Source organism: Acidovorax sp. PRC11, from assembly GCF_031844105.1.
Taxonomy (GTDB): Bacteria; Pseudomonadota; Gammaproteobacteria; order Burkholderiales; family Burkholderiaceae_C; genus Paracidovorax.
Window position 1 is genome coordinate 111588 of sequence record NZ_JAUZUQ010000010.1, and the last position, 55266, is coordinate 166853.

Annotated in this window: 53 protein-coding genes (2 of these 53 running past the window's edge); 21 read left to right on the forward strand and 32 right to left on the reverse strand. The window is 71.8% G+C overall.

Annotated features, from left to right (window positions below):
* Positions 1 to 378: the end of an MBL fold metallo-hydrolase gene (locus Q9R47_RS13415; RefSeq protein WP_311233697.1), read on the forward strand. Its footprint begins 573 nt before the window's first position; 378 of the gene's 951 nt are visible here — the last part of the coding sequence; the start codon falls outside the window, past its left edge; the stop codon is at positions 376 to 378.
* Between the two features lie 96 nt (positions 379 to 474).
* Here Q9R47_RS13415 and Q9R47_RS13420 read toward each other — a convergent pair whose 3' ends face one another.
* Complete coding sequence (locus Q9R47_RS13420) at positions 475 to 2457, reverse strand: transglycosylase SLT domain-containing protein (RefSeq protein ID WP_311233698.1); 1983 nt, start codon at positions 2455 to 2457, stop codon at positions 475 to 477.
* A gap of 14 nt (positions 2458 to 2471) precedes the next feature.
* Here Q9R47_RS13420 and Q9R47_RS13425 point away from each other — a divergent pair, with 14 nt between their 5' ends.
* On the forward strand, positions 2472 to 3047 hold the full coding sequence (locus Q9R47_RS13425; RefSeq protein ID WP_311233699.1) for a 5-formyltetrahydrofolate cyclo-ligase: 576 nt from the start codon (positions 2472 to 2474) through the stop codon (positions 3045 to 3047).
* A 12-nt stretch (positions 3048 to 3059) separates the two neighbouring features.
* Here the strand turns inward: Q9R47_RS13425 and Q9R47_RS13430 are convergent, their stop codons facing one another.
* A complete protein-coding gene (locus tag Q9R47_RS13430) occupies positions 3060 to 4847 on the reverse strand; it encodes a diguanylate cyclase (protein WP_311233700.1) in 1788 nt (595 codons plus the stop codon).
* Between the two features lie 197 nt (positions 4848 to 5044).
* Here Q9R47_RS13430 and Q9R47_RS13435 point away from each other — a divergent pair, with 197 nt between their 5' ends.
* Positions 5045 to 5731 carry a glutathione S-transferase family protein gene (locus tag Q9R47_RS13435; protein ID WP_311233701.1) on the forward strand — a complete coding sequence of 229 codons (687 nt, stop codon included), beginning with the start codon at positions 5045 to 5047 and terminating at the stop codon, positions 5729 to 5731.
* A gap of 57 nt (positions 5732 to 5788) precedes the next feature.
* Here Q9R47_RS13435 and Q9R47_RS13440 read toward each other — a convergent pair whose 3' ends face one another.
* Positions 5789 to 6250 carry a hypothetical protein gene (locus tag Q9R47_RS13440; protein WP_311233702.1) on the reverse strand — a complete coding sequence of 154 codons (462 nt, stop codon included), beginning with the start codon at positions 6248 to 6250 and terminating at the stop codon, positions 5789 to 5791.
* A 100-nt stretch (positions 6251 to 6350) separates the two neighbouring features.
* Here Q9R47_RS13440 and Q9R47_RS13445 point away from each other — a divergent pair, with 100 nt between their 5' ends.
* Positions 6351 to 7607 (forward strand): multifunctional CCA addition/repair protein, encoded by a 1257-nt coding sequence (locus tag Q9R47_RS13445; RefSeq protein WP_311233703.1) that lies wholly within the window; start codon positions 6351 to 6353, stop codon positions 7605 to 7607.
* A 69-nt stretch (positions 7608 to 7676) separates the two neighbouring features.
* Here the strand turns inward: Q9R47_RS13445 and trxC are convergent, their stop codons facing one another.
* Positions 7677 to 8132, reverse strand: coding sequence for a thioredoxin TrxC (gene trxC / locus Q9R47_RS13450; RefSeq protein ID WP_311233704.1), 456 nt, complete (start codon positions 8130 to 8132; stop codon positions 7677 to 7679).
* A gap of 134 nt (positions 8133 to 8266) precedes the next feature.
* Here trxC and otsB point away from each other — a divergent pair, with 134 nt between their 5' ends.
* The 4 genes from otsB to Q9R47_RS13470 all read left to right on the forward strand — a co-directional run bounded on the left by otsB (position 8267) and on the right by Q9R47_RS13470 (position 12654).
* Positions 8267 to 9004, forward strand: a complete 738-nt coding sequence (gene otsB, locus Q9R47_RS13455) for a trehalose-phosphatase (protein ID WP_311233705.1) — start codon at positions 8267 to 8269, stop codon at positions 9002 to 9004.
* Between the two features lie 182 nt (positions 9005 to 9186).
* Positions 9187 to 10944: a glycoside hydrolase family 15 protein gene (locus Q9R47_RS13460; protein ID WP_311233776.1), complete on the forward strand. Its 1758-nt coding sequence runs from the start codon at positions 9187 to 9189 to the stop codon at positions 10942 to 10944.
* 32 nt (positions 10945 to 10976) lie between these two features.
* Positions 10977 to 12356, forward strand: coding sequence for an alpha,alpha-trehalose-phosphate synthase (UDP-forming) (gene otsA, locus Q9R47_RS13465; protein WP_311233706.1), 1380 nt, complete (start codon positions 10977 to 10979; stop codon positions 12354 to 12356).
* A 40-nt stretch (positions 12357 to 12396) separates the two neighbouring features.
* Complete coding sequence (locus Q9R47_RS13470; protein WP_311233707.1) at positions 12397 to 12654, forward strand: helix-turn-helix domain-containing protein; 258 nt, start codon at positions 12397 to 12399, stop codon at positions 12652 to 12654.
* Between the two features lie 104 nt (positions 12655 to 12758).
* Here Q9R47_RS13470 and Q9R47_RS13475 read toward each other — a convergent pair whose 3' ends face one another.
* A complete protein-coding gene (locus Q9R47_RS13475) occupies positions 12759 to 13694 on the reverse strand; it encodes an ROK family protein (RefSeq protein WP_311233708.1) in 936 nt (311 codons plus the stop codon).
* Positions 13695 to 13999: 305 nt separating this feature from the next.
* Between Q9R47_RS13475 and Q9R47_RS13480 the strand changes: the two genes are divergently transcribed.
* Positions 14000 to 14701 (forward strand): MarC family protein, encoded by a 702-nt coding sequence (locus Q9R47_RS13480; RefSeq protein ID WP_311233709.1) that lies wholly within the window; start codon positions 14000 to 14002, stop codon positions 14699 to 14701.
* A 7-nt stretch (positions 14702 to 14708) separates the two neighbouring features.
* Here the strand turns inward: Q9R47_RS13480 and Q9R47_RS13485 are convergent, their stop codons facing one another.
* From Q9R47_RS13485 to Q9R47_RS13515, 7 genes are all read right to left on the reverse strand, one after another.
* Complete coding sequence (locus Q9R47_RS13485) at positions 14709 to 15626, reverse strand: amino acid ABC transporter substrate-binding protein (RefSeq protein WP_311233710.1); 918 nt, start codon at positions 15624 to 15626, stop codon at positions 14709 to 14711.
* A gap of 119 nt (positions 15627 to 15745) precedes the next feature.
* Positions 15746 to 15940, reverse strand: a complete 195-nt coding sequence (locus Q9R47_RS13490) for a DUF2905 domain-containing protein (protein WP_311233711.1) — start codon at positions 15938 to 15940, stop codon at positions 15746 to 15748.
* Positions 15941 to 16055: 115 nt separating this feature from the next.
* The gene (locus tag Q9R47_RS13495; protein ID WP_311233712.1) at positions 16056 to 16979 is read right to left on the reverse strand and encodes an ABC transporter permease; all 924 of its coding nucleotides are present in this window, start codon (positions 16977 to 16979) and stop codon (positions 16056 to 16058) included.
* A complete protein-coding gene (locus tag Q9R47_RS13500) occupies positions 16976 to 17995 on the reverse strand; it encodes an ABC transporter ATP-binding protein (RefSeq protein ID WP_404977146.1) in 1020 nt (339 codons plus the stop codon). The genes Q9R47_RS13495 and Q9R47_RS13500 overlap by 4 nt, the downstream gene beginning before the upstream one ends.
* A gap of 81 nt (positions 17996 to 18076) precedes the next feature.
* Entirely contained in the window at positions 18077 to 19138 is a 1062-nt protein-coding gene (locus Q9R47_RS13505) for an ABC transporter substrate-binding protein (RefSeq protein ID WP_311233714.1), read from the reverse strand.
* Positions 19139 to 19201: 63 nt separating this feature from the next.
* A complete protein-coding gene (locus Q9R47_RS13510) occupies positions 19202 to 20122 on the reverse strand; it encodes a TauD/TfdA family dioxygenase (RefSeq protein ID WP_311233715.1) in 921 nt (306 codons plus the stop codon).
* 130 nt (positions 20123 to 20252) lie between these two features.
* Positions 20253 to 21401 (reverse strand): SAM-dependent methyltransferase, encoded by a 1149-nt coding sequence (locus tag Q9R47_RS13515; RefSeq protein ID WP_311233716.1) that lies wholly within the window; start codon positions 21399 to 21401, stop codon positions 20253 to 20255.
* Between Q9R47_RS13515 and Q9R47_RS13520 the strand changes: the two genes are divergently transcribed.
* Both Q9R47_RS13520 and Q9R47_RS13525 read left to right on the forward strand, forming a co-directional pair.
* The gene (locus Q9R47_RS13520) at positions 21400 to 22185 is read left to right on the forward strand and encodes an SDR family oxidoreductase (protein WP_311233717.1); all 786 of its coding nucleotides are present in this window, start codon (positions 21400 to 21402) and stop codon (positions 22183 to 22185) included. The two genes, Q9R47_RS13515 and Q9R47_RS13520, sit on opposite strands and share 2 nt — an antisense overlap.
* A gap of 58 nt (positions 22186 to 22243) precedes the next feature.
* Positions 22244 to 22621, forward strand: coding sequence for a dihydroneopterin aldolase (locus Q9R47_RS13525; RefSeq protein WP_160012661.1), 378 nt, complete (start codon positions 22244 to 22246; stop codon positions 22619 to 22621).
* Positions 22622 to 22638: 17 nt separating this feature from the next.
* Here Q9R47_RS13525 and Q9R47_RS13530 read toward each other — a convergent pair whose 3' ends face one another.
* The 4 genes from Q9R47_RS13530 to Q9R47_RS13545 all read right to left on the reverse strand — a co-directional run bounded on the left by Q9R47_RS13530 (position 22639) and on the right by Q9R47_RS13545 (position 27276).
* Positions 22639 to 22836, reverse strand: coding sequence for a YbdD/YjiX family protein (locus tag Q9R47_RS13530; protein ID WP_026432820.1), 198 nt, complete (start codon positions 22834 to 22836; stop codon positions 22639 to 22641).
* 65 nt (positions 22837 to 22901) lie between these two features.
* Positions 22902 to 24965, reverse strand: a complete 2064-nt coding sequence (locus tag Q9R47_RS13535; protein WP_311233718.1) for a carbon starvation CstA family protein — start codon at positions 24963 to 24965, stop codon at positions 22902 to 22904.
* A 209-nt stretch (positions 24966 to 25174) separates the two neighbouring features.
* Positions 25175 to 25834 (reverse strand): response regulator transcription factor, encoded by a 660-nt coding sequence (locus Q9R47_RS13540; protein ID WP_311233719.1) that lies wholly within the window; start codon positions 25832 to 25834, stop codon positions 25175 to 25177.
* Complete coding sequence (locus tag Q9R47_RS13545; RefSeq protein ID WP_404977143.1) at positions 25831 to 27276, reverse strand: cache domain-containing protein; 1446 nt, start codon at positions 27274 to 27276, stop codon at positions 25831 to 25833. The genes Q9R47_RS13540 and Q9R47_RS13545 overlap by 4 nt, the downstream gene beginning before the upstream one ends.
* A 209-nt stretch (positions 27277 to 27485) precedes the next feature.
* On the opposite strand from Q9R47_RS13545, the gene ttcA reads away from it, so the two are divergent.
* The 4 genes from ttcA to Q9R47_RS13565 all read left to right on the forward strand — a co-directional run bounded on the left by ttcA (position 27486) and on the right by Q9R47_RS13565 (position 31029).
* On the forward strand, positions 27486 to 28418 hold the full coding sequence (gene ttcA, locus Q9R47_RS13550) for a tRNA 2-thiocytidine(32) synthetase TtcA (protein ID WP_311233720.1): 933 nt from the start codon (positions 27486 to 27488) through the stop codon (positions 28416 to 28418).
* A 65-nt stretch (positions 28419 to 28483) separates the two neighbouring features.
* Positions 28484 to 29191 carry a DUF4136 domain-containing protein gene (locus Q9R47_RS13555; protein WP_311233721.1) on the forward strand — a complete coding sequence of 236 codons (708 nt, stop codon included), beginning with the start codon at positions 28484 to 28486 and terminating at the stop codon, positions 29189 to 29191.
* A 37-nt stretch (positions 29192 to 29228) separates the two neighbouring features.
* The gene (locus Q9R47_RS13560) at positions 29229 to 29867 is read left to right on the forward strand and encodes a histidine phosphatase family protein (RefSeq protein ID WP_311233722.1); all 639 of its coding nucleotides are present in this window, start codon (positions 29229 to 29231) and stop codon (positions 29865 to 29867) included.
* Positions 29851 to 31029 (forward strand): DSD1 family PLP-dependent enzyme, encoded by a 1179-nt coding sequence (locus Q9R47_RS13565; RefSeq protein ID WP_311233723.1) that lies wholly within the window; start codon positions 29851 to 29853, stop codon positions 31027 to 31029. Before Q9R47_RS13560 ends, Q9R47_RS13565 begins: the two co-directional genes overlap by 17 nt.
* 66 nt (positions 31030 to 31095) lie before the next feature.
* On the opposite strand, the gene Q9R47_RS13570 is transcribed toward Q9R47_RS13565, so the two are convergent.
* From Q9R47_RS13570 to ruvA, 6 genes are all read right to left on the reverse strand, one after another.
* Positions 31096 to 31707, reverse strand: coding sequence for a tail fiber protein (locus Q9R47_RS13570; RefSeq protein WP_311233724.1), 612 nt, complete (start codon positions 31705 to 31707; stop codon positions 31096 to 31098).
* Between the two features lie 19 nt (positions 31708 to 31726).
* Complete coding sequence (locus tag Q9R47_RS13575; protein WP_311233725.1) at positions 31727 to 32338, reverse strand: tail fiber protein; 612 nt, start codon at positions 32336 to 32338, stop codon at positions 31727 to 31729.
* A gap of 155 nt (positions 32339 to 32493) precedes the next feature.
* Positions 32494 to 33108 (reverse strand): tail fiber protein, encoded by a 615-nt coding sequence (locus Q9R47_RS13580; RefSeq protein WP_311233726.1) that lies wholly within the window; start codon positions 33106 to 33108, stop codon positions 32494 to 32496.
* A gap of 232 nt (positions 33109 to 33340) precedes the next feature.
* Positions 33341 to 34414 (reverse strand): Holliday junction branch migration DNA helicase RuvB, encoded by a 1074-nt coding sequence (gene ruvB, locus Q9R47_RS13585; RefSeq protein WP_311233727.1) that lies wholly within the window; start codon positions 34412 to 34414, stop codon positions 33341 to 33343.
* A 41-nt stretch (positions 34415 to 34455) separates the two neighbouring features.
* The gene (locus Q9R47_RS13590) at positions 34456 to 36393 is read right to left on the reverse strand and encodes a trypsin-like peptidase domain-containing protein (RefSeq protein WP_311233728.1); all 1938 of its coding nucleotides are present in this window, start codon (positions 36391 to 36393) and stop codon (positions 34456 to 34458) included.
* 97 nt (positions 36394 to 36490) lie between these two features.
* Entirely contained in the window at positions 36491 to 37063 is a 573-nt protein-coding gene (ruvA, locus tag Q9R47_RS13595) for a Holliday junction branch migration protein RuvA (RefSeq protein WP_311233729.1), read from the reverse strand.
* Between the two features lie 48 nt (positions 37064 to 37111).
* Here ruvA and Q9R47_RS13600 point away from each other — a divergent pair, with 48 nt between their 5' ends.
* Both Q9R47_RS13600 and ybeY read left to right on the forward strand, forming a co-directional pair.
* Positions 37112 to 38062 carry a PhoH family protein gene (locus Q9R47_RS13600; RefSeq protein ID WP_311233730.1) on the forward strand — a complete coding sequence of 317 codons (951 nt, stop codon included), beginning with the start codon at positions 37112 to 37114 and terminating at the stop codon, positions 38060 to 38062.
* A gap of 21 nt (positions 38063 to 38083) precedes the next feature.
* A complete protein-coding gene (gene ybeY / locus Q9R47_RS13605; protein ID WP_311233731.1) occupies positions 38084 to 38542 on the forward strand; it encodes an rRNA maturation RNase YbeY in 459 nt (152 codons plus the stop codon).
* A gap of 58 nt (positions 38543 to 38600) precedes the next feature.
* Here the strand turns inward: ybeY and dtd are convergent, their stop codons facing one another.
* From dtd to dbpA, 5 genes are all read right to left on the reverse strand, one after another.
* Positions 38601 to 39065, reverse strand: coding sequence for a D-aminoacyl-tRNA deacylase (gene dtd, locus Q9R47_RS13610; protein WP_311233732.1), 465 nt, complete (start codon positions 39063 to 39065; stop codon positions 38601 to 38603).
* Entirely contained in the window at positions 39062 to 39985 is a 924-nt protein-coding gene (locus Q9R47_RS13615) for a cation diffusion facilitator family transporter (RefSeq protein WP_311233733.1), read from the reverse strand. Before Q9R47_RS13615 ends, dtd begins: the two co-directional genes overlap by 4 nt.
* A gap of 99 nt (positions 39986 to 40084) precedes the next feature.
* On the reverse strand, positions 40085 to 40900 hold the full coding sequence (locus Q9R47_RS13620) for an amidohydrolase family protein (RefSeq protein WP_311233734.1): 816 nt from the start codon (positions 40898 to 40900) through the stop codon (positions 40085 to 40087).
* 8 nt (positions 40901 to 40908) lie between these two features.
* A complete protein-coding gene (locus Q9R47_RS13625) occupies positions 40909 to 41937 on the reverse strand; it encodes a tripartite tricarboxylate transporter substrate binding protein (RefSeq protein ID WP_311233735.1) in 1029 nt (342 codons plus the stop codon).
* 49 nt (positions 41938 to 41986) lie between these two features.
* Positions 41987 to 43414, reverse strand: coding sequence for an ATP-dependent RNA helicase DbpA (dbpA, locus tag Q9R47_RS13630; RefSeq protein ID WP_311233736.1), 1428 nt, complete (start codon positions 43412 to 43414; stop codon positions 41987 to 41989).
* A gap of 79 nt (positions 43415 to 43493) precedes the next feature.
* Here dbpA and Q9R47_RS13635 point away from each other — a divergent pair, with 79 nt between their 5' ends.
* The 3 genes from Q9R47_RS13635 (at position 43494) to Q9R47_RS13645 (ending at position 46825) form a co-directional block, all read left to right on the forward strand.
* Positions 43494 to 44975: an AMP nucleosidase gene (locus tag Q9R47_RS13635; RefSeq protein WP_311233737.1), complete on the forward strand. Its 1482-nt coding sequence runs from the start codon at positions 43494 to 43496 to the stop codon at positions 44973 to 44975.
* Positions 44976 to 45021: 46 nt separating this feature from the next.
* Positions 45022 to 46197, forward strand: coding sequence for a GGDEF domain-containing protein (locus tag Q9R47_RS13640; protein WP_311233738.1), 1176 nt, complete (start codon positions 45022 to 45024; stop codon positions 46195 to 46197).
* 151 nt (positions 46198 to 46348) lie between these two features.
* Positions 46349 to 46825 (forward strand): hypothetical protein, encoded by a 477-nt coding sequence (locus Q9R47_RS13645; RefSeq protein WP_311233739.1) that lies wholly within the window; start codon positions 46349 to 46351, stop codon positions 46823 to 46825.
* 49 nt (positions 46826 to 46874) lie between these two features.
* Here Q9R47_RS13645 and Q9R47_RS13650 read toward each other — a convergent pair whose 3' ends face one another.
* From Q9R47_RS13650 to ptsP, 4 genes are read right to left on the reverse strand one after another with little or no spacing between them, the layout of a single operon-like run.
* Positions 46875 to 47699 carry a shikimate 5-dehydrogenase gene (locus Q9R47_RS13650; RefSeq protein WP_311233740.1) on the reverse strand — a complete coding sequence of 275 codons (825 nt, stop codon included), beginning with the start codon at positions 47697 to 47699 and terminating at the stop codon, positions 46875 to 46877.
* Positions 47696 to 49519 carry a fructose-specific PTS transporter subunit EIIC gene (locus Q9R47_RS13655; RefSeq protein ID WP_311233741.1) on the reverse strand — a complete coding sequence of 608 codons (1824 nt, stop codon included), beginning with the start codon at positions 49517 to 49519 and terminating at the stop codon, positions 47696 to 47698. The genes Q9R47_RS13650 and Q9R47_RS13655 overlap by 4 nt, the downstream gene beginning before the upstream one ends.
* Positions 49520 to 49541: 22 nt before the next feature.
* Positions 49542 to 50534: a 1-phosphofructokinase family hexose kinase gene (locus Q9R47_RS13660; protein ID WP_311233742.1), complete on the reverse strand. Its 993-nt coding sequence runs from the start codon at positions 50532 to 50534 to the stop codon at positions 49542 to 49544.
* 7 nt (positions 50535 to 50541) lie between these two features.
* Positions 50542 to 53127 carry a phosphoenolpyruvate--protein phosphotransferase gene (gene ptsP / locus Q9R47_RS13665; protein ID WP_311233743.1) on the reverse strand — a complete coding sequence of 862 codons (2586 nt, stop codon included), beginning with the start codon at positions 53125 to 53127 and terminating at the stop codon, positions 50542 to 50544.
* Between the two features lie 309 nt (positions 53128 to 53436).
* On the opposite strand from ptsP, the gene Q9R47_RS13670 reads away from it, so the two are divergent.
* Positions 53437 to 54438, forward strand: a complete 1002-nt coding sequence (locus Q9R47_RS13670; protein WP_311233744.1) for a LacI family DNA-binding transcriptional regulator — start codon at positions 53437 to 53439, stop codon at positions 54436 to 54438.
* An 88-nt stretch (positions 54439 to 54526) separates the two neighbouring features.
* Here Q9R47_RS13670 and purT read toward each other — a convergent pair whose 3' ends face one another.
* Positions 54527 to 55266 carry the 3' portion of a formate-dependent phosphoribosylglycinamide formyltransferase gene (purT, locus tag Q9R47_RS13675; RefSeq protein ID WP_311233745.1) on the reverse strand. The gene runs 505 nt beyond the window's last position, so 740 of the gene's 1245 nt are visible here — the last part of the coding sequence; its start codon lies beyond the right edge, outside the window — the gene reads right to left on this strand; its stop codon occupies positions 54527 to 54529.

Below are 55266 nucleotides of genomic sequence, written 5' to 3' on the forward strand. Positions count from 1 at the left end.
TTCGCGGACGTGGCGGCCACGCTGGACCTGATCGCCGGCCTGGCGCCCCGCACCATCGTGCCCGGCCACGGCGCCGTGTTCACCGACGTGGACGCCGCGCTCGACACCGCCTGGCGCCGGCTCGACGGCTTCGTGCGCGACCCGGCCCGCCATGCGCTCTATGCCGCCAAGGTGCTGCTCAAGTACAAGCTGCTCGAATGGCAGAGCGTGCCGCTCGCAAGGCTGCATGCCTGGGCCGACGCCACGCCGTATTTCGGCCAGCTGCATGCCGGCCATTTCGTGGACCAGCCGCGCGCGGCCTGGCAGCAGGCGCTGGTGCAGGAGCTGGTGCGCAGCGGGGCTGCGCGGCGGGAGGGGGAAACGCTGCACAACGCCTGACGGCGCGGGCTGCGGCAACACGGCAGGCCCGGGACGCGACCGCGGCCCGGAGGCTCGCGCCCGGCCACGGCACCCCTGTGCCGGCAGCCCAGCCGGTCACGGCAGTTCGCGGCTCGGGTCCGGCGTGGCCGCATCGCGCGGGCCCACGCTGCCGAGCCGGGCCTTGAGCGATTGCGGCTGGCCGGTCAGGATCGCGGCGTACGTCGTGGTGTTGGAGAGCACCTTCTTGACGTAGTCGCGCGTTTCCGCGAACGGGATGTTCTCGGCCCAGATCGCGGCCTCCAGCACGGGACCGTTGCGCCAGTTGCGCGGCCGGCCGGGGCCGGCGTTGTAGGCGGCCGCGGCCATGGGCATGGAGCCCTCGAAGTCGTCGAGCGCGAGCTTCAGGTAGGCGGTGCCGATGGCGATGTTGGTGTCGCGGTCGTTGATCTGGTCCGGCGTGAAGTCCGCCATGCCGATCTTGCGGGCCGTCCAGCGCGCGGTGGCCGGCATCACCTGCATGAGGCCCGATGCGCCCACGCCCGAGCGGGCGTCCATGATGAAGCGGCTCTCCTGCCGGATGAGGCCGTAGACGTAGGCCGGATCGAGCCCGATGGCCTGCGCGCGCGCGACGACGGCATTGCGGAACGGCATCGGAAAGCGCTGGCCCACGTCCGCGAAGGTCTTGGTGCGCTCGCTGGTGTTGATGCAGCGGTCCCACAGCTCGCGCTGGCAGGCGAGGTCCGCCGCGGCGAGCAGTTCGCGGTCGCCCATGCCGCCCGGCGTGTGCAGGTTGGTGGTGTAGTTCCACTCGCGCACGCCTTCGTTCCGCAGGCCCAGGCCGATGGCATACAGGCTGCGCACGAAGCCCGGATTGGCGCGCGCGGCGGCCTGTTCCTCGGGCGTGGGCGGCACGGGGGGCAGCGGCACCGTCACGCGCTGGCCGAGCTCCTCCAGCGCCAGCTGTTCATAGAACCCGCTCGGGCCGGCGATGCGTTCCAGCAGTTCGCGCGCCCTGGCGCGGTCCTCGTCGCCCGGGCGGTTCGACAGCCATGCACGGGCGCGCCAGTACGTCCAGGCGGGGTCCTGACGGCCGGGCGGGCTCATCGCGTCGATCGCCTTGGCCACCTGCTTCCACTGGCCCGCGCGCAGGGCGGCGCGCACCTTCCAGCCGAGCATGTCGTCGGTCAGGTCGGCATCCTTGGAGACGTTGCCGAAATACCCCAGCGCATCCGGCGAAAGCGCGATGGCGGTCTGCTTGCCGATCACGCCCCACACCCAGTTGCGCTCTTCGGGGCTGAGCTGCACGCCCCACTTGGAGTCCAGGAGCCGGGCCGCGGTGCCGGGGTCGGACACGGCCATCTTGATGAGGGCCAGCACCACCAGCTCCTGCCGCATGCGGCCCGGCGCCGTGGCACGGCTCGCGAGGAATTTGGCGGGCGCATCGAACACCTCGCGCAGCATCGGCAGCGCCTCGGGCGCCACGATCTCGACCGCATTGCGCGTGACCCGCGCCCGGTTGCTTTCCGCGGCCAGGCGCGCCTTGCGCCACACGTCCATGGCGGCGATGCGCTTGTCGGCGAAGAATTCCGCCGCGGCATGCGTGCAGCCGTCGTCGGCCTCGCGCAGCCCGTACCAGTTGCGCAGCACTTCGCCGGCAGCCTCCGGGGGCGCCGAGCCCTTGATCTGGTCCACCAGCAGCGCGTAGCAGCGCACCTCGCGGTCGTCGTTCATGCGGTAGAGCGGGTGCAGCGCGCTGAACTGGGCCCAGTCGCGCCGCTGGCCGACGAGCAGCAGCCAGTCGTTGCGCAGCCGGTCCTCCTGGTAGGTGCCGGCGAAGCGCTGCAGGAAGGCCGCCACCTCCTGCGGCGTGGCCTGGTCGAGGCGGGCCCGCAGCTCCCAGTACGCTCCCCACGGCTCCAGCACGTGGCCGCGCATGTCGGGCAGCAGTTGCGTGAGCCGCGCGCGGTCGCCCTTGCGGTAGGCCTGCTGCATTTGCAGCAACGCCTCGTCGCCCCGGTTTTGGGCCTGGACAGGCGCTGCGGCGGTGGCCATGACCGCGGCGGCCAGGAGCGGTGTCAGAATCGTGAGGAATTGCATTGGGGAATTATGTGATGGACAAAACAGCCCTGCGGCGCGCATTGATCGAGGAACGCCTGAACCTGCCGGACCGCCTGCGGCGCTCCGACCTCCTGCAGCGCGTGATGCGCATCTGGCTGGTGGACCGGCCCGACACCGTCATCGGCGCCTACTGGCCGATCAAGGGCGAGTTCGATCCCCTGCCCGCGCTGCACCGCTGGAAGGAGGATGGCGAGCTGCTGGACGAACCGCAGCGCCGCCGCATCGGCCTGCCGGTGGTGAACAAGGAGCACAAGACCCTCACCTTCCACGCCTGGTATCCCGGCTGCCCGATGGAAGAAGACGCCTACGGCATCCCGAAGCCCAAGGATACCGAGGTCATCGTGCCCACGCTGCTGTTCGTGCCCTGCGTGGGCTACGGCCCCGGCGGCTACCGCCTGGGCTACGGCGGCGGCTTCTACGACCGCACCCTGGCCACGCTCTACCCGGTGCCCACCACCGTGGGCCTGGGCTTCACCCATGGGTTCCTGGAAGATTTCGAGCCCGAGCCGCACGATCTGCCATTGGATGCCATCCTGAACGACAACGGAGTCGTCTGGCCGATGAAGTAGCGCGCGGCAAGGTCAGGGCGGCGGGGCCAGGTCGCTCGCGAAGGCGAAGCACTCCGCACCCGCCCGCGGGCCGCGGCGCTTGCTGGCGTACATCGCGGTGTCGGCCGCGCGCAGCAGGGCTTCGAGGGTGCGGCCGTCGCCAGGATGGCCGGCAATGCCGACGCTGAGGCCCACGCACAGGCTGCGGTCCTCGAAGCCGAGGGGCACGGCCACGGCCCGTGCCATGGCGCGGGCCTTGTCCGCCAGGGCCGCGCGCGGCGGTGCGCCGGCCAGCAGCACCACGAATTCGTCGCCACCCAGCCGCGCCACCAGGTCGTCCTCGCGCAGCAGGGCGCGCAGGCGCTGCACCAGCGCCACCAGCACCGCGTCGCCCGCGGCGTGGCCATGGGTGTCGTTCACCGCCTTGAAACCGTCCAGGTCGAGCAGCATGAGCGCGAACGGCTCGCCCGCCTCCAGCGCCGCGCCGGCCCGGCGCCCAAGGCCCGCACGGTTGGCCGCGCCGGTGAGGGCGTCGGTGCCCAGCACTTCCACGAGTTCGCGCGTGCGCCGGCCGAGCGCCTGCTCCGACATGCGCAGCATGCGCAGGCGCGAGGCCATGGCGGCAGCGAAGATCAGCGATTCGGCCACCAGCGCGGCCTGGGTGACGTCCATCTGCCCCGGCGTCCAGGCCACCCAGCCCCAGCTCGCGACGATGATCGCGCAGATGCCCAGGAGCAGCAGCAGCACGCCGGCACTGTAGAGCACGGCCGGCCAGTAGCGCCGGCGCACCGCGATCAGCGCACCGGCGGCCAGCACCGCGGTGGACACCACCACCGAGGCCTGCACCGCGCGGAACAGCCAGAGCGGGTGCGGGCCCAGCAGCCCGTAGACGGTGGCGGCGCCCAGCGCGGCGACGAGGGCCAGCACCAGCCGGTCGGTGCGCGGCGCGTAGTGCGCCAGGCGCAGCAGGCTGCGCCCGAACAGCAGCTTGGACATGGCCCAGAGCGGTGGCGCCAGGGTGTAGAAGAGGCCCGCCGCCGCGGGCCAGTGCGCGAAGGGATAGCGCAGCGTGTGCCCGTTCAGGCTCGCCAGCGCCAGCAGCGCACAGGCGCACGAGAGCGAATACCACGCGTAGATGCCCTCGCGGAACACCATCAGCATCGCGAAGCTGAACGCCAGCAGGCCCAGCAGCAGGCCATAGCAGACGCCGTCGAACATGCGCTTGTCCTGGGTGGACTGCAGGTAGTCCGCCAGGTCCCAGGCCGTGGCCGCATAGAAGCGCGCGAAGGTCGATTCCACCCGGAAGTACGCCGTGTACGTCTGCGCATCCGGCAGGCGGAAGCGCCAGGCCATCTGCTCCGAACCCGCCGGCCGCGTGGACCAGGGATGGCGCATGCCCGTCACCACCGGAGGCGCCAGCGCGTGGCCGTCCGGACCGTAGGGGCCGTAGAAGCGCAGCTCGTGCGTGGAAACGGTGGGCACGACCAGCAGCCATTCCCTCAGGGCATCCGCCGGGTCCGCCAGCCGCAGCTGCACGCGGAACCACAGCACGCGGTCGGCCTCGGTGCTCCGCAGCGGGTCGTCGGGGTGCACGAAGCGCGCGGCCTGTTCCGGCGCGCGCACGCCGTCGATGTCCAGCTGGCGGCCCGTGTCCTCCAGCACCGCCATGTACGGCACCAGGGACACGCCTCCGGGCCGCGCCGCCAGGGGCGCGGACGGGACCGCGGCCGCGCCGGCCTGCGCGGCACCGGCCGCCGCAAAGGCCAGCCAGCCGAGCCAGCACAGAGCCAGGGCGGCCATCAGCGCGGAGCGCCACCGCACGGAATCACGGAAAAGCACGGGAAATGGGAAGATGCGGCCATGGCCGGAAGGAAAGCGGCGGATTGTGCCGCAGCCCGGCGGCGCGCGCATTGATGCGGCCCGGGTATCAATACCCGGGCCAACGTTCATTGGCGGGCGCGGCCCGCTCCCCTAGCATGGCGATCCGCCCCCTCAGCCCACCACCACCATCGCGCACCATGCTCCAGCTCTACATCGGCAACAAGAACTACTCCTCCTGGTCCATGCGCCCCTGGGTGCTGCTGCGCGAGGCCGGCATTCCCTTCGAGGAAGTGGCCGTGCGCTTCGACAGCTTCGACCCGGGCTCCCGCTTCAAGCAGACCCTGCAGGCCGTGACCCCCACCGGGAAGGTGCCCGTGCTCGTCGATGGCGACACCACCGTGTGGGACACGCTGGCCATCGCCGAATACCTCGCGGAGCAGTATCCGGACAAGCACCTGTGGCCGCAGGACGCGGCGGCCCGGGCCCTGGCGCGCAGCGTGGTCGCCGAAATGCACAGCGGCTTCGGCGCACTGCGCAGCGCCTGCCCGATGAACATCGAGGCCCATCTGCCGGAGACCGGCGCCCTGCTCTGGCGCGACCGGCCCGGCGTGCGCGCCGACGTGCAGCGCCTGGCCGACATGTGGGGCGCCCTGCTGCGACAGCACGGCGGCCCGCTGCTCTTCGGGGACCGGTTCACCATCGCCGATGCCTTCTTCGCGCCTGTCTGCATGCGCCTGCGCACCTACGCCCTGCCCGTGCCGGAGCCGATCGCCGCCTATGTGGACCACGTGGCCTCGCGGCCCGGCGTGAAGGCGTGGATCGACGCGGCGCTGGCCGAACAGGACTTCCTGGATTTCGAGGAGCCGTACCGGCTCGGGCGCTGACGCCGGAGCCGGAGGCCGGAGGCCTGCGCGCCCCGCGGCGCCTGCCGGCCTAGAAGGTCAGCCCTGGCGGAACTGCTTGCGCAGGAAGCCCCGGTGCCGGGCGATGTGCGCCATCTGCGCCGGGGCGATGGAGCCGCCCAGGTCCTCGTCCTCGGTGTTGAGCACGCGGTTCGCGCTCGCCAGCGCCCGGGCCACCACCTCCTCTTCGGGCACGCCCTGCGCCGCGGCGAGTTCCATCGCCACGCTGCGCATGGCGCGCTGCGACAGCACCCACATCGCGGCGAAGGCGTCCCAGGCCGCCGCCGTCTCCTTGAAGCGGTCGCGCTCGGCCAGGATCTCGCTCAGCGACTTGTCCAGCACTTCCTGCAGCGACTCCAGCCGCTGCTTCAGGGCCTCGGCCTCTTCCTCGCGCCGCAGCGCCTCCACGGCCGCGTTGGCGGCGGCATCCGGCGATTCGGGCACGGGCACGCTGCCGTCGGGGTTCATCTGGGCGATGGTGAGGGAGGAAGAAAGGGACATGGCGGCAGGCAGGAAGGATCGCCGCCGAATATACCGGCCGAAGCCCTGCCCCCACCTGCCCGGCACGTGCGGGCCCCCCCGGCCGCCGTACACTGCCCGCATGCAGATCTACATGGTGGGCGGCGCCGTGCGCGACCGGCTGTTGGGCCGCCCGGTGAACGACCGCGACTGGGTGGTGGTGGGCGCCACGCCCGATGATTTGGCCGCGCGCGGCTTCCTGCCCGTGGGGCGCGATTTCCCCGTCTTCCTCCATCCCGAGACGCGCGAGGAATACGCGCTGGCGCGCACCGAGCGCAAGAGCGGGCGCGGCTACCGCGGCTTCGTGGTGGACACGGCCCCGGACGTGACGCTGGAGCAGGATCTCTCCCGCCGCGACCTGACCATCAACGCCATGGCGGTGCGCGGGGACGATCCCGCGAACTGGGAGCTCGTGGACCCCTACGGCGGCGCGCGCGACCTGCAGGCCCGCCTGCTGCGCCACGTGACCGACGCCTTCCGCGAAGACCCGGTGCGCATCCTGCGCGTGGCGCGCTTCGCGGCGCGCTTCACCGACTTCTCCGTCGCCCCCGAGACCATGGCGCTCATGCGCGAGATGGTCGAGGCCGGCGAGGCCGCCGACCTGGTGCCCGAGCGCGTCTGGCAGGAGATCGCGCGCGGCCTGATGGAACCCGCGCCGTCGCGCATGTTCGAGGTGCTGCGCGGCTGCGGTGCCCTGGCGGTGCTGCTGCCCGAACTCGACCGGCTCTGGGGCGTGCCGCAGCGGGCGGAATACCACCCCGAGGTGGACACCGGCGTGCACGTGATGATGGTGATGGACATGGCCGCGCGGCTGCAGGCGCCGCTCGCCGTGCGCTTCGCCTGCCTCGTCCACGACCTGGGCAAGGGCACGACGCCGGCCGACGTGCTGCCGCGCCACATCGGGCACGAGCAGCGCAGCGCCAAGTTGCTCGCGAAAGTGTGCGACCGGCTGCGGGTGCCCGTGGAATGCCGCGAGACCGCCGACGTGGTCGCGCGCGAGCACGGCAACATCCACCGCAGTGCGGAGCTGGGAGCGGCCGCCCTGGTGCGGCTGCTGGAGCGCTGCGACGCGCTGCGCAAACCGGCGCGCTTCGCCGACGTGCTGCTGGCCTGCGAATGCGACGCGCGCGGCCGGCTGGGGTTCGAAGAGAAGCCCTACCCGCAGCGCGAACGCCTGCTGGGTGCGCTGCAGGCGGCGCGCGCAGTCGATACCGCCACCGTGGCCGCGCGCGCGCACGAGCGCGGTGCGTCCGGCCCGCAGGTGGGGGAATGGATCCGCCGTGCGCGGGGCGATGCGGTCGAGGCCTGGATGGCACAAAGCCGGGTGGCAGAGACCTGACAGCACCGGCGAAAGCCGCGCCACGGTGCCGCAGGCTTACATGCCCAGGCCTGCGGGAGGCCGGGAACTTCAGGCGCCGCCCGCCGTGCGCACCCAGCGCGCGATGTCCGCCGCGCCCAGAGCGCCCGAGATGCGCGCCACCTCACGCCCCTGGCGGAACATCACCATCGTCGGGATGCTGCGGATCGCATGGCGCGCGCCGATGGCGGGGTGCGCTTCCGTGTCGAGCTTGGCGAGCCGCACCGACGGCTCCAGCGTGCGGGCGGCCTGCGCGAACGCGGGCGCCATCGTCCGGCAGGGACCGCACCAGGGCGCCCAGAAATCCACCACCACGGGAATGTGGCTGCGCTCGACATGGCGGACGAAGGAGCCTTCGTCCAGCACCGCGGGCTCGCCCGCGAACAGCGGCCGGTGGCACCGGCCGCAGTCCATCTGCACCGTCCCGGGCGGGGCCGACAGGCGCTCCGAGGCGACGCGGTTGGTGACGTGGCAGTGCGGACAGACGATGTGCAGGGATTCGGACATGCGCGGCAGATGCGCGGCGCGCCGGACGTTTTCAAGGCACGGGCGGCACCGGCCGCTCCCGCCCGAAGGCACCTACAGCCCGCAGGCTTGGCCGCCTACAGCCCCGTCCAGCCCATCTGGTAAGGTACGTTCCAATGCAAAAGCCTCCGTTGCTGACCGCGCGCCACGCGCTGTTTCTCGACTTCGACGGCACGCTTGCCGACATCGCTCCGCACCCCGATGCGGTGCAGGTCCACCCTGGCGTGGTGCCGGCCCTGCGGGTCCTGCACCAGCGCCTGGGCGGCGCCCTGGCGATCGCCACGGGCCGCACGCAAGCCGACATCGACCACTTCCTCGGCCCCCTGCAGTTGCCGCTGGCCAGCGAGCACGGCGCCCAGTACCGCATGGGCAACGGCGTCACCGGCGGCGTGCCGGCGCCCGACCTCTCCGGCGTGCTGCACACCGTGCAGGCCCTGCTCGACCGCTACCCGGCGCTGGTGCTGGAGCGCAAGAGCGCGGGCGTGGCCCTGCACTACCGCCAGGCGGTGGAGCTGGAACCCCTGTGCCGTGCGGCGCTCGAACATGCGCTCGCGCAGTCGCCCGGCCTGGAGATCCTGCAGGGCAAGTGCGTGATGGAGGTCAAGCCCTCCGGGCCCAACAAGGGCCGCGCCATCCACGACTTCATGCAGCAGGCCCCGTTCGCAGGCCGCATCCCGGTGTTCGCGGGCGACGACGTCACCGACGAGCACGGCTTCGTGGCCGCGCAGGCGCTGGGTGGCATCGGCATCAAGGTCGGCCCGGGAGAGACAGGCGCCGTGGCCCGCTGCGACGACACGGCCATGCTGCGCGAATGGCTCTTCCAGATGGCCGCGCCGGAAGGGTTCCCCGCATGACCGCCGACGCCCACGACCCCGCTCCCGCCCCGGAATCCGCACCTTCGCCCGCCGCCTCGGCCGCGGCCTCCGAAGCCGCCGCCGCGCCCACGTACGCCGACGGCAATCTCGGCCTTTCGCGCGACCCCCTGCCTCGCCCGCCGGGTTTCTCGGCACCGGCCGAGGCATCGCTCGCGCTCGGCATGATCGGCAACTGCGCGGTCAGTGCGCTGGTGGACGCGAACGCGCACATCGTCTGGTGCTGCCTGCCGCGGTTCGACGGCGATCCGGTGTTCAACGCCCTCATCCAGCCCGGCGACGACGGCAGCCGCTTCGCGATCGAGCTGGAGGACCAGGTCGAGAGCCGGCAATGGTACGAACCGAACACCGCCGTGCTGCGCACGCGCCTCACGGACCGCTCCGGCAACAGCATCGAGGTGACCGACTTCGCGCCGCGCTTCCATGCGCGATCGCGCTTCTTCCGCCCGATGCTGCTGGTGCGGCGCGTGCGCCCGGTGCAGGGCTCGCCGCGCATCCGCGTGACGGCCAACGTGCGCTTCGGCTGGGGCAGCGAGAAGCCCGCCATCACGCGGGGCAGCAACCACCTGCGCTTCGTGGGGGCCGACCTCACGCTGCGCCTCAACACCGACGCGCCGCTCTCGCACGTGCTCTCGGGCCAGCCCTTCGTGCTCTCGCGCGAGTACAACTTCCTGCTCGGCGCGGACGAATCCCTGCCCTTCGGCATCGCCGACGCCGCCCGCTCCTACGAGCAGGACACCGTGGCCTACTGGCGCCAGTGGACGCAGCGCCTGGCGGTGCCGCTCGAATGGCAGGACGCCGTGATCCGCGCGGCGATCACGCTCAAGCTCTCGCTCTACGAGGACACGGGCGCGATCGTCGCGGCGATGACCACCAGCATCCCCGAATCCGCGCACAGCGGCCGCAACTGGGACTACCGCTACTGCTGGCTGCGCGATGCCTTCTTCGTCGTGCGCGCGCTCAACAGCCTCTCCGAGACGGCCACGATGGAGGACTACCTGCGCTGGCTGAGCAACGTGGTGGTGGAGGCGAGCGACGGCCACATCCAGCCGCTCTACGGCATCGGCCTGGAGCGCGAACTGCCCGAGCACTTCGTGCCGCAGCTCGCCGGCTACCGCGGCATGGGCCCGGTGCGCGCGGGCAACCAGGCGGCGGAGCACTTCCAGCACGACGTGTACGGCAACATCGTGCTCGGCGCGGCCCAGGCCTTCCACGACCAGCGCCTGCTGCATGCGGCCGGCCCGGCCGAATTCGCGCGCATGGAGCAGATCGGCGAGCTGGCCGTGAAGGTGTACGGCACGCCCGACGCCGGCATGTGGGAGCTGCGCACGCGCGCCAGGGTGCACACCTCCTCCGCGCTCATGAGCTGGGCGGCCTGCGACCGGCTGGCCAAGATCGCGGAAAGCCTGCAGCTGCCCGACCGCGCCGAGTACTGGCACGGCCATGCGCGTCGCATGAAGGACGAGATCCTCGAGAAATCCTGGAGCGAGAAGCGCCAGGCGTTCGCCGAGAGCTTCGGCGGCAACGAACTGGACGCGAGCGTGCTGCTCATGGCCGAAGTCGGCCTGATCGACCCGCGCGATCCGCGCTTCGTGAGCACCGTGGACGCGATGGAGCAGACGCTCTGCGACGGTCCCTACATGCGCCGCTATGAAGCCGCGGACGATTTCGGCAAGCCCGACACCGCCTTCAACATCTGCACCTTCTGGCGCATCGACGCGCTCGCGCGCATCGGCCGCCGCGCCCAGGCCCGCGAGATCTTCGAGGCTATGCTCGCGGCGCGCAACCCGCTCGGGCTGCTGTCGGAAGATACGCATGCGGAGACCGGAGAGATGTGGGGCAACTTCCCGCAGACGTATTCCATGGTCGGCATCATCAATGCCGCGATGCGCCTCTCGGCGCCCTGGGACAGCGTGATCTGACGCCCCCCAGGATTGAACAACAAGGAATTCCCATGAGCCGACTCGTCGTCATCTCCAACCGCATCGCCGATCCCCGCAAACCCGCCGCCGGGGGCCTGGCCGTGGCCCTGGGCGAGACGCTGAGCCGCACGGGCGGCATGTGGTTCGGCTGGAGCGGCACGATCGCCGAGGACGGCGTTCCCGGCGAGGGCAAGCTGCAGACCCGGCAGGCCGGCAGCGTGACACTGGCCACGGTGGATCTGTGCCAGGAAGACCACGACAGCTACTACGCGGGCTACAGCAACAGCGTGCTGTGGCCGGTGTTCCATTACCGGCTGGATCTGGCGGACTTCAACGCGGGGTATATCTCGGGCTACCGGCGCGTGAACCAGATGTTCGCGCGCAAGCTGCTGCCGCTGCTGAAGGACGACGACATCCTGTGGGTGCACGACTACCACCTGATCCCGCTCGCGGCAGAGCTGCGCGCGCTCGGCTGCAAGCAGCGCATCGGCTTCTTCCTGCACATCCCCGTGCCGCCGCCGCTCATCATGGCCGCGATCCCGCAGCACGAATGGCTCATGCGCTCGCTGTTCGCCTACGACCTCGTGGGCCTGCAGAGCGAGGCCGACGTCTCGCACTTCACGCAGTACCTGCGCACCGAAGGCGGCGCCGAGAGCGTGGGGCCGCAGCGCCTGCGCGCCTTCGGCGGCACGGTGCAGGTGGGAGCCTTCCCGATCGGCATCGACGTGGACGAGTTCGCGCGCCTCACCGCAGCGCCCGACGCGGTGCAGACGCACGAGGCGATGAAGAACGAATATTCGCGCCGCCGCCTGCTCATGGGCATCGACCGGCTGGACTACTCCAAGGGCATCCCGCAGCGCGTGCGCGCCTTCCGCGAACTGCTCGCGCGCTATCCCGAGAACCAGCACAGCGCCACGCTGATCATGATCGCCTCGCCCACGCGCGACAGCGTGAACGCCTATGCCGACCTGCGGCACGAGCTGGAAGGCCTGTGCGGCGCCATCAACGGCGACCATGGCGACCTGGACTGGATGCCCGTGCGCTACATCCACCGCACGGTGGCCCGCAAGCGCGTGCCGGGCCTGTGCCGCGCCGCCGCCGTGGGCCTGGTCACGCCGCTGCGCGACGGCATGAACCTCGTGGCCAAGGAATACGTGGTGGCGCAGGACCCGGAAGACCCGGGCGTGCTCGTGCTCTCGCGCTTCGCGGGCGCGGCCGAGCAGCTCAAGGAAGCCCTGCTCGTGAACCCCTACGACACCCAGGGCATGGCCGACTGCATCCAGACCGCCCTGCGCATGCCGCTCGAAGAGCGCCAGCAGCGCCACCGGGCCCTGCTGGAGCGCATCCGCCGGCAGGACATCCACTGGTGGCGGCGCACCTTCCTGGAAGCGCTGGAGAAGTCGCAGGACTGAGGCCACGCGCCCGGCACACGGTCCACGGCACAATGCGCGCATGGCCCAGGGCAAACGCATCTCCGCAGACATCGCCGACGACGCGCTGGAGGCGATCCGCGCCTTGGGCGCAGCGGCCAGGCAGGCCCGCCTCGCGGCGGGTGACGGCCAGGCCGCCGCCGCGGCGCGCCTCGGGGTGCACGTGCAGACGATCGGCCGCATCGAATCGGGCGAGCCCGGCGTCGCCATCGGGCACGTCGTGGGAATGCTGGCGCTTTACGGGGCCACGGTGGCCTGCCCGGGCTCCGGCGCTTCCTGACGTCCGGGCGGCACTCTTCCTTCGGGCACCTTCGCGGCCACGCCGCCCGCCACCGGGCACTGCGCGTCCGCTCCTGGTCGCTCCTGTCCGCCGCTACACGCGCCTCAACCGGCCATGGCCAGCGCCGCGTAATCCCCGACCTGGTGGCCCAGCCCCGCGGGCACCAGCTGCACGCCGCCGGTGAGCGCGGGCAGGTGGCCCGACACCTGGGCCTGCAGGCGGGGCAGCAGGAATTCGTGGTGGTGCAGGAACACGCTGCCGCCCACGCTGATGCGCTGCAGATCCAGGATCGCGACCAGGTTGTAGAGCATGCGCCCGAGCACGCGGCACATCTGCTCGACGGCTTCCAGCGCCTGGGCATCGCCCGCGCGCGCATCGCCGATCAGGGTGCCGGCGTCGCGGCCCCAGCGCCGGGGAATCGCGTTGCCCGCGACCAGCGATTCCACGTCGGCCACGTTGCCGCAGCCGCAGGTGGCATCCTGCGGACCGTCGCTGGAGAAACTGTGGCCCGCGTGGCCCGCATTGCCGTTCTTGCCGCGCAGCACCATGCCGTCCACGCACAGGCCCACGCCGACCCCGGTGCTCCAGGTGACGTAGGCGCAGTGGTCCAGCCCCTGCAGCGCGCCCCAGCGGCGCTCGGCCACGAGGGCGGCCACGGCATCGTTCTGCACGTTCACGTTCTGCAGCACCTCGGCCAGCGGCGCCTGCAGGGGGATGCGCGTCCAGTCGTTGGGCAGCAGGCTGCGGTCGGCGCCGGGCAGCCCGCCGCAGATGTTGGGCGTGGACACCTCGACCATGCCGTCCTGCAGCAGGAAGGGCCCGCAGCACGCCACGCCGGTCGACTGCAGCTGGTCGCGGGCGATGCCCACCTCGGCGCAGGCCGCATCCACCATGCGCAGCGCCTGGCGCGCCAGCGCATCGGGCGCGCCCTCCTTCACGGTCGGCTCGCTGCGGCGCGCCACCAGCGCGGCCCGGTCGGTCCCCGCGGGCGCCAGCGCCACCGCGATCTTCGTTCCCCCAATGTCGATACAAGCTCTCATCGCCACCTCGGTCGCTCGGAAAAAAAAGCACCGCGCAGCCGGGGAACCCGGCCTCGTGTGCGCGGTGCAGGTCGAAGGGAGAGTATGGACGCTTCGCGGCGGTCCGGCGTGTAGGTCGGCAGCGCCCGGCCACCCATGGGCCATGGCCTGCACACCACCGGCCCCGTTGCGGAGCATCGGAAGAACGGCCCCGGGGAGCGGGCCCGCATGGACCCCGACCACCCCCTGCCCAGGTGTTATCTTCGAAGGCGCACGCGGGATTGCGCCGACCGCACGCTCCCATCTGACCTGAATTTTGGAACGCCGTGACACTTGAACTTCTGGGCGCCTTCGGCAAGAGCTTTCTCTTCGTGGTGGCCGCGCTGCTGCCGATCGTGAACCCGGCCGCCACGGCGCCCATCTTCCTGGGCCTGACCGAGGGGGCATCGCCGGCCACGCGCGCGCTGCTGGCGCGCCGCATCGCGCGCAACATGTTCTGGCTGCTGCTGGGAGCCATGCTGGTCGGCTCCTACGTGCTGGATTTCTTCGGCATCTCGCTGCCCATCGTGCGCGTGGGGGGCGGCATGATCGTGGCGGCGACGGCCTGGCGATTGCTGACGACCACGCAGGCCACGGTGGACAGCCGCACCGAACTGGCCGAGAGCTTCACGACCGACATGGCGCGGCGCCAGGCTTTCTACCCGCTCACCTTTCCCGTAAGCTGCGGGCCCGGCTCGATCGCGGCGGCCATCACCGTCGGCGTGTCGCTGGCCGACGCGCGGCTGTCGCTGTCCCTGGCGCGGATGGGAGGCGGCGTGCTGGCGCTGCTGTCCGTCGCCGTGCTGCTGTACTTCGCCTTCCGCTATGCACTGCAGCTGCTCAAGCCGCTCGGCGAGGCCGGCACGGTGATCTTCCTGCGGTTGTCGGCGTTCATCCTGCTGTGCCTGGGCGTGCAGATCGTCTGGGACGGCGTGTACGAGCTGGGCGTCGGGATGCTGCGCGACGGGATGCTGCCGATGAGTTCCTGAGCGAACGTCAGAGCGAATAGCCCAGCATCATCGCCACGCCCGGCTCCTTGTTCGGCCGGCTGAAGCTCTCGCGCGTGAGGCGGCCGACGGGGATGGACAGCTGATCGGTCATGAACCACTTGCGGTAGATGGGGTCGATCTCACGGCTGGCGTACAGCCTGCCGAGCGTGCGGTCCACCACGGCCATGAGCGCCGTGTCGTTCTTGCGCGCCATGATCGCGTAGGGCTCCACCGAGAGCACGAAGTTGCTGAGCACCAGGGCATCCTGGGCCTTGTTGCGCGCGGCCAGGCCGAGCAGCAGCGAATCATCCTGCGCGAAGGCCTTCACCGTGCCGGCGCGCAGGGCCTTGAACGCGTCGTCGTTGTTGTCGAACACCTTCACGGTGGCCTTCACCTCGCTCACCGTGAGCTGCGCCATCAGCTTCTCGGAGGTGGCGCCCTTGCTCACGGCCACGGTCATGCCCGCCAGATCCTGCACCGTGTCCGCCTTCGTGCCCTTGGGTACCAGCACGCGGATGCCCGCGACGAACATCGTGGGCCCGAAGGCCACGCGCTCCTGGCGCGCCTTGGTGTTGGTGGTGGAGCCGCACTCGAGGTCGATCTCGCCGGATTCCAGCTTGGGGATGCGCTCGGAGCCGCTCACCGTGCGGTATTTGACGTCGAGGTCCTTGAGCTTGAGCGTGCTCTTGATCTCCTCGACGACCGCAAGGCACAGGTCCACCGAGTAGCCCGCGGGTTTGCCGCCGTTCTGGGCATCGACGAAGGAGAACGGCCACGCCGACTCGCGCACGCCGAGGGTGATGGCGCGCGTCTGGTGGATGCGGGCCATCGTGTCGGCGGGCGCCTGCGCGGATGCGGGGGCGGGAGCGGAAAGGGCGAAGGAGGCCGCGGCGAGCGCCAGCAGTCGGATGAGGCGGCAGGTCATGGGAGCAACCGGGTGGGTGAGGGAAATGAAAGGGTGCGGGAGCAAGGGGAGGCCGTCGGAGCCGCGATGCAATGACTGTGCCGGGGGAAGGCGCCGTGCACGTGACGCCCCTTCCGCATTCACAGCCACTTGGCGATCAGGCTGGCGGCGGCGCTCAGCAGCAGGGTGCTGGCCAGGGGAATGTTCCATTCGCGCCCCAGGATGTGGAACTGGAAATCCCCGGGCAGGCGCCCCACGCCGAGCCTGCGCAGGAACGGTGCCAGGCCCTGGATCAGCACCAGGGCGAGGAAGACGACGATCAGCCAGCGCAGCATGCGGCGAGTGTAGGTGCTGAGCCCCCGCGCCTGGCTACCGTACGTCGGGCCGCCGGCCGCCTGTCATCCGCGGTTTCCGCCTGAAGGAATCACGGTCCGCTCCGCGCCCCTGGATTCAGCGCTGCACGCCCCAGCGCCGCACCGTCAGCCGCTCCAGCGTCTGGAACCCCAGGCCCTCCACCAGCAGGCCGATCAGAACCACCAGCACGAGGCCAGCGAACACCTTGTCGGTGTAGAGCTCGTTGCGGTTCTGGAAGATGTACCAGCCCAGGCCTCCCTGGCCCGACGAGGCGCCGAACACCAGCTCGGCCGCGATCAGCGTGCGCCAGGCGAAGGCCCAGCCGATCTTCAGGCCGGAGAGGATGGCGGGCAGCGCGGCCGGCACGAGGATCTGCAGCACGTAGCGGATGCCGGTGAGACCGTAGTTGCGCCCGGCCATGCGCAGCGTCTCCGGCACGGCCTGGAAGCCCGCATAGGTGTTGAGCGCCAGCGGCCACAGCACCGAATGGACCAGCACGAAGACGAGGCTGCCCTGCCCCAGCCCGAACCACAGCAGCGCCAGCGGCAGCAGCGCGATGGCCGGCAGCGGATTGAACATGGAGGTGAGCGTGCCCAGCAGGTCGCGCCCGAACTGCGTGGACACGGCCAGGGTGGTCAGCACGAAGGCGCCCGCTATGCCGGCGAGGTAGCCCTTGAGCAGCACCGACAGCGAGAGGGCCGTCTTCGCCACCAGCTCGCCCGACGCCAGGCCCTCGCCCAGCGCCCGCGCGGTCTGCAGGAAGGTGGGCAGCAGCAGGTCGTTGTCCTGCCAGCGCGCGGCCAGCTCCCACAGCACGGCCAGCACCGCCAGGATGGCGAGGCGGCGCACGATACCCTGCTGCCACACGCGGGTGGCCCAGGGCAGCGGACGCTCGGGGGCGATACCGTCCAGCGGCGGCAGCCCATGTTCGACGTCCGGCCGGAAGGGCGGCTCGCGGCGGCCGGCCGCGGCGGCCACGGCATGGAGCGCCGCGGGATGGAGGGAGGTCGGCTGGGTCATACGGCGATCCGGAAAGGCAGCAGATGGCCGGCGGGCGGTCGCCGCGCTGGCACGGCGTTCTGGGCGCCCGCGCATCCGGACGCGGCCGCATCGCCCGCTTCCGGGGCGGGCTCGTCGAACAGCAGGCGGTGGATGCGCTGCGCCGTGGCCTGGAATGCGGCACCGCCCAGGCTGTTCAGACCGAACTGGTGGCTGTTGATCTCGGCGCGCAGCCGGCCCGGGTGGGGCGAGAGGATGGCGACGCGGCTGCCCACCACCAGGGCCTCTTCGATCGAGTGGGTGACGAAGATCAGCGTGAAGCGGAACTCCTCCCACAGGGCCAGCAGCTCTTCCTGCATGCGGCGGCGCGTGAGCGCGTCCAGCGCGGCGAAGGGCTCGTCCATCAGCAGCACGCGCGGCTGCATGGCGAGGGCGCGGGCGATGGCCACGCGCTGCTTCATGCCGCCCGAGAGCTGGTGCGGATGCACGTCGGCGAACTTCGAGAGGCCCACCTTGTCGAGGTAGAGCGCCGCGCGCCCGGCGGCTTCGGCGCGGCCCGTGCGGCGCGCGGCGAGCAGCGGGAACATCACGTTCTCGCGCACCGTCTTCCAGGGCGGCAGCTGGTCGAACTCCTGGAAGACGACGACGCGGTCCGGGCCGGGCTTCGTCACCGCCTGGCCGTCCAGCAGGATGCGCCCTTCGCTGGGCGCGATGAAGCCCGCGATGGACTTGAGCAATGTGGACTTGCCGCAGCCCGAGGCGCCGAGCAGCACCAGCCGCTCGCCCTCGTGCACGTCGAAGCCCACGCGGTGCGTGGCCCGCACCGCGCGCTGCGGCGTGCGGTAGTCGATGCTCACGCCGTCCACGCGCAGCAGCGGCGGCGGAGAGACGGAGTGCGGCCGGGCCGGCCCGGCCCCGGGAGCGGGAGCGGGCACCGACGCGAGCGCACGCGGGGGCGATGGCGCGCGCGGCAGCGCGGTCACGGCCGGTCCGTCGTCCGCGCCGCGGGGCTCCGCCCAGAGGCCGCCGCCCCCCATCTCGTCCTGCACCCGCGCCAGCAGCGCGGAAGAAAAGCTTCCCATGCGTTTCATGCTGCGCTCTCCGAAAGTCGCCGCCGGTCAGCTGCCGCGTGCGGTCAACGCGTCGTCGAAGAAGTAGTCCTTGAGCGCTTCCGGCTTGTGCTTGATCGCGCCCACGCGGTGCAGGAACCGGCCCAGGCCGAGCGTGTTCTCGGGCTGCACCTTGAACTGCACCTCGGGGTTCTGGATGATCTTGAGCAGCAATGCACGGTCGGTCTTCGCGCCCGTCACTTTCAGGTAGATGTCGGCGGCCTTCTCGGGATTGGCGGCGACGAACCGGGCCGCGTCATGCAGCCCGGCGAGGAAGGCCTGGTAGGTCTTGGGGCTCTCCTGGCGGAACTTCTCGGTGGCGTAGAGCACCGTGGCGGAGGCGGGGCCGCCCAGCACGTCGTAGGAATTGAGCACGATGCGGGCATTCGGGTTGCCGGCCAGCTCCTGCTCCTGGAACGGCGGATTGCCGAAATGGCCGGTGATCTCGGTGCCGCCCTTGATGATCGCCGCGGCCGCATCGGGATGCGGCACGGCGACCTGGAGCCTGTCGAGCCGGTTGAACTCCTTGTCGCCCCAGAGCCTGGCGGAGGCGAACTGCAGCACGCGCGATTGCACCGACACGCCCACCGCGGGCACCGCGATGCGGTCCTTGTCGGTGAAGTCGGCGATCGTCTTCACGGCCGGGTTGTTGCTGACGAGGTAGTAGGGAAAGTTGCCGAGCGAGGCCACGCCCTTGACGTTCTGGCGCCCGCGCGTGCGGTCCCACAGCGTGAAGAGCGGCCCCACGCCGGCCCCGGCGATGTCGATGCTGCCCGAGAGCAGCGCATCGTTCACCGCGGAACCGCCCGAGAGCTGGAGGAATTCGACCTGGATGTCCACGCCCGCCGCCTTGCCGTGCTTCTCGATCAGCTTCTGGTCCTGCGCCACGTTGAGCAACAGGTAGACGATGCCGAACTGCTGGGCGATGCGCAACCTGCCTTCCTCGGCCCGGGCGATGCCGGGGGCCGCCAGGCCCGCGGCCATGACGCCGGCCGCCGTGGCGAGGGTGGCTGCCTTGCGCACGAAGGCGCGGCGCAGGGGGGAGACAGCGGTGGGACGGGAACGTGGCATGAGGGAGGTCTTCCGATGGGTCTGAAATGGGAGGGCGCGCAGCGCCACAGGGGAGTTCCCGCTCTACAAGGGGAGATCCCCCTCCACGGTGGTGCGGTAGAGCTTTCGGCGCTCGCTGTCCGGCGTGCCCGCGGCCAGGTGCTGCACGGAGCGGTTGTCCCAGAACACCAGGTCGTGCGGCCACCACACGTGGCGGTAGACGAGCTCGGGGCGGATGGCCGCGGCGAAGAGTTCGGCCAGCAGCGCCCGGCTCTCGTCCTCGGGCAGGCCGACGATGCGGGTGGTGAAGTGCTCGTTCACGAACAGCGCGCGGCGCCCCGTCTCCGGGTGCGTGCGCACCACGGGGTGGACGGCGGGCGCCACCTCGGCGATCTGCGCGGGCGTGAGCGCGGGGCGCCAGGGATTGCGCGCGCGCAGTTCCTCGTACTTGGCCAGGTAGCTGTGCTCCGCCCGCAGCGGGCCGATCACGCGCCGCAGGGCCGCGGGCAGCGCGTCGTAGGCGGCGTGCTGGTCGGCGAACAGCGTATCGCCGCCCTCGCCGGGCAATTCCTGCGCATGCAGCAGCGAGCCCAGGCTCGGCCGCTCCTTGTACGACAGGTCCGAATGCCAGAAGTGGCCGGCATCGCCCAGCCCGATCGGCTGGCCGCTCGCGTCCTTGATGTTGGAGACGACGAGGATTTCCGGATGGTCCGCCAGCTGGAAGTTCTTCAGCACGTGGATCTGCAGCGGCCCGAAGCGGCGGCTGAAATCGATGTGCTGGCGCGGCGTGATGCGCTGGTCGCGGAACACCACCACGTGGTGGTCGAGGTGCGCCCGGTGCAGGCGGGCGAAGTCCGCGTCGCCGAGCGGTCGCGACAGGTCCAGCCCCAGCACCTCGGCGCCCAGCGGCGCGCCGGGCAACGGCCGGATCTCGAAGCCTTGCGGCGGCGCGTCGGCCTGCGGCGGCAGGAATGCTTCGGTGGCATGGGACAGGACTGCGGACATGGCGGTGGACCTCCTGGATGGGATGTCCGTCCACTCTATGCAGGAGCGCTCATGCCGGGAACGAATCGTTCCTCAGTTGTTTACTACCAAAACAGCTAAGCGCCCCGGGCCCGCTGCGGCCCGGCCCGCGCTACAGCCGGTGCGTGCGGTCCCCGCGCGTGAAACCGATCGGCGTCCAGCCGGGCACGCCCGCGCCCACGGCCAGCACCTTGAAGAGCTCGCCCATCTCGTGCTCCATCATGAGCTTGGCGGCCTGCGCGCGCTCCGCCTGCGGCAGCGGCTCCAGCAGGGAGAGCAGGCCGCAGTTGATGAGGAAATGCGCCTGCGTGGTGTAGCCCAGAACGTCCAGCCCCGCCTCCTGCGCGGCCACGGCCATGGCGGTGAAGTTGACGTGCGCGGTGATGTCCTTCGCGCCCACGTCGGCGAGCGGATCGGAATCGACCTGGTGGGCCCGGTGGCACACCAGCGTGCCCATGTGGCGCTGCGGGTGGTAGTACTCGGCCTCGGGGAAGCCGTAATCGATCAGGAAGGCCGCGCCGCGCGCCAGGCGCTGCCCGAGCATGCGCAGGAAGCCCTCGCCCTGCGCGTGGATCTCGGTCAGGTAGTCCTGCGGGCCTTCGGGCTCGATGGGCGGGCGCAGCGCGGTGGGACGGTCTTCCCAGGCGAAGCGGGGTTCGCCACCGTCACCAGGTTCCACGGCCACGCCGCGCTCGTGCCATGTGCCGCTTTCCGCGCCGCCGTGGCGGGCCAGCAGTTGCACCGGCATGGCGTCGAGCACCTCGTTGCCCACCACCACGCCCTCGATGCGCTCCGGCAGGGCCTGGGCCCACTGCACGCGGTCGCCCCAGGGCGCGAGCCGCTCGCGCTGGCGTTCCCGCAGGCTGCCCGACAGGTCCACGATGGTGTAGCGGCGCACACGGTCGCCCAGCGCCTCCAGCAGTTGCGCGGCGAGCGCGCCGGAGCCGGCGCCGAACTCCCACACGTCGTGCGTGCCCGTGGCGTCCAGCGCGTCCTGCACCTGCCGTGCCAGCGCCCGGCCGAACACGGGAGAGAGTTCCGGCGCGGTCACGAAGTCGCTGCCCGACTGCGGCAGGGTGCCGAATTTCGGGAGCGCGTTGGCGTAGTAGCCCAGGCCCGGCGTGTAGAGGGCCCGTTCCATGAACCGGTCGAAACCGATCCAGCCGCCGGCCTCGGCGATACCATCGGCGATGCGCCGGGCCAGGGCGCTCGATAAACTGGGGTGCTGTTCTGTCGTCGTCACGGCCCGATTGTCCCCCATGCCCTCCTCTCCTTCTCCCCGTACCGTGCTGGTCACCGGCGCCGCCCGGCGCCTCGGCCGCGAGATCGCCCTGGCGCTCGCCGCCGCGGGCTGGCGCGTGGCCGTGCATTACCGCGGCTCGCGCGAGGACGCCCTGCGCACGGCCGCCGACTGCGCCGCGCTCACCCCGGGCAGCACCGCCTTCGATGCGGACTTCCACGACGAAGCCGCCGTGCGCGCCCTGCTGCCGCGGGTGGCAGAGGCGCTCGGCACGGTGGATGCCGTGGTCAACAGCGCGTCGCTCTTCGAGCACGACGACGCGGCCAGTTTCGGATTCACGGCCCTCGAGAAGCACCTGCGCAGCAACACCGCCGCGCCGATCCTGCTGGCGCAGGCGCTGCATGCGCACCTGGCCACGCGCGGCGGCGCACAAGCCCGCCCTCCGCAGGGCGTGGTCGTGAACCTGCTCGACCAGAAGCTCTGGAACCCGAATCCCGATTTCCTGAGCTACACGCTCTCCAAGGCCGCGCTCGAATCGGCCACCACCCTGCTCGCCCAGGCCCTGGCGCCGCGCGTGCGCGTGGTGGGCGTGGCGCCCGGCCTCACGCTCACGAGCCACATGCTGTCCGACGAGAAGTTCCGCGAGTTGCACCGCCAAAGCCCGCTGGGCCGCTCCTCCACGCCCGAGGACGTGGCCTCGGCCGTGCGCTTCGCGCTGGAGAACCGCTCGATCACCGGCACCACGCTGCTGGTGGACGGCGGCCAGCACCTGATGCGCTTCGAGCGCGACTTCTCGCTCATGTGAGGCGCGGCGCGCAGGCCCCGCACCCCTCCTTCATTCATCGCTTTTTCTTCCAGCCACCATGCCCAACCACCCCGACGGCGGCCTCCAGATCCTCACGCTCACCGGTTTGCGCTTCGACGCCAACCTGGGCATCCTCGACCACGAGAAGACCGCGCCCCAGCCCATCCAGGTCGATGCCGAACTGAACCAGGGCCGCCAGCCGCTGCTGCCGCACGACGACGACATCGGGCACGTGCTGGATTACCGCAAGGTGCGCCAGATCATCATCGACGAATGCACGGCCGAGCACGTGAACCTGCTGGAGAGCCTGATCGGCAAGCTCACGCGCCGGCTGATGCAACTGCCCGGCGTGCTTGGCGTGCGCGTGAAGATCGCCAAGCTCGAAATCTTCGACGACTGCGAAGTGGCGATCCGGATGGAGTGCGGGGAGTGGTGACCCCGGCAGCCCGACCTTCAGCAGCAGCGCCCGATGCGCCCCTTGCCCCCATAGCGCGCATCCTGCCGGTCGCGGAAGAATTCCGCATAGCTCATCACCGGCTCGCCGGGATGGGTGCGCTCCTGGTGGCTCAGGTAGGCGTCGTAGTCGGGCAGGCCCACCATGAGTCGCAGCGATTGCGCGAGGTAGCGCCCGCCCGTGGCGACGGCCTGCACGGCGTCCCGCGCAGCCTGCAGCGGCCGGCCCGCGGCGCTGGCGCCGCTGCCATCGGCCGCCGGTTTCACCGCGCGCCCTCCGGCAGGGCCTCGAACGGCGTTTCCTGCGCGGTGGGCCGGTTGGCGGCGCGGGCCTGCAGGCAGGCACGCACGCTGTAGACCAGCACGCTCAGCACCACGAAGATGAACAGCGCGCACAGCCCGGCGTTGATGCGGTCGTTGAGCACGATGCGCGACATGGCCTCGGCCGTCTTGGCCGGCGCGATCACGGTGCCCTGGGCGATGCCTTCGGCATATTTGGCGGCGTGCGACAGAAAGCCGATCTTCGGGTCGGCCGAGAAGATCTTCTGCCAGCCGGCCGTGAGCGTGCAGGCCAGCAGCCAGGCGGCCGGCGCGATGGTCACCCAGGCGAAGCGCTCGCGCTTCATGCGGAACAGCACCACGGTGCCCAGCATCAGCGCCACGGCGGCCAGCATCTGGTTGGAGATGCCGAACAGCGGCCACAGCGTGTTGATGCCGCCCAGCGGATCGACCACGCCCTGGTAGAGGAAGTAGCCCCAGGCACCCACGCACAGCGCCGTGGCCACCAGGTTGGCAGGCAGCGAATCGGTGCGCTTCAAGGCCGGCACGAAGCTGCCCAGCAGGTCCTGCAGCATGAAGCGGCCCGCGCGCGTGCCGGCGTCCACGGCCGTGAGGATGAACAGCGCCTCGAACAGGATCGCGAAGTGGTACCAGAAGGCCATCATGGCCGGCCCGCCCACCACCTGGTGCAGGATGTGCGCCATGCCCACCGCGAGCGTCGGCGCGCCGCCGGCACGGCCCAGGATGGTGTGCTCGCCCACGTCCCTGGCGGTCTGCACCAGCATGTCGGGCGTGATCACGAAGCCCCAGGTGGAGAGCGTCTGCGCCACGGCCTCGGGCGTGCTGCCCACCAGCGCCGCGGGGCTGTTCATCGCGAAGTAGATGCCGGGGTTGATGCACGAGGCGGCCACCAGCGCCATCACGGCGACGAAGGATTCGGCCAGCATGCCGCCGTAGCCGATGTAGCGGGCGTGGGTCTCGTTCTCCAGCATCTTGGGCGTGGTGCCCGAGGAGATCAGCGCGTGGAAGCCCGACACCGCGCCGCAGGCGATGGTGATGAAGAGGAACGGGAACAGGCTGCCCGCCCAGACCGGGCCGTTGCCCTGCGCGAACTGCGTGATCGGCGGCATCTCCAGCGTGGGCGCCACCACCACGATGCCGATCGCCAGCGCCACGATGGTGCCGATCTTCAGGAAGGTCGAGAGGTAGTCGCGCGGCGCGAGCAGCAGCCACACCGGCAGCGAGGCGGCGACGAAGCCGTAGCCGATCAGCATCCAGGTGAGCGTGGTGCCCGAGAAGGTGAACATCGGCCCCCAGGTGGGGTGCGCGGCCACGGCCTGCCCGCCGAAGATCGCGGCCATCAGCAGCACGAAGCCGATGACGGAGACTTCCGCGATGCGGCCCGGGCGCAGGAAGCGCAGGTACACGCCCATGAACAGCGCCACGGGAATGGTCGCCGCCACGGTGAACGCGCCCCAGGGCGATTCGGCCAGCGCCTTCACCACGATCAGCGCCAGCACGGCCAGGATGATGATCATGATCATGAAGGTGCCGAAGAGCGCGATCAGCCCCGGCACGGTGCCCATCTCCTGCTTGACCAGGTCGCCCAGCGAGCGGCCGTCGCGCCGCGTGGAGATGAAGAGCACGATGAAATCCTGCACCGCCCCGGCGAACACCACACCCGCCAGCAGCCACAAGAGGCCCGGCACGTAGCCCATCTGCGCGGCCAGCACCGGCCCCACCAGCGGCCCCGCGCCCGCGATGGCGGCGAAGTGGTGGCCGAACAGCACGTGCTTGTTGGTGGGCACGTAGTCCAGCCCGTCGTTGTGGCGCCAGGCCGGCGTGGAGCGCCGGGCGTCCAGCCCCAGCACGCGCTGGGCGATGAACAGGCTGTAGTAGCGGTAGGCGATCAGATAGACGCAGACCGCCGCGACGACGATCCAGAGCGCGCTGACGGCCTCGCCGCGCGTCAGCGCGACGGTGCCGAGCGCCCAGGCGCCGAGCACGGCGATGCAGAGCCACGCCAGGTGGCGGCGGATGAGGGGCATGGGATATGTCTCCTGGATGCGGGAAGGGCCCCGGTGGTCCGGGGGCAGGCCAGTATCCCGGCCGGGGGTGGCGCGCGCATCCGCCCTCCCACGTAGGCGGCCCGGGTGGAATTTCGTAAGGGACAACCCTCTCGGTGTTTACCCGGATCGAACTCCCATGGGGCCCGGAGCCGCATCCCACGGCCCCCGCTCCGGACCCGCTCGCACTCTCAGCGACCGGCGCCGAATTCCTTCGCGTGCTCCACCGCATAGCGGATCAGCTCCGCCAGGCTGCCCAGCTCCAGCCGCCGGCGGATGTTCTGCCGGTGCGCCTCCACCGTGCGCACGCTCAGCCCGAGGTCGCCCGCGATCTGCTTGCTCGACGCGCCGCGGCCCAGCGCCGCCAGGATCTCGCTCTCTCGCGGCGTGAGCAGCGGCTTGGGCGCCTGGTTGCGGAAGAGCCGCTGGGACACCGCGGGGCTCAGGAAGGTGCCTCCCGCGGCCACCGCCTCCAGCGCCGCGACCAGCTCCGAGGCCGGCGCATCCTTCAGCACATAGCCGCAGGCGCCCACCTGCAGGGCGCGCTGCACGTACTCGGGGTTGTCGTACATGCTGAGCATCAGCACCCGCGGCGCGGGGCCGCGCGCCAGCAGCCGGGCGGCGCAGTCCAGCCCGCTCACGTCCTTCATGCCCACATCCATGAGCACCATGTCGGGCGCCAGCCGGGCGATCTGCGCCTCGGCCTCGTCGGCGCTCGCGGCCTCGCCCACGATGCGCACCCACGGCAGGCTGCCCAGGCGCGCGCGCAGGCCGTCGCGCACCAGCGCGTGGTCGTCCACGAGGAACAGGCGGACCGGGCGGTCCAGGGGGGCGGGCGTGGCGGCGGTCATGCGGCCCCCATCCTATCCGGGTGTACCTCGGCCACGACGCGCGTGCCCCCGGGCCCCGACCGCACCTGCAGCCGTCCGCCGATGCCCTCCATGCGCTCATGCATGTTGCGCAGGCCGATGCCGCGCCGCGGGTCGCGCTGCAGCGCGGCGGGATCGAAGCCCCGGCCGTCGTCGCGCACCTCCAGCTGCACGCCGCCACCCACGCATTCGAGCGTGACGTGCACCTGCCGCGCCTGCGCATGCTTGCGCACGTTGGTGAGCGCCTCCTGCGCCACGCGGAACAGCGCGGTGGTGACGTCCTGCGGCAGCGGCTCCGGCGGCTGGGCGACGTCGGCGAACGCCGTCACAGGCCCGTGCTCGCCGAACGCGCGCGCCAGGTGCTCCAGCGCGGCCGGCAGCCCCAGCGTGTCGAGCAAGGCCGGCCGCAGCTCGTGCGACAGGCGCCGCACTTCGCCCAGCGCCTCGTTCAGGTGCCGCAGCGCGATCGCGAGGGTGGGCGGCGCCGGGCGCTCGCGCTCGATGTCCTCCACCGCCGATTCGATCAGCAGCTTGGCCGAGACCAGCGTCTGGCTGGTGCCGTCGTGCAGCTCCCGCGCCAGGTGCCCGCGCTCCTCCTCCTGCGACTGCACCACGCGGCGCGCCAGCAGCCGCATCCGCGCCTCGGACGTGCGGTGCTCGCTGAGGTTGAGCAGCAGCCCGCAGGCACTGATCGCCGCCAGGCCCAGGGCCGCGAAGCCGGCGATCCACCACATGGTGGCCCCCACGTTGGAGCCCACCTGCCGCTCCAGCCCCGCCTGCGTGGCCTCGATGTCGTCGAGGTAGAGGCCCGTGCCCACCATCCAGTTCCAGTGCGGCAGGGCCGTGACGTAGCCGAGTTTCGGCGCGAGCTGCCCGCCGAGCGACGGCTTGGGCCACGAATACTCCACGAAGCCGCCGCCGGCCTGCGCCTGCGCGATGAGCTGCTGGATGGTCGGCCGCCCCTGCGGATCGCGCAGATCCCAGAGCATCCGGCCCACGAGCTCCGGCTGGCGCGAGTGCATGAGCGAGCGGCCCTGCAGGTCATAGACGAAGAAATAGCCGTCGCTGCCGTAGTCCAGCGCGGCGAGGCGGCGGATCGCCTCTTCGCGCGCTTTCGGATCGTCGCCGCCGGCCTCGTAGAGCGGGCGCACGGTGCTCACGGCCAGGTCCACATAGCTGCGCAGCTCGCTGCGGCGCTGCTGCAGGTAGGACTGCTCCACCAGCGCGCGCTCGCGCCGCGCGAGGTCTTCCGCCTGGTGGCGCACCAGCGCCATCACCAGCGCCAGGGTGATGAGCAGCGGCACCACGGCCAGCGCCACGATCTTCGTGCGCAGGCGGGCCGCCGGGTCGGCGCCCGGGCCCGCGCCCGCCTCCGTGCCCATGTCCGTGTCCTTACCGGACGGTGATTGCTTGCCTGTTTCCATGGGTCTCCCACAGCGGCCCCGCCGCGCCGGCGCGGAGGGTCGATCCCCCCGCCCAGGCGTTCCCGCTCTAAAATCCGGGGTCTTCTTCCGAATCTTCCTTCCCTTCCACGCGCCGCCGCCCCGGGCCGCGGCGCGCCGCACGGTCCGGGAAGCACGGCCAGCTCGCCGCCTTCCCGCCCCTGCGGCAGACCCGATTGTCCCCGCCTTCCATGACCGCCCTGCACCAAGACACCGACTGGACCGCCGACGCCTCCCGCCCTGCGCAGGCCCGGATCGAACGCGAGGCGCACAAGCTCGAAAAGCGCCTGTGCCGCGAGGTGGGCCGCGCCATCGTCGACTACCGCATGATCGAAGAGGGCGACAAGGTGATGGTGTGCATGTCCGGCGGCAAGGACAGCTACACCCTGCTGGACATCCTCATCAAGCTGAAAAAGCGCGCGCCCATCCATTTCGACCTGGTGGCGGTGAACCTCGACCAGAAGCAGCCGGGCTTCCCCGAGCACATCCTGCCCGGGTACCTGGCCACCACCGGCGTGCCCTTCCACATCGAGAACCAGGACACCTACAGCATCGTCAAGCGGGTGGTGCCCGAGGGCAAGACCACCTGCGGCCTCTGCAGCCGGCTGCGCCGCGGCATCCTCTACCGCGTGGCCGACGAGCTGGGCTGCACCAAGATCGCGCTGGGCCACCACCGCGACGACATCCTGCAGACGCTGCTGCTCAACATGTTCTTCGGCGGCAAGCTGAAAGCCATGCCCCCGAAGCTGGTCAGCGACGACGGCCGCCACGTGGTGATCCGCCCGCTCGCCTACGTGACCGAGAAGGACACCACGCGCTGGGCCCAGCAGCAGCAGTTCCCGATCATCCCGTGCAACCTCTGCGGCAGCCAGGAGAACCTGCAGCGCAAGCAGGTGGGCGAGATGCTGCGCGACTGGGACAAGCGCTTCCCCGGCCGCGTGGACAACATGTTCAACGCCCTGCAGAACATCGTGCCGTCCCATCTGCTGGATGGAACGCTGCACGATTTCCAGCATCTGAAGGCGACGGGCGTCCCGAGCGACGACGGCGACAAGGCCTTCGACGCCGAGGAGTTCCCCCCGGCACCCGCCCTGCCGGGCCTGCAGGTGGTGCAGATTTCCTGACACGCCGCGGCCCTCCGAGCGACCGTGACGCCCGCCCTTCCGTACCGGATTCCAGGAGACCGCCCATGAACGCCACCGCCGCCGGACTGCCCCGGCTCTTCCGTTGCTTCTGGCTGCTGCTGGCCGCCGCCGTGCTGGCCGGCTGCGCCAGCACCCGCACGGTGGACAGCACCGTGTCCACCTTCTCCACCCTGCCGGGCCTGCCCTCGCCGCCCACCTACCGGCTCGAACGCCTGCCCTCGCAGCAGGCGCAGGCCGTGCAGTTCGCGCCGATCGAGGCACTGGCGCAGCAGTCGCTGGCGCGGGTGGGCCTGCAGCGCGACGATACCAACGCCCGGCTGGTACTGCAGATCGGCGCGAACGCCGCCACCACCTGGCCCGCCTCGTGGCCCTACTACGGCCCTGCCTACCCCGGATTCGGCTGGGGCCTTGGATGGGGCCGCGGCGGCTGGGGCTGGGGCATGGGCACCGGCTGGATGATGGACCGCCCGCCCACGCTCTACCGCCGCGAGGCGAGCCTGGTGATGCGCGATGCCGCCACCCAGAAGATCCTCTACGAGACCTCGGCCACCTACGAAGACGTCTGGGTGGACGATCCGGCCATCTTCGGCATCCTGTTCGATGCGGCCCTCACCGGCTTCCCGAACCCGCCCGCCGGGCCACGGCAGGTGCGCACCACGATCGCGCCGGCCGGCCAGGCGTACGCGCCCGCCCCGTCCCCCGCCGCCGCACCGGCCGTGCCCGCCGTGCCGGGAACGGTCGTGAAGCCCTGAGCCGGGGCCTGTCCGCCGAGCGCGCCGCCCCCACCGCATGCAAGCCACCCGCATCATCGCCATCCGCCATGGAGAGACCGCCTGGAACGTCGACACGCGCATCCAGGGACACCTCGACATCCCCCTCAACGACACCGGCCTCTGGCAGGCCCGCCAGTTGGGCCGGGCCCTCGCGGACGAGCCCGTGGCCGCGATCTACGCGAGCGACCTGCGGCGTGCCCATGCCACGGCCCAGGCCGTCGCCGACGCCACGGGCGCGCCGCTCGCCACCGACGTGCGGCTGCGCGAGCGCGCCTTCGGGCTCATGGAAGGCCGCACCTTCCGCGAGATCGAAACAGAGCTGCCCGATCAGGCCCGCCGCTGGCGGCAGCGCGATCCGCAGTTCGAGCCCGAGGGCGGCGAATCGCTGCTCACCTTCCGCGAACGCATCACCGCCGCCACGCACGCCCTCGCCCGCCAACACCCGGGCGAGCTCATCGTGCTCGTGGCGCACGGCGGCGTGATGGACGTGCTCTACCGCGCCGCCACCGGCCAGGAGCTGCAGGCGCCGCGCACCTGGCTGCTGGCGAACGCCGCCATCAACCGCCTGCTCTGGACCGAAGACGGGCTCACCCTCGTGGGCTGGGCCGACACCCAGCACCTGGAAGACGCCGCCCGCGATGAAAACCATGCCTGACACCGCCGCCGCGCTGCACGCCACCATCGGCCAGCGCGTGGACCTGATCGACACCCCCGCCGCCGTCGTCGATCTCGACGCCCTGGAGCGCAACATCCAGCGCATGGCCGAGTTCGCGCGCAAGCACCAGGTGCGCTGGCGCCCGCACGCCAAGATGCACAAGTGCGCCGAGCTGGCGCTGCAGCTGCAGCAGGCCGGCGCCACGGGGGCCTGCGTGCAGAAGGTGTCCGAGGCCGAGGCGCTCGCCGCCGGCGGCGTGGCGGACCTCTACATCAGCAACGAAGTGATCGCGCCCGCCAAGCTGCTGCGCGTGGCGCGGCTGGCGCAGCAGCTCGCTGCGCGCGGCGGGCGCCTCGCCATCGCGGTGGACAGCGCCGAGGGCATCGCACGCCTGGCCGAGGCGATGGACGGCGCCGCGGGCGATGCGGTCATCGACGTGTTCGTGGAGATCGATGTCGGCCAGGGCCGCTGCGGCGTGCCGCCGGGCGAGGCCGCGGTGCCGCTCGCGCAGGCCGTGGCGCGGCACGCGCGGCTGCGCTTCGCGGGCCTGCACGCCTACCAGGGCCATGCCCAGCACCTGCGCGGCGCGGCCGCGCGCCGGGACGCCATCGCCGCGGCCGTGGCGGCCGCACGCACCACGCGCAGCGCCATCGAGTCGGCCGGCCTGGCCGTGCCGCTGGTCACCGGCGCGGGCACCGGCACCCTGGTGCACGAGGCCGCGAGCGGCGTCTACGGCGAGCTGCAGGCCGGGTCGTTCCTGTTCATGGACGCCGACTACGCCGCCAACGAGCGCGAGCCCGCCCAGCCGGCCTTCGAGCATGCGCTGTTCATCAAGACCCAGGTGATCTCCTGCCGCGACACGCACGCGGTGTGCGACGCCGGCCACAAGAGCCATGCGATCGACTCGGGCCTGCCGCAGGTGGCCTTCCTGCCGCCCGGGCGCGCCCTGCGCTATGCCAACGGCGGCGACGAGCACGGCCTGCTGTTCGCGGACGGCGACCGCGCGCGGCTGCCGGCCATCGGCCGCATGCTCTGGCTCGTTCCCGGCCACTGCGATCCGACGGTGAACCTGCACGGCCACCTGATCGGCGTGCGCGGCGGGCTGGCGCACGGCGTGGTGGAGCGCATCCTGCGCGTGGACGCGCGCGGCGCCGTGACCTGACGAACGAGAAGGCGCCGCGGCCCGCCCGACCGGGCAGTCCGCGGCGCCGTCATCCTCGCCGGAGCGTCAATCCGGACGGGGCGGGAACAGGCCCTGCACGCAGATGATGAAGGACACCGTCAGCGAGGGCTGGACCGTGTTCACCATACCGTTGGCCGCCACCGGCAGGGACAGGGGCTGCTGCTGGGCCGCCGCCACCGTGACCGCCGCGTTGAACGGCCTGAGGTTCGTGTTGGCGTTGTCGGACGAGTAGACCTTGAGATTGGCATTGCCCGCCATGCCCTTGTCGCGCACGGCCGTGGGGCCGGGGGTGTCGGTGGTGTTCGCCGCCACCGGCGCGTTGTTCGCCGGCACCTGCACGGACATCGTGCCCGCGACCGGCGGCAACTGGTTGGCCGCGAGCATGGCTGCCGCCGCCCCGGAGAGCACGACGGAGTGCGACGCCGCGCCCGTGGGGCCCGGAGCCGCGTCCACCTGCGCCAGCCCCATCGGCACGCGGTTGCGCAGGTCGGGAAGCTGGAAGGTGGTCCGCCCGTCGCCGCCGAAGCGGTTGCCGAGGATCGCGAAAAGCGCCGGGTTCTGCGTGATGTTCAGCACGGAGCCGTCGCACAGGGCCCAGCCGCGCGGCACCCAGCCGGGGGTCCACAGCAGAACGGTGCCGATATAGGATTCATCCATCGTCGTTCCCCTTTCCGATTCAGGGACGGTCCGGGTACAGACCCAGCAGGCAGATGATGAAATTCAGCGTCAGGGAAGGCTGGATCGTGCTCACCTGCCCCGTCAGCGACACCGGCAGGGAGAGGGGCTGCTGCGCCGAGCCCGACGCGATGGTGACCGGCACATCGAAGGGCTTGAGGTTGGTGTTGGCCGCATCGCTCGTGTAGATCTTCGCGGTGTTGTTGCCGGCCCCGCCCTTGGCGAATACGCCGGTGGGACCCGGAGTGTCGGTGAGGTTCGCGGCGAGCGGCGCGTTGTTCGCCGGGATCTGCACCGAGGCCGTGCCGGTCAGCGGCGGCAGCTGGTTGGCCGCGATCATGCCGGTCGCGGCGCCCGCCACGACGACGCTCTGCGATGCCGCTCCGGTGGCGCCCGGCGCCTGGGAGGCGACCTGCAGCCCCATCGGCACGCGGTTGCGCAGGTCGGGCAGGTTGAACGTCGTGCGGGCATCGCCGCCGTAGCGCACGCCGATGAGCGAGTACAGCGCCTGGTAGTCCATGATCTTCAGCTGCGTGCCGTCGCACAGCGCCCAGTTGCGGGGCACCCAGCTGCCCGCCCACAGCACGATCGTGCCGATATACGCCTCATCCATGATTTCCCTCACTTTCGGTTGAACATTGTCTGGAATGGCCCGCGCGCATGCCGCGGGACGCGCCGCTCCACGGCCCCTGCGGTCCCCTGGCGGATGGTTTCGACGGGACGCAGCGCAGCCTCCGGCCGGACCGGAAACCGCGCGCGCCTGCCCCCTCAGTTGCGGGAGGGGTAGATGCCTTCGGTGGCGATGATGAAGTTCAGCGTGATGCCCGGCTGCAGCGTGCTCACCGTGACGGGAATGCTCACGGGCGCTGCGGGCGTGCTGGAGGGCTGCGCCGTGAGCGCAGGCAGGTCCACGTCGAAGGGCTTGAGCGTGGTATCGGACGCCGTCGCGGTATAGATCTTCGTGGCGGAGTTGCCGGCCATTCCCTTGCCGAGCACGAGACCGCTGGCCGGCGCGTTGGTGTCCGCGGTCGCGCCGGCATTCGCCGGAATGGCGACGCTCAGCTTGCCGCTGCCGGCAGCGGTCACCGCATGCGTGTGGGGCGGCAGCTGGCTCGCTGCCAGCGTGACGCTGGCGGTGGTGGAGGCCGTGGGCGCGCCGCTGGTGACGGCGATGTTCGTGGCGTTCTGCGAGCCCACGGGCACCCGGTTGCGCAGGTCGGGCAACGCGAACGTGCTCACGCCGTTGCCGCCGTAGGACGTGCCTATCAGCGAGAACAGCGCCGCGTTCTGCTGGATGCTCAGCAAGGTGCCATCGCAGATGGCCCAGCCGCGTGGGATCCACGGCGTGGCCCACAGAATGATCTGCCCAAGGATCGGATCCATCGTAATTCCCTCTCGTCCGTTCGTTGATTGCTACTCGCGGCCAGCCTTAGTGCAATGCATATTTTTCGATGCAGCGCATAGCGGCTGGTTATCGCAGTAGACACCAAGCCCATGGCAAAACGCACGGGATTTCCCCGAATGACGCCTTGCGGCAACACCCGGAATGGAACGCTTGCGGCCTCCGCCGGCAGGCGCCAAGATGGAAGGTGGACACCGCAATGCCCGCCGCGCCTCAGGCGGCCGGCAGTCCGCCGAACAGGTCGGTGTGCTGGCGGGTGGGCGCCACGCCCAGGTGCCGGAACGCCGCCAGCGTGGCGATGCGGCCGCGCGGCGTGCGCTGCAGGTAGCCCTGCTGGATCAGGTAGGGCTCGATCACGTCCTCGATGGTGCCGGGCTCCTCGCCGATGCTCGCGGCGATGTTGTCCAGCCCCACCGGGCCGCCGTCGAAGCGGTGCACCACGGCTTCCAGGAGCTTGCGGTCCATCACGTCGAAGCCCTGCGGGTCCACGTCCAGCATGGCGAGCGCGCGCTCGGCGATGTCCTGCGTGATGCGGCCGTCGCCCTTCACGTCGGCATAGTCGCGCACGCGGCGCAGCAGCCGGTTGGCGATGCGCGGCGTGCCGCGCGAGCGGCGCGCGATCTCGAACGCCCCTTCCGCGTCGATCGGAACCTGCAGCAGCCCGGCCGAACGCCGCACGATGCGCGCGAGCTCATCGGGGGTGTAGAACTCCAGCCGCGCGACGATGCCGAAGCGGTCGCGCAGCGGGTTGGTGAGCATGCCGGCGCGGGTGGTGGCGCCGACCAGCGTGAAGGGCTGCAGGTCGAGCTTGATGCTGCGCGCCGCCGGCCCCTCGCCGATCATGATGTCGATCTGGTAGTCCTCCAGCGCGGGGTAGAGGATTTCCTCCACCACCGGCGAGAGGCGGTGGATCTCGTCGATGAACAGGACGTCGTTCTTCTCGAGGTTGGTGAGCAGCGCCGCCAGGTCCTTTGGCTTTTCCAGCACCGGGCCGCTGGTCTGGCGCAGGTTCACCCCCAGTTCCGCCGCGATGATGTGGCTGAGCGTGGTCTTGCCCAGCCCGGGCGGGCCGAACAGCAGCACGTGGTCCAGCGCCTCCTCGCGCTTGCGCGCGGCCCCGATGAAGATCTCCAGCTGCTCGCGCGCCTTCGCCTGCCCGACGTACTCCTGCAGCAGCTTGGGCCGCAGCGCGCGCTCCAGCGCCTCCTCCTGCGGGGAGGCGGGGGCGGCGGAGACCACCCGCTTGGGCGGGGGCACGGGGGCGAAATCGTCGGTCTGGATGCTCATGGGTGCGGAAAGCGGGAAGAAGGCCAAGCGCCGCCGGACCGTCAGTTCGTCCAGGCGTAGTACACCGGGCCTTCGTACTTGAAGACCGGGTAGGTCGCGATCACGAAATCGCGCTCGCCCTGGCTGATCGTGTAGAAGTGCGTGCCGGTTTTCGTGTTGAAGAAGCGGTACATCGCCGTGGAGCCGTTGCCGGCCGCCGTCTGGGCATACCACGCGGGGCCTTCGTACTGGAACGCCGGGTAGGTGGCGCGCACGAAATCGCGCTCGCCGGCATCGATGGTATAGAAGTGCGCGCCCGTCGAGGTGTTGAAGAAGCGGTAGACCGCATTCTGGCCCGCCGTCGGGCTGCCGTAGGCATAGAAGACCACGCCTTCGTAGCTGAACGCCGGGTAGGTCTGCTGCACGAAGTCGCGCTCACCGGCGCTGGACGTGTAGAAATGCGCGCCCGTGCTGCCGTTGAAGAAGCGGTAGACGGCGGTGCGGCCGTTCGTGCTGGCGGCCGGCGAGAGCCACTGCTGCAGCGCCGCGCCGTAGGCCACGTCGAAACGGCCGTAGTAATCGGAGCCGTTGCGTGCCGTGCAGGTGACGCTGCCGCCGTACAGGGTGCCGACCAGCGCGCCGTTCACGAAGAGGCCGGAGCCGCTGCTGCCGCCCTCGGTCACGCCGTCGGTCCAGCCGACGCGGTAGTAGTTGCCCGACGTGCCGCTGCAGGAGAAGCTGGTGCTCGACTCGCTCAGTGCGCTGCAGGAGCTCAGCGACGTGATGGAGCCGAACGAGATCTTCTGCAGATCGCCCCGGGGATGGTGGATGCCCACCGCCGCGCTGCCGAGGGGCTGCGCGCCGGCGTTCCACGCGGCGAACACGGCGCCGGCCGGCGGCGTCTCGTTGAGCCGCACGAACAGCGTGTCGGTGCTGGAGTTCGCGTACAGCAGCGTGGCGCCGCCCGTGCGCGCCGCGGCGCTGGACGACAGCGTGCGGCTGTTGCAGCTCGGGGCGCGGTAGAACCAGTCGGTGCGCAGCGTGGAGGCCACGGTCTGCGACGAGAAGCAGTGGTTGGCCGAGATGAAATACGGCGTGCGCGTGCCGTCGCGGTCGTTCAGCAGCGTGCCGGTGCAGACGTACGCGTTGCCGTCGGGCCGCACGAAGACCATGCGCGCCACGGCGTTGCGCTGGCTGGCGTAGTTGTCGTAGCAGGTGGAGTCGAGGTTGCAGGTGCCCGATTCGTTGATCTTGGCCTGCTCGCCGTCGTCGGCGGAGGGCAGGGAGAGATCGGTGTAGATGTGCGAGACCCGCGGGATCGCGATGTTCAGCGCGCTGGCGGGCGTGCCGGGCGGCAGCTCGATCTCGAGCGTGGCCTCGTCGCCGCCGGCATCGGGCGTCCACCAGGTGCGGGCCGCGTCCGAGGTGTCGCCGGCCGCGATGTTGCGGTCGATCGACTGCAGCACCTCCTGGCCCGAGATCTCATAGACGGCGGAGGGGCGGTCCTGGCGGTAGACGCGCAGCTGCGCTCCGCCCGGCAGGGCGCGCACCAGCACGCCCAGGCGCAGGCCATGGGCCTCCTGCGCCGAGACGCTGATCGCGGCGACGCGGCCGCCGGCCGCGGTGGGCGTCCATTGCAGTTGGGCCGACAGCCCGGCGGGGGTGGCCGTGTCGGCCACCGCGCGCACGCTGCCGATCTGGCGCGCGCCGACGCCCGAGGACGCGGCCTCGCTGCGCGACTCCAGCAGCGCACCCAGCGCCACGCGGGCCGGCACCACCGGCGGGCGCGCACCCAGGTCCTTCACGCGGACGGTGTCCTGCGCGGCGGTGGCGGGCTGCTCCAGCGCATCCACGCTCCACACCACCGCCCGGGCCGCAGCCGTGGCGGGCGCGGCCGCGGCGGCTGCCGTGTCCGCTCCACCGCCGCCGCCGCAGGCCGCCAGGAGCGCCGCGGCCCCCAGCAGAATCACCGATCGAATGCTTGCCCGCCTGAAATCCATGGCCATCCTCCTGTTGTATTTCGGCGGGCACCATGCGCCGCCTCGACCCGACAATGTGCCACGGCCGCGTTGCAATGCGTCCGGGACCCGGTTTTTCTCACTTCGCCAGCGCCTTGAGCGCCAGCTTGATGCCGTCGCTGACGCCCACGTCCTTCGGCAGCGCCTTCAGCGCGGCGGCACCTTCCTTGTCGTTGTAGCCCAGCGCCAGCAACGCCTGCAGGATGTCGGCCTGCGCGTCGTTCGCGGCCTCGGGGCGCACGCCGATGTCGACGCCGAGCTTGCCCTTGAGCTCCAGCAGCAGCCGCTCCGCGGTCTTCTTGCCGATGCCGGGCACCTTCACGAGCCGGCCGCTCTCCTGCAGCGACACGGCCTGCGCGAGGTCGTCCACGCCCATGCCCGAGAGGATGGACAGCGCCGTGCGCGGCCCCACGCCCGAGATCTTGATGAGCTCCCGGAAGGCCTGGCGCTCCGGCGCGCTGCCGAAACCATAGAGCAGTTGCGCATCCTCGCGTACGATGAACTGCGTGAGCAGCTGCACGCGCTCGCCCACGGCGGGCAGGTGGTAGAAGGTGCTCATGGGCACCTGCACCTCGTAGCCCACGCCATGGCAGTCCACCAGCACCTCGGGCGGGTTTTTCTCCAGCAACGTGCCGGTGAGTTTGCCTATCATCTTCGTCCTGTCTTTTCGTCCTGCCGACGTCCAACCGGAATTATCCGCGTGATCCTGCGCCACACCTTCACCCCCCACAACAACACCCGGCTCACGCACCTGTGCGGCCCGGCCGATGCCCACCTGCGCACGATCGAGGCGGCGCTGTCCGTCGGCATCGCGCACCGGCACGAGCAGTTCAAGGTGGACGGGCCCAAGGCCCGCGCCACCCAGGCGATGGAGCTGCTGCAGGCGATCTACGAGATCGCCGACCGGCCCGTGACGGAAGAGCAGGTGCAGCTCATGCTCGCGGGCGACGGTGCCCTGCGGGAGGCGCCCGACGGCGCCGTGGTGCTCAACACGCGCCGCGCCGACCTGCGCGCGCGCACGCCCGTGCAGAGCGTGTACCTCGACAACATCGCCAGCCACGACATCACCTTCGGCATCGGTCCGGCCGGCACCGGCAAGACGTATCTCGCCGTGGCCTGCGCGGTCGACGCGCTCGAGCGCAGCGCGGTGCAGCGCATCGTGCTCACCCGCCCCGCGGTCGAGGCCGGCGAGCGCCTGGGCTTCCTGCCCGGCGACCTCACGCAGAAGGTCGATCCCTACCTGCGCCCGCTCTACGACGCGCTCTACGAACTCATGGGCTACGACCGCGTGCAGAAGGCGTTCGAGCGCAACGCGCTGGAGATCGCGCCGCTCGCCTTCATGCGCGGGCGCACGCTCAACAATGCCTTCGTGATCCTCGACGAGGCGCAGAACACCACGCCCGAGCAGATGAAGATGTTCCTCACGCGCATCGGCTTCGGCGCCAAGGCGGTGGTGACGGGCGACGTGAGCCAGATCGACCTGCCCAAGGGCGCGATGAGCGGCCTGATCGACGCCGAGCGCGTGCTCAAGCGCGTGAAGGGCATCGCGGTGACGCGCTTCACCACCGCCGACGTGGTGCGGCATCCGCTCGTGGCGCGCATCGTGGATGCCTACGACGCCCAGCGCAGCAGCCGCACCCCGGCCGCCTGATTTGGCGCCTGCCGCACCGACATGGCACTGAACCAGCTTTCCCTTTCCTTGCAGTTCGCGCGCTTTCCCGGCGTGGAGACGCACCGCGCCGCCCTGCCCCGCCACGCCGTGGCGCGCTGGATCCGCCACGCGCTCTCCAGCGATGCCGAAATCACCGTGCGCATCGTCGATGCCGAGGAGGGCCAGGCGCTCAACCGCGAGTACCGGCACAAGGACTACGCCACCAACGTGCTCACCTTCGACTATGCGCAGGAACCCGTGGTGATGGCCGACCTCGTGCTCTGCGCGCCGGTGGTCGAGCGCGAGGCGCGCGAGCAGAACAAGGCGCTGCACGAGCACTACGCCCACCTGCTGGTGCACGGCACCCTGCACGCCCAGGGCTGGGACCACGAGACCAGCACCGAGGACGCCGACGAGATGGAGGCCTACGAGACGGCCATCATGGAGGAGCTGGGCTTCGCCGATCCCTACGCGGGTTGAGAACGGCCCGCAGAATCCTTCCGGGCCGGAACCGCTTCGCTGGGCTCTGCGAGCCGTTCTAGGAGCCGTTGGGGGTGCCCGGCGGGGCGATCCGCAGCGGGATCGTCACCGGCCCGTCGTTGACGAGGTGCACCTGCATCTCGGCCGCGAAGCGCCCGGTTTCCACCACCGGGTGCAGGGCCCGGGCGCGCGCCACGAAGTGGTCGTAGAGCCGGCGGCCATCGTCCGGCGCGGCGGCCTGCGTGAAGCTCGGCCGGTTGCCGCCGCGCGTGTCGGCCGCCAGGGTGAACTGGCTCACGAGCAGCAGGCCTCCGCCCGTGTCCTGCACGCTGCGGTTCATCTTGCCGGCCTCGTCGGCGAATATGCGCAGCTTGAGCAGCTTGTCCAGCAGGCGGTCGGCCTCCGCCGCGGTGTCGCCGCGTTCGGCGCACACCAGCACCAGCAGGCCGGGGCCGATGCGGCCCACGGCGGCTCCGTCGATCTCCACGCGCGCCTCGCGCACGCGCTGCAGCAGGCCCATCATGGGTGCAGGCTCCTCGTTTCGTCGTCTTCCATCGGAGTGGCCACCGCCTCCATGCCCGTGGGCAGCAGCTCGATCGTGGCGCGCAGGCCGGGCACGGCATCCACCAGCGCCTGCTCCACCGCGGCGCGCAGGCGCGCGGCCCGGGCCAGGCTCCAGTCGCCCGGCACGTGCAGGTGCAGCGAGACGTGCCGGCGGCGCCCCGCGCGGCGCGTGGCCACGTGGTCGAACCGCACGCCGGGCTGGCGCCGGGTGAAATCGGCCAGCGCGGCATCAATCGCCGCGCGCTCTTCCGGCTCCACAGCCTCGTCCATCAGGCCCTGCGACGCGCGCCAGACGAGGCGCCCGCCCTCCCGGGCGATGTTGAGCGCCACGGCGATCGCCACCACCGGGTCGAGCCAGAGCCAGCCGGTGGCCATCACGCCGAGGATGCCGGCCACCACGCCGGCGGAGGTCCACACGTCCGTGATCAGGTGCCGGGCGTCGCCTTCCAGCGCCACCGAGCGGTGGGCGCGGGCGGAGCGCAGCATCATCCAGGCGAGCAGGCCGTTGAGCGCCGAGCTGGCCACCGACAGCGCCAGGCCCCAGCCCAGCTGCTCGATGGGCGCGGGCAGCATCAGCCGGTGCACGGAGGCCCAGAGGATGGCCAGCGCCGCGCCCAGCACCAGGATGCCCTCGAAGCCCGACGAGAAATACTCCGCCTTGTGGTGGCCGAAGGGGTGGTCGCCGTCGGCCGGGCGCTCGGCCACCGTGACCATCATGAGCGCGAAGATGGCGCCGGCCAGGTTCACGAACGATTCGAGCGCGTCCGACAGCAGGCCCACCGAGCCGGTCAGGTACCAGGCGGCGCCCTTGAGCCCGATGGTGGCGAACGCCACGCCGACGGAGATCCAGAGCAGCGTGCGTGGAGGTAGGGGCTTCATGCGGAGACTCCCGGCGGGGCGGGCCGCCGGCGGCGGATCGGTGGAGGGGCTGCGGTCATGGTGGGTGCGGGCGTGTGGCGTGATTCTGCCCGACAGGACTCACGCGTACAGCGCCGCGCCGTTCATCCGCACCGCCTCGGCCGCCGCCGCGCCGAGCACCTCCACCACGGGGTTCCACACGCTGCCGTAGTCCGGCTGGCGGCCTGCCTCGAACGATGTGTGCGGCCAGTCCGAGCCCCACACCATGCGCCCGGGCATGCAGCGCGCCACGCGCTCGACGTGCGCCCGCAGCGCCATGTAGGGCGCCTGCGCGCGCAGCCGGTACCAGCCCGACAGCTTCACCCAGGCGCCCGCCTCCGCCAGGCGCGCGAACGCGTCCCATGCCGGATCGATCGCCGGCAGCTCCGCATGCAGGCCCGCCAGGTGGTCGAGCACGCAGCCCAGGCTGCTCCGCGCATGCCAGCGCGCGATGGCCTCCAGGTCGCCGGGCCGCGCATACCACTGCACGTGCCAGCCGCGCTCGCGCAGGCGGGGCGCGAGCGCATCCAGGTCACGCGGGCCGTTGCCGACCGGAGAAACGAGGTTGAAGCGGATGCCCCGCACGCCGAGCGCATGCATCCGGTCCAGCTCCGCATCGCCGATGGCGGGATCGACCACCGCGACGCCGCGGTGCCGGCCGGGGCGCTGCGCGAGCGCCTGCAGCATCACGCCGTTGTCGGTGCCGTACACGCTGGGCTGCACCAGCACCAGCCGCCCCACGCCGTGGGCGGCGGCCAGGGCCTCGATCCGTTCGATCGGGTGGTGCGCCGGGCGGTAGTGGCCCGGCTGCGTGGGCGCGCCGGCATCGAAGACATGCACATGCGCATCCCAGTGCGCCGCGGCGGCCGCTTCCGGCGGGTGGGGGAAGGACGCCACCACGCGGCTCACCCCACGGAGATGCCGCGCTCGCGGACCACCCGGGCCCACTGCGCCTGCTGCGCCTGGATGAACTTCCCGGCGCTGGCCTGCGAGGCATCGGGGAACACGTCGCCGCCGAGCGCGCGCACGCGCGCCAGCACCTCGGCATCGGCCAGCGTCTTGCGCAGGGCGCCCACCAGCGCCTCCCGCGTGTCGGCCGGCAGCCCGGCCGGCGCGAGCACCGGGTTCCACTCCAGCACCTCGTACTGGGGCACGCCCACTTCGGCCATGGTCGGCACCGTCGGCAGCGACCGGGCCCGCACGGGCGCCGTCACCGCGAGCGCGCGCAGCCGGCCCGACTGGATGTGCCCCAGGGACGACGCCACGTTGGCGAAGAACAGCGGCACCTGGCCACCCATCACGTCGTTCATCGCCGGGCCGCCGCCGCGGTAGGGGACGTGCGAGAGCTTCACGCCCGCGCGCTGCTCGAACAGCGCGCCCGCGAGGTGCTGGGCCGAGCCGTTGCCCGAGGAGGCGTAGGCGATGCCGCCCGGGCGCTCGCGGGCCATGCGGACCACGTCCTGCACCGAGCGCGCGGGAAACCCGGCGGAACACACGAGCACGTTCGGGAAGGTGGCCAGCACCGCGAGCGGCGTGAACGACTTCTGGATGTCGTAGGCCATCTTCGGGTAGAGCGAAGGGTTCACCGCGAACGACGAGGCATCCACCAGCAGCGTGGTGCCGTCCGGTGCCGCGCGCGCCACGAAGGTGCCCGCGATCTGGCCGCTGGCGCCGGGCCTGTTGTCCACCACCACGCTCCGGCCCAGGGCCTCGGCCATGCGCGGAGCGATGACGCGGGCCATGAGGTCGGCCCCGCCGCCGGCGGGATAGGACACCACCAGGGTGACGGGGCGCCCGCCTGCGACGGCGGCGGCGCGGCTGGCGCCCCAGGGAGCGCACAGTGCGCCGGCCGCCGCGCCGAGCAGCACGCCGCGGCGCGAGATCCGCCCGGACGCAGCGGGGACGGTGGAGGAGGAGCGGAGGGAGTCGGTCATGGGGGCGGTCTCCTGGAGGTTCGTCACGTGGGCATGACGGTCCGAGCCGTCAGCCCTCGCCGTCCTCGACCAGCCGCGCCTTGACGCTGCGGCCCTTCACGCGGCCGGAGGACAGCCGCTGCGCGGCCAGCCGGGCCACGCTGCGCTCCACCGCCACGTAGGTGGAGAAGTCGTTCACGTTGATCTTGCCGACCTGCTCGCGCGTGAAGCCCATCTCCCCGGTGAGCGCGCCCAGCACGTCGCCCGCGCGGATCTTCTCCTTGCGGCCGCCGATGATCTGGATGGTGGCCATGGGCGGCTGCAGCGGCCCGCCCGGCGCGGGCGCGAGCCCGTCCAGCGGATGCCATTCCGACGGGCGGCCCTGCAGCACCTCGATGCGGCCCACCTGCCCCATCTCGGGCAGGCTCGCGAGGCTCAGCGCCAGGCCCTCCGCGTCGGCGCGTCCGGTGCGCCCGATGCGGTGGATGTGCACTTCCGGATCGGGGGCCACGTCCACGTTGATGACGGCCTGCAGCCCGGCGATGTCGATGCCGCGCGCGGCCACGTCGGTCGCCACGAGCACGCTGCAGCTGCGGTTGGCGAACTGCACCAGCACCTGGTCGCGGTCGCGCTGCTCCAGGTCGCCGTGCAGGGCCAGGGCGCTGAAGCCCTGCGCCGCGAGCACGTCCACCAGATCGCGGCACTGCTGCTTGGTATTGCAGAAGGCGATCGCGGACTCCGGCCGGAAGTGGTTCAGCAGCTGCGAGACGGCATGCAGGCGTTCGCGGTCCTTCACTTCGTACCAGCGCTGCTCGATCTTGCCCGCGGCATGCTGGGCCTGCACGGCGATGCGCTGCGGCTCCTTCATGAACTGCCGCGCGAGGCGCTCGATGCCCTCGGGGTACGTGGCGGAGAACAGCAGGGTCTGGCGCGTGGCCGGGCAGCGGCGCGCCACCTGGGCGATGTCGTCGAGGAAGCCCATGTCCAGCATGCGGTCCGCCTCGTCCAGCACGAAGGTGGCCAGCGCGTCCAGATCGAGCGTGCCGCGCTCCAGATGGTCCATCACGCGGCCGGGCGTGCCGACGGCCACGTGCGCGCCGTGCTCCAGGCTGGCGATCTGCCCGCGCAGCGGCACGCCGCCGCAGAGCGTCACCACCTTGATGTTCTCCTGCGCCCGGGCCAGCCGGCGGATCTCGGCCGACACCTGGTCGGCCAGCTCGCGGGTGGGGCACAGCACCAGGGCCTGCACGGCGAAGCGGCGCGGATTGAGGCGCTCCAGCAGCGCGAGGCCGAAGGCGGCCGTCTTGCCGCTGCCGGTGCTGGCCTGCGCGATCAGGTCGCGGCCCAGCAGCGCGGGCGGCAGGCTGGCCGCCTGGATGGGCGTCATGCGGTCGTAGCCGAGCTGGCGCAGGTTGGCCAGCACTTCGGGCGCGAGGCCGAGCGTGTCGAAGCCCGCTGCGGGATTCGGGGCCGCCGATGGAGAGGGAGAGGATTGCATCGCCCGATTATCCCGGCCCGGCCGCGTTCCCCCCGACGAATCCCGCGCGCCGGACACGGCGGGAGTGGACAATAGGCGCATGGCCCAGATTCCAGAATTCACCGAGCCCACCTTCCATACCGATCCCGCCGACGCGCTGGCCCAGGTCCAGCGCATCTACCAGGAGCAGATCGGCCACCTGCGCAGCGCCATGCAGCGCTTCGTCGCGGGCGAGACCCCGGCCGCGCACGTGCGCGCCTTCTACCCGTTCGTTCGCGTGCAGACCACCACGGTGGCGCGGGCGGCCACGCAGCTCGCCTACGGCTTCGTGGAGGGCCCGGGGCGCTACGAGACCACGCTCACCCGGCCGGACCTGTTCGCACGCTACTACGCCGAGCAGTTCCGCCTGCTGCGCGCCAGCCACAACGTCGAGCTGGAAGTCGGCATCAGCAACCAGCCGATCCCGATCCACTTCTCGTTCGCCGAGCACGACCACATCGAGGGCACGCTCACGGCCGAGCGCCGCATGCTGATGCGCGACGTGTTCGACCTGCCCGACCTGGCCGCCATGGACGACGGCATCGCCAACGGCACCTGGGAGCCGCGCGCGGGCGAGGCGCATCCGCTGTCGCTCTTCACCGCGCCGCGCGTGGACTACTCGCTGCACCGCCTGCGCCACTACACCGGCACCGCGCCCGAGTGGTTCCAGAACTTCGTGCTGTTCACCAACTACCAGTTCTACATCGACGAATTCGTGCGCCTCGGCCACGCCGAGATGGCGAACCCCGACAGCGAATACGTGGCCTTCATCGAGCCCGGCAACGTGGTCACGCGCCGCACCGGCCTGCCCGCCGAGGCCGGCGACGAACTCGGCGTGCCGCCGCCGCGCCTGCCGCAGATGCCCGCCTACCACCTGGTGCGCGCCGACCGCAGCGGCACCAGCATGGTGAACATCGGCGTGGGCCCGTCGAACGCCAAGACCATCACCGACCACATCGCCGTGCTGCGGCCGCACGCCTGGATGATGCTCGGCCACTGCGCGGGCCTGCGCAACAGCCAGCAGCTGGGCGACTACGTGCTGGCGCATGCCTACGTGCGCGAGGACCACGTGCTCGACGAGGAACTGCCCCTGTGGGTGCCGATCCCCGCGCTGGCCGAGATCCAGCTCGCGCTGCAGCAGGCGGTGGAGGACGTGACCCGGGTGCCGGAAGACCAGCTCAAGCGCATCATGCGCACCGGCACCGTGGCCAGCACCGACAACCGCAACTGGGAGCTGCTGCCCGACAACATGCCCCAGCGCCGATTCAGCCAGAGCCGCGCCGTGGCGCTGGACATGGAGAGCGCCACCATCGCGGCCAACGGCTTCCGCTTCCGCGTCCCCTACGGCACGCTGCTGTGCGTGTCCGACAAGCCGCTGCACGGCGAGATCAAGCTGCCCGGCATGGCCAACCACTTCTACCGCGAGCGCGTCGACCAGCATCTGCGCATCGGCATGCGCGCCATCGACATCCTGCGCGCCGGCGGCGTGAGCCGCCTGCACAGCCGCAAGCTGCGCAGCTTCGCGGAAGTGGCGTTCCAGTAGCCGAAGCACCGCCTGCGGCCCCTGGCCGCACCGCCCGAGCCCGCCCATGGCGCTGGATTTCGTCACGCTGCTGGCCGTCACGGCCACCAACCTGGCCATGCTCTCGGTCGCCCTGCCCCTCATCATGGGGCGCGGGGTGAGCCGGGCCGCGCGCTGCGCGCAGGCCAGCGTCGCGCTGCAGGCGCTGTCCTGGGCGGCGATCATCGCCTCCTCGCATCTCTGGGACCGGGCGCTGTCCACCCTCTCCATCGGCAGTGCCGCGGCCGCCCAGTGGGCCCTTTTCACGGCACTGCAGGAATGGCTGGGGCCGCGGCCCGGGCGCCGATGGCTGCCCTGGCTCGTGGCGGTGATCCCGCTCGGCTACGCGCTCGGCTTCGGGGACTACGCCTTCCGCGTGGGCTGGGCCAACCTGCTGCTCGCCGCGCTGCTGGCCGTGGTGGCGCGCGCCACGCTGGCGCCGCTCCATCCCTCGCCGCGGCACTGGCGGCTGCTGCTGTGCGCCTGCCTCGTCGCGATGGCGGGCTTCACAGGCGCGCGCGGCGTGCTCGGGGCCTTCACCGACGCCTACCCGAGCTTCCGCACGCCGCACCCGGTGAACCTCGCCGCCGCGCTCGCGGCCAACGTGACGCTGGTGCTGGGCACGGTGGCGCTGCTCGTCGCATGGCGGACCGAGGCCGAGGAAAAGCTGCGCGCGCTGGCCAAGACGGATGCGCTCACCGGCATGCTCAACCGCCGCGGCTTCGACGTGCGGGGCCGGACGCTCCTGGCGCATGCCCTGCGGCACGGGCTGCGCGTGACCGCGGTGATGCTGGACGTGGACCATTTCAAGCGCGTGAACGACCTGCACGGGCACGGCACGGGCGACCACGTGCTGGTGTTCTTCGCGCGGCTGCTGCAGGACGCGACGCGAACGGGGGACGTGGCCGGCCGCATCGGCGGCGAGGAGTTCGCCGTGCTGCTCGCGCACGCCCCCGGGGACCGCGCGGCGGAGAGCTTCGACCGCCGTCTGCGTGCGCGGCTGGCGGCCGAAAGCCCCACGGCCGTGGGATTCCCCGTCGGCTACAGCGCGGGGGCCTCGACCCTGGCGGCGGCCCCGCCGGACCTCCGGGAGGTCGCCGTGGCCACGCTGCTCGCCGACCTGCTGGCGCGTGCCGACGATGCGCTGTACGAGGCCAAGCGCACTGGTCGGGGGCGGCTGCAGGTGCGGGACGCGCCCGGATAGCGCATGCACCCTGTGCGCCGAGAATGACATCGCAGGTGTCGCTGACATGGCTGGTGGCAGAGCTCACATCCACGCTGGGCATTTCGACGCGCGAGATCTGCCGGCATCCCCAGGTATCCTGGAAGAACGAAATCGAAGCGAGTACAGCGCAATGGTGTCACCACACGCAAGACTTTTCGCGCTCGCCTGCATGGCCTTGGCCGTGCTTCCGTCGCATGCAGCCGACTCCTGGATGCGCGCGCAGGTGGAGGCCCTGCCCGCCTTCGTGCGCCAGGTGCTGCCGTGCGGCCAATGGCAGGAGGCCGGCCGGCAGGGCACCTACCGCGTGGTGGAGGCGAACGTGCACGAGGGCGCGGGCAGCGAGCTGTACGTGCAATGGGTGACCGATCCGCTGCAGGGCGAGGCATCACGCACCACGAAAACGCTTGCCTTCCCCGAGCTGAACGACGACCACCGGCAGTACCGCTTCGAATCCGTGCAGTGCCGTGCGCGCGGCGCGGCCATCGCGATCACGGTGAAGGCCCGCTACGAGCATGACGAGGACGACCGCTTGCACACGTTCACCGTGCGCGTGGAGCCGGGTGGCGGCTACCGCGTCAGCGAAGCCGGAGCCCGGGCACGGCGCTAGCCGCTGGCCATGCGCTGCGGCACGGCGCGCGGGCCGGGCAGGACGGCGGCTAGCAGCCGCTCCGGGCGAAGGCCGAAGCCCGCGCGACCTGCTCGCCGGTCAGGCGCACGCCGGTGTAGAGCGTGAACTGTTCGGCCGCCTGCAGCGCGATCACTTCCGCGCCGGTGATGGCCGGGCGGCCCTGGCGGCGGGACTCGGCGATCAGCGGGGTTTCCGCCGGCATCGCCACCACGTCGAACACCCAGGCCGCCGCCGCCACCTGGGCCGGCGTGAACGCCAGCGCCCGGGCCTCGGCCCCGCCCGCCATGCCGATGGGCGTGGCGTTGACCAGCACATCGGCCTCGATGGCATCCGCCCCGTCCTGCCAGCCGTAGCCATGGGCGGCGGCGAGCGCACGGCCTGCGGCCCCGTTGCGGGCGACCACCGTGCCCCGCGCAAAGCCCGCATCCACCAGCGCCGCCAGCACCGCGCGCGCCATGCCGCCGCTGCCGCGCATCGCCACCCGCAGGCCGCGCGGCACCGCATGGTGCTCCAGCAAGGCCCGCACGGCAAGGTAGTCGGTGTTGTAGGCCATAAGGCGCCCGCCGTCGTTCACCAGCGTGTTCACCGACTGCAGCCGCGCCGCGGACGGGGCCAGCCCGTCGGCCAGCGGGATCACGGCCTCCTTGAAGGGCATGGAGATGGCGCAGCCGCGCACGCCCAGGGCCCGGATGCCGGCGATCGCGGCCGGCAGGTCCGTGGTGCTGAAGGCCTTGTAGACGTAGTCCAGGCCCAGCTCCTCGTAGAGGAAATTGTGGAAGCGCGTGCCGAAGTTGCTGGGTCGCGCACTCAGGGACATGCACAGCTGCGTCTCCCGGGTCAGGCGCAGCGTCATGCCACCGCCCCCGGCGCCGCCAGGCGCTTCTTGAACAGCCCCAGCGCGAGCGCCGTCACCACCGTGCCGGCGAGGATGGCGCCCGCATACGGCACCACGTGGTTCACCGCGTTCGGGATGGCGAGCACGAACACGCCGCCGTGCGGTGCCTGCAGGCCGATGTTCCACGCCATCGAGAGGCCGCCGGCCACGGCGGAGCCCAGCACGCAGGCCGGGATCACGCGCAGCGGGTCGCGCGCCACGAAGGGAATGGCGCCTTCGGTGATGAAGGCCAGGCCCAGCACGGCCGACGCCTTGGAGGCCTCGCGCTCTTCGGCGGTGAAGCGGCTCTTGAACAGCCAGCAGGCCAGCGCGATGCCCAGCGGCGGCGTCATGCCGGCGGCCATGGCGGCGGCCATCGGGGTGGCCACGCCGCTCGCGATCAGCGTGGTGGAGAAGACGTAGGCCGCCTTGTTCACCGGCCCGCCCATGTCGAAGGCCATCATGGCGCCCAGGATCACGCCCAGCAGCACGGCGCTGCCGGTCTGCAGGCCCTTGAGCCAGTCGGTGAGCGCACCCATCACGGCGGCCATGGGCGCGCCGATCACCATCATCATCAGCACGCCGACGATGGCCGCGCCCAGGAGCGGCAGGATCAGCACGGGTTTCAGCCCGTCGAGCCCGCGCGGCAGGCGGATGGCGCGGTTCAGCCAGTGTACGGAATAGCCCGCGATGAAGCCCGCCGCGATCGCGCCGAGGAAACCCGCACCCACCGTGCCGGCCAGCATGCCGCCGATCATGCCGGGCGCGATGCCGGGCCGGTCGGCGATGGAGTAGGCGATATAGCCCGCCAGCGCCGGCAGCATGAGCGCGAAGCCCGCCTTGGCCCCCACCTGGAACAGCACCCAGCCCAGGGTGCCCTGGTGGGCATCGTCGTACACGTAGATACCGCCAAGCGCGAAGGCCAGCGCGATCAGCAGCCCACCCGCTACCACGAAGGGCAGCATGAAGGACACGCCCGTCATCAGGTGCTTGTAGGCGCCGGTGGACTCCCGCTTGCCCGCGCCGGCTGCCGGTGCGGCGGATGCGGCGGCGCCCGGTGCGGGCACGGACGCGTCGGCACCGCCCCACACCTGGGCCTGCGCGCGCGCCTGGGCGAAGACCGCCGCGGCATCGTGGATGGCGGCCTTGGTGCCGGTGGCGTGGAGGCGCTTGCCGGCGAAGCGGTCGCGGCTGACCTGCGTGTCCGCAGCGATCACCACCAGATCGGCCGCGGCGATGTCGGCGGCGGTCAAGGTGTTCTGCGCGCCCACCGAGCCTTGCGTTTCCACTTTGATGGTGTGGCCCAGCGCCCGCGCGCCCTGCTCCAGCGCCTCCGCGGCCATGAAGGTGTGGGCCACGCCGGTGGGGCAGGAGGTGATGGCGACGATGCGCAGCGGGCCCTGCGGAGGAGCCGCTGCGGCGGCGCCCGAGGCGGAAGGCATCGCGGACGGCACCGGCACGGCGGGGGCCTGCGCAGGCGCGGCGCCCGCACGGGCCAGTGCGCCCCGCACCACGCGCTCGGCGTCTGCCAGCACGTCGCCCGGAGCGACCTCGTGCACGGGCGCAGGCGCGGTGCCCAGCAGTTCCTGACGGTCCACGGCCATGTCGGCCGCGACGATGGCGGCGGCGGCACCCGCGAGTTCGCTGTCGCTGAAACCGCCCTGCGTGCCCAGGCTGCTGTGCACGCTCACGGCGATGCGGTGCCCGAGCGATTCGGCCGCGGCGCGCAGCGCCTCGGCCACCATGAAGCTGTGCGCCGGGCCGGCCTGGCTCGCGGCGATGGCGATGAGTTGGGCCATGGTGTGTGTCTCCTGAATGGCGTTACCGCGGCCCGTGCAGCGGTTGGGCGGTGATGGATGCCGCGAGCGCGTCGACCTCGCCGCGCGGCGGCAGGCCCGGGGCGATGCGCTGGATGCGCGCGGCCGCGCAGGCCATGCCGAAGGCGGCGGCGCCGGGCATGGCCTGCCCCTGCGAGAGCGCCGCGAGCGTGCCGGCCACCAGCGCGTCGCCGGCGCCCACCGTGGTGGCCACGGGCACGCGCGGCGCGGCGGCATGCCAGCAGCCCCCGGCGCTGGCGATCACCGCACCGTCGCCGCCCAGGGAGACGGCGAGTTGCCGCACTCCGTGCTTGCGGCACAGCGCGGCGGCGGCCTCGGCCACGTCGCCCGGCGTGGGCAGATCGCGGCCGGCCAGTTCCTCCAGCTCGGCGCGGTTGGGCTTGATGAAATCCACGGGCACCACGGCGCCGCGCGCCGGATCGGCCAGGGCCGCCAGCAACTGCCGCAGCACCGCGCCGCCCGTGTCGATGGCGATGCGCGCGCCGAGCGCCGCCACGGCCCGGGCGATGCGCTCCCAGACGGCGGCATCGGCGCCGGGCGGCAGGCTGCCGGCGAGTTCGCACCAGTCTCCGGCCCGCACCTGTGCGCACAGCGCGGCCGTGAGATCGGCCTCGGCGCGCGCGAGTGCGGCGGGCTCCAGGGCCAGGCCCGGCAGGTTGATGTCGGTGGAATCGCCACGCGCGGCGTCGGCAATCTTGATGTTGGTCCGCGTGGCGCCCGGCAGGCGCAGCATGCCGTCCGTGATGCCGCGCGCGGCGAAGGCGGCAGCGAACACGGCGTCGTTGTCCGCGCCCAGCCAGCCGGTGGCCGTCACGGGCACGCCGAGCGCCGCGAGCACCGCGGCGACACCCACGCCCTTGCCGCCTGCCTCCACCTGCTGGCCGAGCGCGCGGTGCACGTGGCCGGGCACGAGGGACTCCACCCGCACCGTATGGTCGATCGCCGGGTTGAGGGTGATCGTGAAAACGCGGGGCATGCCGTTCTCAGCCATGGTCCGCCTCCTGCACCGGTGCCTGCGCAGCCGGACGCAGCGCAGCGCCCAGGGCGCGCACTTCATCGGCCGTGTCCACGTCGAGCGCGCTGCGGGCCAGCGCCTGCAGCTCGGCCAGCGAATGGCGCCGCAGCAGGGCCTTCACGGTGCCGATGTCACCGGCGCTCATGCTGAGCTCCTGCACGCCCAGGCCCACCAGCAGTGCCGCGCCCAGGGGTTCGCCGGCCAGCCCGCCGCACACGCCCACCCAGCGCCCGTGGCGTGCCGCGCCGACCACCGTGCGCTCCACGAGGCGCAGCACGGCGGGATGCAGGCTGTCGGCCATGCCGGCGAGCTCCGGATGCTGGCGGTCCACCGCCAGCGTGTATTGGGTCAGGTCGTTGGTGCCGATGGAGAAGAAGTCCACGTGGGCGGCGAGGCGGTCCGCAGCCAGCGCGGCCGAAGGCACCTCGATCATGATGCCCACGGGCACCGCCGGAGCCTGCAGTTCGGCGCGCACGGCCTCCATGCGCGCACGCAGTGCATGCACTTCTTCGACGGTGCTGATCATCGGGAACATCACCTGCAGCGGGCCGTGCCGCGCGGCGCGGTAGAGCGCGCGCAGCTGCGGCACCAGCAGGTCGTCGCGCCGCAGCGCCAGCCGGGCGCCGCGCACGCCGAGGAAGGGGTTCTCTTCCACGGGCAGGTCCAGGTGGGGCACGCGCTTGTCGCCGCCGATGTCCAGCGTGCGCACGACGAGCGGCCGGCCCTGCAGCGCCTCGACCATGCCGCGGTAGGCCTGGTACTGCGCTTCCTCGTCCGGCACGGTGTCGCGCTCCAGAAAGAGGAACTCGGTGCGCATCAGGCCCACGCCTTCGGCGCCCGATTCCAGCGCCTTCGCGACCTGGTCGGCGCGGTTCACGTTCGCGGCGATCTCCACCGTGTGGCCATCGGTGGTGGTGGCGGGTTCGCGGCGGGTGCGGGCCTCTTCCGCCTGCCGGCCCGCGAGGCGCGCCATGCGTTCGCGCGCCTCCACCAGCGCGGTCTCGCTGGGCGCCACGTACAGCCGGCCGCGGTAGCCGTCCAGGATGGCCGGCATGCCGGACAAGGCCGGGCCCTGCGCACCGCCCTGCACGGGCAGCACGCCCGAGCCGGCGGCCACCACGGCCGGCAGCCCCAGGGCGCGCGCCAGGATGGCCGTGTGCGCCGTGGGCCCGCCGCGCGCGGTACAGAAGCCGCGCACGCGTCCGGGATCGATCTGCGCGGCCATCGAGGGAGAAATATCGTCGGCCAGCAGGATCGCGTCCTCGGGCCAGGCCGTGCCCGGCCCTTCGGCATCGCCGTCCAGGCCCAGCAGGTGGCGCAGCACGCGCTCGCCCACGTCCTGCAGGTCGGCCGCGCGGGCCGCCAGGGTGGCGTCCGGCAGTGCGCGTTGCGCGATCACGCGCTCGTGCACCGCATGGCGCCAGGCCCAGGCGGCGCCGTGGCGCTGCACCACGGTGCGGCTCACGGCCTGCATCAGTTCGGCGTCGCGCAGCAGCCCCTGGTGGGCTGCGAAGATGCCCGCCTGCTCGGTGCGGCCGGCGGTCTTCGCGTCGGCGGCGAGTTGCTCCAGTTGCGCCTGCGCGGCGGCGAATGCGCCGTCCAGCGCGGCGGCCTCGGCCGCCACGGAGGTGAAGCGGTCCTCTACCTCCAGTGTGGCGGCCTCCGCATGCACCAGCGTGCCGACCACCAGGCCGGGGCTGGCGGCGATGCCCGTGAAGGTGTGCCGCGCCGCGGGCTGCCAATCGCCCAGCTCGCGCCCCAGGCCCTGCGCCTGGGCCTGCCGCGCGGCCGACAGCTCGGCCTGCCGGGCCTCCTCCTCGCCCAGCCGCGCGATGGTCGCGGCCAGGGTGGAGAGCGCCGCGGCCGCATCCGGCCCCTGGGCGGACACGCGCAACTGCGCGCCGCGCCCGGCCCCCAGACCCAGCAGCGCGGCCACGCTCTTGGCGTCGGCCACCGCGTCGCCGCAGCGCACGTGCACGCGCGCCTGGAAGCGGCCGGCCACGCGCGCCCATTCGCCCGCCGGCCGCGCATGCAGGCCGCTGGGGTAGTTGAGGGAGAGCTCGCGCCCCAGGGGGAAATCCTCCAGCGCCGCGCCCTGCGCACCGGCGCCGGCGCTGCCTTCCGGCGCATCGGCCGTGAGGGCGCGGACGATCTCCTGCGCGTCGCCCGTGGTGGCCAGGCGCTGCATCAGGTCGGCGTCGCGCATCACGCGGGTGAGCCGGCGCAGCACCTGGATGTGCTCGTCGGACGCCGCCGCGATCGCCACCACCAGCTTCGCCTGCTTGGCGTCGTCGCCCCAGCGCACGCCGGCCGGCACCTGCAGCACGGCCAGGCCGGTGCGGCGCACGAGGTGCTTGTCTTCCACCATGCCGTGCGGAATGGCCAGCCCTTCGCCCAGAAAGGTGTTGGCGACCTTCTCGCGCTGCAGAAGGCTCTCGACGTAGGCGGGCTGGATGTGGCCGGCCTGCGCCAGCAGCGCGCCGGCGGCGCGCACGGCGTCTTCGCGGTTGTGCGGTGCCGCGCCCAGGCGGACCTCGACCGGAATGGTGGACATGGACATGTCTCCTGAATTTGGTATCGATTCCAAACGCAATTATGGAGGTTTGCCTCGCGGGAGGGCAAGCGTTCCCGCAGAGCCCGGCACGGCAATCTGCGGGAAAACACCTAGAAATTCAGGCGATCTGAAATGCTTCCAGGCTTTTTCAGTGACGCTTTCGCAGCGTTTCCGCGCAGCGGTGGCCACGGACTTGCCAGGTCAATTCTGGAATCGTTACCATCGTTGCGAAGGAATCGGGCGTTTCCGGCGCAGCGCCGCGTGCCGGTCCCCGCATCCCTATCGACCGCCTTTGCCCAGGAGCCCGGATTGGCCAGCATCAAGGACGTCGCGCAGCGCGCGGGCGTATCCACCACCACCGTCTCGCGCGTGCTCACCACCCCCGGCGCCGTGCGTTCCACGCTGCGCGAGCGCGTGGAGCAGGCGATCGCCGAGCTGGGCTACCGGCCCAACCTCGCGGCGCGCCGCCTGCGCCAGCGCCGCGCCTCGCTCGTGGGCCTGATCGTGTCCGACATCCGCAGCCCCTTCTTCACCGACGTCGGCCGTGCGGTGGAAGATATGGCCTACCGCAACGGCCTGCGGCTCATCCTCTGCAACAGCGACGAAAACCCCGCCAAGGAGCAGTCGTACCTGGAACTGATGGCCGACGAGCAGGCCAGCGGCGTGATCCTGTCGCCCACCATGGAGGGCCTGCAGCGGCTGCGGCCCGAGGCATGGCCATTTCCGCTGGTGCTGGTGGACCGTGCGCTGGAAGGCACGCGCGTGGACCGCGTGGTGCTCGACAACCAGGCCGCGGCGCGGCGCGCCACGGAGCACCTGTTGCAATCGGGCTACCGCCGCATCGCCCTGCTCGCCGGCACCCACAGCACCACGGGCCAGCAGCGCCATGCGGGCTATGCGCAGGCCCTGGCCGCCCAGGGCCTCGCACCGCGGCCGGTCTGGCTCGATCCCACGCGCGATGCGGGCGAGCGGGCCACCGCGCAGCTGCTGGCCGCCGCGCCGGACCAACGCCCCGACGCGCTGCTCGCCACCAACGGCCTGCTGCTGCTCGGCGCCCTGCAGGCCGTGCAGGGCGCCGGCCTGCGCACCCCGCGGGACATCGGCATCGCCGGCTTCGACAACAACGACTGGACCGCCCTGCCCGCGCTGGACGTGACCACCGTCGCCCAGCCCACCTACGACATCGGCCGCACGGCGGCGGAACTGCTGCTGCAGCGCATGCAGGAGCCGGCGCGGCCGGCGCGGCGCGTGGTGCTGGAGGGGGAACTGGTGGTGCGGGGATCGAGCGCCGGGCCGCGCGGCCCGTCCTAGCGCCCGCGCCCCATCGCCCAGCCGGCCGAAGCCCGCCGGCCCACGGGCCTGGACGCACGGCGGGCCACCACAGCGGCCGGCCTTCGGCTCACGCCTTGCGCGGCTTCACCTTGCCCGCCGCCAGCTTCGCATTGGCGCGTGCCGTCTCCACGTCGTCCGCCCGGGCCACCGCCACGCCCATACGGCGCTTGGTGAAGCTCTCGGGCTTGCCGAAGAGGCGCAGGTCGGTGTCCGGCACGCGCAGCGCCTCGTCCACGCCGTCGAAGGCGATGCCCTGGGCGTCCATGCCGCCGTAGATCACGGCGCTGGCGCCCGGGTTGCGCAGGCGGGTGTCCACCGGCAGGCCGAGGATGGCGCGCGCATGCAGCTCGAATTCGCTCTGGTGCTGGGTGGCGAGGGTGACCAGGCCGGTGTCGTGCGGGCGCGGGCTCACTTCGCTGAACCACACCTCGTCGCCTTTCACGAACAGTTCCACTCCGAACAGGCCCTGCCCCGACGGCTGGCCGTCCAGGCCGCGGCCCAGGTCGTCGGTCACGGCCCGGGCGATGTCCTGGGCGCGCTGCAGCGCGAGGGACGGCATCGGCTGGGGCTGCCAGCTTTCCACGTAGTCGCCGCTGACCTGCTTGTGGCCGATGGGCTCGCAGAAGTGCGTCTGGATGCTTCCGTCGGCGGCCAGGGCGCGCACGGTGAGCAGGGTGATCTCGTAGTCGAAGTCGATGAAGCCCTCGACGATGACGCGGCCATGGCTCACGCGGCCGCCGGCCATGGCGTAGTCCCAGGCCTTTTGCACGTCGGCCGGGCCGTCCAGCTTGCTCTGGCCCTTGCCGG

Bases quoted from the DNA above. Each gene is read 5' to 3' on its own strand.
- Q9R47_RS13420 (WP_311233698.1), bottom strand. From the start codon at position 2,457: ATGCAATTCCTCACGATTCTGACACCGCTCCTGGCCGCCGCGGTCATG.
- Q9R47_RS13425 (WP_311233699.1), top strand. From the start codon at position 2,472: ATGGACAAAACAGCCCTGCGGCGCGCATTGATCGAGGAACGCCTGAAC.
- Q9R47_RS13435 (WP_311233701.1), top strand. From the start codon at position 5,045: ATGCTCCAGCTCTACATCGGCAACAAGAACTACTCCTCCTGGTCCATG.
- Q9R47_RS13440 (WP_311233702.1), bottom strand. From the start codon at position 6,250: ATGTCCCTTTCTTCCTCCCTCACCATCGCCCAGATGAACCCCGACGGC.
- Q9R47_RS13445 (WP_311233703.1), top strand. From the start codon at position 6,351: ATGCAGATCTACATGGTGGGCGGCGCCGTGCGCGACCGGCTGTTGGGC.
- trxC (WP_311233704.1), bottom strand. From the start codon at position 8,132: ATGTCCGAATCCCTGCACATCGTCTGTCCGCACTGCCACGTCACCAAC.
- otsB (WP_311233705.1), top strand. From the start codon at position 8,267: ATGCAAAAGCCTCCGTTGCTGACCGCGCGCCACGCGCTGTTTCTCGAC.
- Q9R47_RS13460 (WP_311233776.1), top strand. From the start codon at position 9,187: ATGATCGGCAACTGCGCGGTCAGTGCGCTGGTGGACGCGAACGCGCAC.
- otsA (WP_311233706.1), top strand. From the start codon at position 10,977: ATGAGCCGACTCGTCGTCATCTCCAACCGCATCGCCGATCCCCGCAAA.
- Q9R47_RS13470 (WP_311233707.1), top strand. From the start codon at position 12,397: ATGGCCCAGGGCAAACGCATCTCCGCAGACATCGCCGACGACGCGCTG.
- Q9R47_RS13475 (WP_311233708.1), bottom strand. From the start codon at position 13,694: ATGAGAGCTTGTATCGACATTGGGGGAACGAAGATCGCGGTGGCGCTG.
- Q9R47_RS13485 (WP_311233710.1), bottom strand. From the start codon at position 15,626: ATGACCTGCCGCCTCATCCGACTGCTGGCGCTCGCCGCGGCCTCCTTC.
- Q9R47_RS13490 (WP_311233711.1), bottom strand. From the start codon at position 15,940: ATGCTGCGCTGGCTGATCGTCGTCTTCCTCGCCCTGGTGCTGATCCAG.
- Q9R47_RS13495 (WP_311233712.1), bottom strand. From the start codon at position 16,979: ATGACCCAGCCGACCTCCCTCCATCCCGCGGCGCTCCATGCCGTGGCC.
- Q9R47_RS13500 (WP_404977146.1), bottom strand. From the start codon at position 17,995: ATGGGGGGCGGCGGCCTCTGGGCGGAGCCCCGCGGCGCGGACGACGGA.
- Q9R47_RS13505 (WP_311233714.1), bottom strand. From the start codon at position 19,138: ATGCCACGTTCCCGTCCCACCGCTGTCTCCCCCCTGCGCCGCGCCTTC.
- Q9R47_RS13510 (WP_311233715.1), bottom strand. From the start codon at position 20,122: ATGTCCGCAGTCCTGTCCCATGCCACCGAAGCATTCCTGCCGCCGCAG.
- Q9R47_RS13520 (WP_311233717.1), top strand. From the start codon at position 21,400: ATGCCCTCCTCTCCTTCTCCCCGTACCGTGCTGGTCACCGGCGCCGCC.
- Q9R47_RS13515 (WP_311233716.1), bottom strand. From the start codon at position 21,401: ATGGGGGACAATCGGGCCGTGACGACGACAGAACAGCACCCCAGTTTA.
- Q9R47_RS13525 (WP_160012661.1), top strand. From the start codon at position 22,244: ATGCCCAACCACCCCGACGGCGGCCTCCAGATCCTCACGCTCACCGGT.
- Q9R47_RS13535 (WP_311233718.1), bottom strand. From the start codon at position 24,965: ATGCCCCTCATCCGCCGCCACCTGGCGTGGCTCTGCATCGCCGTGCTC.
- Q9R47_RS13540 (WP_311233719.1), bottom strand. From the start codon at position 25,834: ATGACCGCCGCCACGCCCGCCCCCCTGGACCGCCCGGTCCGCCTGTTC.
- Q9R47_RS13545 (WP_404977143.1), bottom strand. From the start codon at position 27,276: ATGGAAACAGGCAAGCAATCACCGTCCGGTAAGGACACGGACATGGGC.
- ttcA (WP_311233720.1), top strand. From the start codon at position 27,486: ATGACCGCCCTGCACCAAGACACCGACTGGACCGCCGACGCCTCCCGC.
- Q9R47_RS13555 (WP_311233721.1), top strand. From the start codon at position 28,484: ATGAACGCCACCGCCGCCGGACTGCCCCGGCTCTTCCGTTGCTTCTGG.
- Q9R47_RS13560 (WP_311233722.1), top strand. From the start codon at position 29,229: ATGCAAGCCACCCGCATCATCGCCATCCGCCATGGAGAGACCGCCTGG.
- Q9R47_RS13565 (WP_311233723.1), top strand. From the start codon at position 29,851: ATGAAAACCATGCCTGACACCGCCGCCGCGCTGCACGCCACCATCGGC.
- Q9R47_RS13570 (WP_311233724.1), bottom strand. From the start codon at position 31,707: ATGGATGAATCCTATATCGGCACCGTTCTGCTGTGGACCCCCGGCTGG.
- Q9R47_RS13575 (WP_311233725.1), bottom strand. From the start codon at position 32,338: ATGGATGAGGCGTATATCGGCACGATCGTGCTGTGGGCGGGCAGCTGG.
- Q9R47_RS13580 (WP_311233726.1), bottom strand. From the start codon at position 33,108: ATGGATCCGATCCTTGGGCAGATCATTCTGTGGGCCACGCCGTGGATC.
- ruvB (WP_311233727.1), bottom strand. From the start codon at position 34,414: ATGAGCATCCAGACCGACGATTTCGCCCCCGTGCCCCCGCCCAAGCGG.
- Q9R47_RS13590 (WP_311233728.1), bottom strand. From the start codon at position 36,393: ATGGATTTCAGGCGGGCAAGCATTCGATCGGTGATTCTGCTGGGGGCC.
- ruvA (WP_311233729.1), bottom strand. From the start codon at position 37,063: ATGATAGGCAAACTCACCGGCACGTTGCTGGAGAAAAACCCGCCCGAG.
- ybeY (WP_311233731.1), top strand. From the start codon at position 38,084: ATGGCACTGAACCAGCTTTCCCTTTCCTTGCAGTTCGCGCGCTTTCCC.
- dtd (WP_311233732.1), bottom strand. From the start codon at position 39,065: ATGATGGGCCTGCTGCAGCGCGTGCGCGAGGCGCGCGTGGAGATCGAC.
- Q9R47_RS13615 (WP_311233733.1), bottom strand. From the start codon at position 39,985: ATGAAGCCCCTACCTCCACGCACGCTGCTCTGGATCTCCGTCGGCGTG.
- Q9R47_RS13625 (WP_311233735.1), bottom strand. From the start codon at position 41,937: ATGACCGACTCCCTCCGCTCCTCCTCCACCGTCCCCGCTGCGTCCGGG.
- dbpA (WP_311233736.1), bottom strand. From the start codon at position 43,414: ATGCAATCCTCTCCCTCTCCATCGGCGGCCCCGAATCCCGCAGCGGGC.
- Q9R47_RS13635 (WP_311233737.1), top strand. From the start codon at position 43,494: ATGGCCCAGATTCCAGAATTCACCGAGCCCACCTTCCATACCGATCCC.
- Q9R47_RS13640 (WP_311233738.1), top strand. From the start codon at position 45,022: ATGGCGCTGGATTTCGTCACGCTGCTGGCCGTCACGGCCACCAACCTG.
- Q9R47_RS13645 (WP_311233739.1), top strand. From the start codon at position 46,349: ATGGTGTCACCACACGCAAGACTTTTCGCGCTCGCCTGCATGGCCTTG.
- Q9R47_RS13650 (WP_311233740.1), bottom strand. From the start codon at position 47,699: ATGACGCTGCGCCTGACCCGGGAGACGCAGCTGTGCATGTCCCTGAGT.
- Q9R47_RS13655 (WP_311233741.1), bottom strand. From the start codon at position 49,519: ATGGCCCAACTCATCGCCATCGCCGCGAGCCAGGCCGGCCCGGCGCAC.
- Q9R47_RS13660 (WP_311233742.1), bottom strand. From the start codon at position 50,534: ATGCCCCGCGTTTTCACGATCACCCTCAACCCGGCGATCGACCATACG.
- ptsP (WP_311233743.1), bottom strand. From the start codon at position 53,127: ATGTCCACCATTCCGGTCGAGGTCCGCCTGGGCGCGGCACCGCACAAC.